Source organism: Lysinibacillus sp. UGB7, from assembly GCF_049058285.1.
Taxonomy (GTDB): domain Bacteria; phylum Bacillota; class Bacilli; order Bacillales_A; family Planococcaceae; genus Lysinibacillus; species Lysinibacillus sphaericus_B.
In genome coordinates, this window is record NZ_JBMGUV010000040.1 from 1 (window position 1) to 45,838 (window position 45,838).

Consider the following 45,838-nt stretch of genomic DNA (forward strand, 5'->3'; position numbering starts at 1 on the left):
ATACGTTTGTGATTATAGTAATGAATATAGGCATCCAATTCTTTTTCAAAGTGCCCTGGTAGCGAGACCCATTAGAGGAACGAAGGCTAAAAGCATCACGCCCTGTGATAACGCCTTCGTGACCAACATCCTGTTGCTGTCGCTTCGCTTTCGCACATAAACATCCTGTTGCTGTCGCTTCGCTTTCGCACATAAACACCTGTTGCCCCAAGCTGACTTATCAGATGTCCCCCTGAAAGTGCCGAGCCGGAACGAAAATCACACTCCAGTCCTGATAATATATCCAGTTCATATATATAAATTAAATCCTTATAAAATCCTTATAATCATTTTTTACACTATAGTCATGGAAAGGATGATGACTCAATATGAATGATATTATTTTACAAACAGACAATCTTAGTAAAAGCTTTAAAGGACAGAAGATAGTAGAAAATCTATCTTTGACCATTCCACGAAACACTGTTTATGGATTGTTAGGACCAAATGGAGCGGGCAAATCAACAACGTTAAAAATGATTACAGGCATGCTACGTCCAAATTCAGGAAGAATATTATTTAATGGACATGATTGGCGACGCACAGACTTAACAGATATTGGTGTGTTAATTGAAACACCACCACTGTATGACAACTTAACTGCAAGAGAAAATCTCAAGGTCCGAACAATTGCCCTTGGATTGCCACACAACCGTATAGATGAAGTTCTTAAGATAGTGGACTTAACCAATACAGGTAAAAAACGTGCTGGGCAGTTTTCCTTAGGGATGAAACAGCGTTTAGGAATTGCCATTGCGTTGCTAAATTATCCAAAACTTCTAATCCTTGATGAGCCAACAAATGGTCTTGACCCAATAGGAATTCAAGAACTACGGAAATTGATTCGTTCTTTTCCTGGACAGGGCATCACCGTAATTTTGTCGAGCCATATCCTGTCAGAGGTAGAGCAGGTTGTTGATGAAATCGGCATTATTGCTGGTGGGGTATTAGGGTATCAAGGGACTGCACCACAAGGGCAAGAATTAGAATCATTATTTATGCAGGTAGTCGCCGCGAACAGAAAGGCGGGACAATAATATGTTACCTCATGTTATGAAAGCGGAAAGATTAAAATGGAGACGTACTTTTATTCCAAAATTAGTTTGGCTTACCCCCATTGTTACGCTACTTCTTAGTGCAGTTTTAATGGGAGGAAATTTTTTTGAAACAGGCGCTTATAATTGGTGGTATACAATGCTCCTGCCGGGGGCACTGACGATATGTTGTGCATTGACAGTGGAAAAAGATTCAAAATTGAAATATCATAGTATTCTCGCGCTGCCAATTGATATGAAAACGATTTGGCTAGGCAAAATTCTTGCGTGTAGCGCATGGCTATTCCTAATTACGGTTGTGTTCTTGATAGGTATTACGGCGGGAGGGATGATGCTTTTTGACCATAGTATTTCAATTGGAAACAGTCTAACAGGAAGCTTTTTAATTTTTGTGACGTTTTTATGGCAAATTCCCTTATGTCTGTTCCTCTCAGCGAAATTTGGCACATATATTGCTGTTTTATTAAATGTAGTTGGCAATATTGTTGGAGTCGCCGCTTTAGCAGATGGAGGGCTTTGGTTTACCTTCCCTTATGCAATTACAGCCCGGTTATTATGTCCAACACTTCATATTTTACCTAATGGACTTCCTGTACAGGAGGGCAGTGAACTATTAAGCAAGAGCGTTATCGTACCAGGTGTAATAATTGCTTTCGTGTGGTTTGTAGGTTTGACCTTCCTTACTGCAAGTTGGTTTAAACGAAGGGAGGCGAAGTAACAACATGTTATTTTTTCGATTACTGAGGGCGGAGTTTCTTAAAACAAAAAGGACGCCATTTTTTGTCATGCATCTACTTGTCCCTATCATCATTTCAGGGTTGTTTTTAGCATACTACTCCTATTCTCCATGGGATTTCGATGGGAAGGTAGCAGCTTATTATCAAGGACTGGCGTGTGGTTTTCCTATTATTATTGGCTTAGTTTGTGCAATGTCTTCAGAACAGGAAGCAGCAGCAGGCCATTTTCAGCTCATGTTCACTGCGACTAGCATAAAAATATTGGCATTTGTAAGCAAATTGTTGCACTTACTATTATTCAGTTTTGGTGCAATACTCTTCGCTATTTTAGTTTTTAGTTTTGGCTTTATTAAAATCTTACATGAAGACCGATTTGATGTTCAGTTTTATGTCATAGGCGCATGTATTTTATTTGGAAGTACTATATTTTTATATATTTTACATCTTTTTGTGAGCCTTCGTTTTGGCAAAGGTGCCTCTATTGGCTTAGGGATTGTGGAAGCACTTTTGGTCGCTTTACTGCTGACAGGTCTAGGTGATGGCATTTGGTCATTTATTCCTTATGGTTGGGGTGGTCATTTTATTTCCCTCTGGACACTATACGAGTCGGGGGTTGAGCTATCAGTCGTGCAAACAGAATTACAAGTTGGTATGATTACATGTATTAGTGGAACATTGCTAGCATTTTTGTTGGCATGTTTATGGTTTTGGCGTTGGGAAGGAAGAAAGTCTGAGGGCTAGAAAAAAGACAGAATGTTGAGGTAAGATGGATGGCAAACGTGTTAGCAGTAGATGATGAAGCAGATATCTTAGTGTTAATAAAAAACGCATTATTAAAAGATAATCACCTTGTGACGGTTGTATCTGATGCAACAGCAGTATGTAAAATGGATCTTGGTAATTTTGATTTAATTTTACTAGATGTGATGATGCCGGATATAGATGGTTTCACCTTGTGTAGGCAAATTCGTCCTGCTGTAGATTGCCCTATCCTATTTCTAACAGCTAAAACGTTAGAGGAAGACCTGATGTATGGTCTGGGACTTGGAGCAGATGACTATCTTGTAAAACCTTTTGGTATCGGAGAGCTACGTGCAAGGGTGCATGCTCATTTGAGACGTGAAAAAAGAGGCAGGCGTAGCATTCTATATACGGATGAGGTTCACTTCAATTTATCAGGCAAAGAGTTATATGTAAGTGAAGAGAAGGTAGCCCTAACAAAAAGCGAATATGAGATTTGCGAGTTTCTAGCTCGTAACCGAGGGCAAGTTTTCACGAAGGAAAAAATCTACGAAACTATTTTTGGTTTCGACGGCAAAAGTGACAGCATGGCTATTACGGAGCATATAAAAAATATTCGCGCAAAGCTTCATGCCTTTGACATTGATGTGATTGAGACGGTTTGGGGGATCGGCTATAAATGGAGACTATAAAGCCAAGTAAAGGAACACGCCTTCATACATTTTTTCTTCGATATCTCCTTTTTCTCAGTATCGGTACAATATTATTAGTGGCTATACTGCTTGGTTTATTTCTATTTGCCTTTTCTACAAACATTATTTTGCCAGCAAATTATGCCGAAACGCAGATTTCTTTAACTAAAGATCGCATTGCTTCAAGTGATACAGTAACTGCTGATCATATACCTGATCTTGTAGATTATGCTGTCTATTCTAAACAGGGTACATTTATGTCAGGTAATCTTTCAGCAAAGGAAGCTATCTATGCTTGGGATTTAATGCAAAAGGGAGAAAACCAAGGTGGTTCCCAATTTTACACGTTTATACAGCGTGAAAATGAGGTTTGTATATTGCGCTATTATTTAGTACCACAATATCGTTCCGCCATGTTAAGAGCGTATTTACCAAACCCACAACTATTAATGTTCCTCCTATTTTTGTTAGGGATTTTTGCGCAAGCGACGGTGCTTGCTGTCCACTTTGGCAGACGTTTAAAGAAAAAAATGATGGGTTTACAGGATGCCATTAAAAAAATTCAACATCAGAATTTAGATTTCACCATTGCTCCGTCCGGAATACGCGAAATCGATGAAATAGCTTCTTCATTTGGGCACATGAAGGATGCGCTGCAAATTTCATTAAAGCAGCAATGGGAGTTAGAACAATCTCGTAGAGAACAGATTTCTGCGCTTGCTCATGACATCAAAACGCCATTAACGATTATTCGCGGGAATGCAGAGTTGTTACAGGACACGCCACAGGATGCTACGCAACGAGCATATAATGACTATATTTTGAAAAATACCCTTGTCATTGAAAAATTCACAAAAGAACTGATGGATTTATCTAAAATGGAGAAAAATATCGTCCATGAAAAAACATCCATTAAAACGGAGACATTTCTTGCAGAAGTGGAAAATCAAATGAAGGCTCTTTCTTGTGAGAAAAGTCTTCAGGTGTATATTCATAAAGAAAAAATTCCAGAGTGTATTACTGTTCATAAAGATTCCTTCTATCGGGCTATTTTAAATGTCATTGTCAATGCGGTGGAGTATACCCCTTTCAGTGGGAAAGTTACTTTATCTGTTCGAGGAACCTCTGAAGATGTTCAATTTATCGTTACAGATAATGGCGATGGCTTCTCCACAAGAGATGTCAAAGAGGCGACAAAACAATTTTATCGGGGAGATTCAAGTCGAAATTCGGGAAATCATCATGGAATGGGACTTTACATAGCTCTGTCGATTGTACAGAACCACGGAGGGACTTTACTAATTAATAATGATAATTCATCTGGTGGCGGACAGGTAACGCTAACTATTCCAGTTCGTAATAGAGAAGTGAGTGGTAATGAGATGATTTCGCTACATAGTTGAAATCATCTTTTTTCTTGTATAGTTAAAAGAGGGAATAGCAGGGCAATAATAGTAAAAAATGATACAATAAAAGAAAAAAAGAGGCGATGTACGTGGATAACGTCATTGATTTTATTGCAAAGAAAAAGGAACGTGAAGAAAGGCAGCGTGCGCAGGATTTAGAGTATTACGTTGCATGCCATTGTAAGCTTCATCAGCCTGAAAATATTGATGCATTGGTAGATAGAAAAGTACTCGAAATGAAGGATCATACATTGTTTCTAGGCTTTCTATCCATTTTAAAGGATGAGGAAATCGAGCCGCTTGAGATTTTTCAGGATGTTTTTACGTTTGAGCCTGCTCGTTTTGAAATGGACTACAATATGAAGTGGTGGTCGGTTGTCCAGTTAGCTTTTACATTTTTATCCATTTTAAAGGAAAATGAACCGCATACATATGCAGATTTCCTTGGCTTGTCTGAATAATCTAGGGTATGTGCACGTCTGAAAAAAATGGTACAACGTGCGCATACAAAACTAGATTCCACTTAATCCTCCTATCAAAATTAAACATCACCTTTACAATTCCCCTAATTATCAAATACTCTTCATAGAGTTTATAATTCCTCAATAATTTTTACCGAATATTTTTAAGCGCTCCATACTTGCTTAATGTTTGTTTTATAAGATTGCTGTTGTAAGCAAATAAAAATAAACATAAACAAATGGAGGGTCCATGTTATGGCAATTCAAAAGTTGTGGAAGAAAAGTCTAATCGGTGTATTAGCTATTTCAATGTTGGCTGCTTGTTCTGATAGTACATCTAGCTCGAATGATGTAAAAAGTGATTTGACGCTTGATGAAATTACTGAAAAAGCGCAAAAAGAAGGTACTGTAAACTCTGTCGGAATGCCTGATACGTGGGCGAACTGGGTAGAGACATGGCAAGAGCTAGGAACAGAATATAGTCTGAAGCACAAGGATACTGATATGTCGAGTGCAGAAGAGCTAGCTAAGTTTGAAGCAGAAAAAGAAGATGCCACAGCTGATATTGGCGACGTAGGAATTGCTTTTGGACCAATTGCGAAGGATAAGGGCTTAACATTACCGTATAAAACATCTTATTGGGATGATATTCCCGAGTGGGCAAAAGATGATGAAGGACATTGGATTGTTGGCTATACAGGAACAATTTCATTTTTAACAGATACAAATAATGTGAAAAACGCGCCAACATCTTGGACGGACATTAAAAATGGAGATTATACGGTCAGTATTGGTGATGCCTTAACAGCAAATCAAGCGCAATTTGCCATTTTGGCAGCAGCAATGGCTTTCGGTGGAGATGAGTCGAATATTCAACCTGGTATTGACTTCTTTGCGGATTTAGCAAAACAGGGGCGTTTACAAGGAGATCCGTCTATAGCCAATTTAGAAAAAGGTGAAATTGATGTAGCCATTCTATGGGACTTTAATGCGCTGGGGTATCGTCACCAAATTGATGAGGAGCGTTTTAATGTTGTTGTGCCATCAGAAGGTTCAGTGACATCAGGCTACGCAACCGTTATTAATAAGTATGCGAAAAACCCACATGCTGCTATGTTAACACGCGACTACATTTTATCGGACGCAGGACAGGAAAACTTAGCGAAGGGTTATGCACGCCCAATTCGCGACAATGTTGAATTATCTCAAGATGTGAAGGCCTTATTACTGCCAGCTGAAATGTATAAAAACGCACAGCCAGTAAAAGATCAAAAGCAATGGGAAGAAACAACGAAGCAAATTCCACAAATCTATCAAGAGCAGGTTTTAATTTATGCAAAATAATAAAGTGGTCCTTATTGTCATAGATGCACTGCGATTTGATACGGCCTGTTCACATATGGGGTTCATGCAACATTTAATAGAACGCAAAATTGCTGCAAGATATGAGGTTTGTTCGGAGGTACCATCCTTATCGCGACCATTATACGAAACCATTTTAACGGGTACACCGCCAATCGTACACGGTGTAACAAGCAATATGACGGTGCGTTTATCCACGCAAAATAGCTTATTTCATTTGGCTCAGTCAAACGGTTTAACTACAGCTGCTGCTGCTTATTATTGGGTAAGTGAATTATATAATCGTGCACCATTTTTGCATATGGAGGATAGATTGCAGTTTGATACGCAGCTTCCAATTGACAATGGCTTGTTCTACTTTGAGGATCATTACCCAGATAGCCATCTTTTTGCGGATGCAGCATGGTTAATGGATCACAAGCAACCAGATTTCTTATATATTCATCCGATGAATGTAGATGATGATGGGCATAAATTTACGGCACATTCACCACAGTATCGAAATCGTGTGTTGGCAGTTGATGCATTGTTATCTTTGTTTATTCCGAAATGTTTGGCACAAGGCTATGAGATTATTGTAACAGCCGATCATGGGATGACAAGTGATGGTAATCATGGTGGTACAACTACTGAGGATCGTCATGTACCAATGTTTGTCATTTCTAATCATGTCAAAGCTGGTATAAAAAATGGAATTGTTTCGCAGTTGCAAATCGCGCCACTGTGCTGTTATTTATTGAATATTGAACCGTCGGAGGAGATGGTTCCCCTCTTATTAGAGGGCGTGCAGTCATTAAAAGAGGTCTAATGAATGCCCTCTATTTCTACTTTACGAACAGAAAGAAGTGGTCGTTATGATCTCTAAAAGGCAATCATTTGCTGGGCTTGTCCCTTTCCTATTGCTCGTGCTGTTATTCTTTTTAGTGCCACTACTGTATATGGTAATCTCGAGCTTTAGTACTAGTGAAGGCTTTACGCTTGAACACTATCAATCTGTCCTAACAAATGACTATATGCTACAAGGATTTAAGAATAGTATTACTTTGTCAGCAATCTCCGCCGTGATTGCACTGATTGTAACATTGTTTGCGGTCTATGCCATCATGCGCTTTTCGGAGCCAGCTCGAGAGAAAATTCTAATTTTGACTAACTTAACGTCAAATTTTTCAGGCATTCCGTTAGCCTTTGCTTTCATTGTCTTGCTAGGGAATAGTGGCTTATTTACTTTGCTTTTTGAAAAATGGGACATTGGTGCATTATCGTCATTTTCTCTCTATAGCTGGAGTGGCTTATTACTCATTTATATTTATTTTCAATTGCCATTAGCATTGATGTTGTTGTATCCAATTTATGATGGGATACAACAACAATGGAAGGAAGCTGCTGCACTTCTTGGTGCCTCTACATGGCAATTTTGGTTAAAAATTGGCATCCCTGTCATGCTACCAGGTATTGTTGGAACATTTAGTGTATTGTTTGCCAATGCGATGGGCGCCTATGCATCGGCCTATGCACTAACTAGCAGTAATTACAATTTAGTCGCAATACGTATCGGTGCGCTCATTAAGGGAGATATATTTGCTCAGCCAGAATTAGCAAGTGCAATTGCGGTATTACTAGCAGTAACGATGGTAATGGCGATGTTATTAAGTGAGTGGAGCATCAAAAAGACAAGGGGGAAATTATAATGAAAAAGAGAGGCTTTGCTGATTTCTTTTTCCTCCTTTTCGTTTTGTATTTAGTATTGCCGATTGTTGCGACGACACTTTATGCCTTTTCTTCTAAATGGAATAAAACAATTTTTCCAGAGGGGCTGACATTTAAGTGGCTGGGGACATTATTTCAAGATGCAGAATTTATCCAAGCGTTCGGACGCTCTGTTTTATTATCAGGGGGAGCGGTCGTAGTAGCTATGTTAGTGATTGTCCCTGCAATATTTGTCATTGTTTTGTATTTTCCAAAGTATGAAAAATGGATTCAAGTGGCAGTTGTCATGGTGTATTCCTTCCCAGGTGTTATTTTAGCAGTAGGATTAATTCGCGTGTATTCCACAGTAGGTGTACCGATGATCTTAGTGGTGCTAGGTGCCTATGTTATCGGTATTCTGCCATATATTTATCAAGGTACACGCAATAGTTTGCGTAATGTAGACGCAAGGCAACTTTTAGATGCAGCGCAATTACTTGGCGCCTCTAAAATGCAGGCATTTATGAAAATACTTTTACCGACTGTCTATCCAGGGTTATTTGCGGGTGCATTATTATCATTTTCAGTGCTGTTTGGTGAATTTGTTCTCATTAATTTAGTCGTAGGTTCACGCTTTGAAACTGTGCAAATTTATTTGATGAAAAAACTAAGTGCAAGTGGACACATTGCCAGTGCTGTTGTCTTTATTTATCTCGTTCTAATGTGCTTATTAACGTTTGTTATCGCACTGTTAACAAAACGATCGAAAGGTGCTGCAAATATATGAGCTATATTGTCATAGAAGGACTTCATAAAAAGTATGGCCATTCAACAGTTTTATCGAATATTGATATGAGGATTGAAAAAGGGGAATTTATTACGCTTTTAGGGCCAAGTGGCTGTGGAAAAAGTACGATTTTACGCATTGTTGCGGGTTTAACAGATGCATCTGCAGGTTGTATTCAAATAGAAGGAAAAGATATGCTTGGAATTCAGCCGAAAGACCGTCAAGTTGGGATGGTTTTTCAATCCTACGCGCTCTTTCCGAATATGACCGTCAAGGAGAATATAGCGTTCGGCTTGCATATGCAGAAAGTCAATAACGCTGACATTGAACAACGTGTGCAAGAGATGCTTGCTATTGTGCATTTAACGGAAAAAACGAATGCCTATCCAAAGGAATTGTCTGGCGGACAGCAGCAACGAGTTGCTTTGGCACGAGCTTTAATTGTGCGTCCCAAGGTACTGCTTTTAGATGAGCCACTTAGCGCACTGGATGCACAAATTCGTAAAAAATTGCAAGAAGATTTACGAGCAATACAACGAAAACTTGATATGACAATGATTTTAGTGACACATGACCAAGAAGAAGCAATGGCTGTTTCTGACAAAATATTTGTCATGAGTAATGGGCAAATTGCGCAAAGTGGAACACCTACTGCCATTTATACAAAACCGGAAAGTGAATTTATTGCTAATTTTATCGGGCATTATAATGTCTTTACACGTCAAGTGCTTGAGAAAATAATTGGCTGCACCTTGCCAGGAGATGGTTTAAAGTTTGCTATTCGTCCAGAGGCCATTCATGCACAAGCAATGGAAGGGGACGTGGGTCTATCGGGCGTAGCGAAGCATTCATTAATGACTGGCAATGTCATTCGTACAACCTTTGAGGGGGAATGTATGTTTACGATGGAGCAATTACATCAACGAGGAAAACTGTTTGAAGTGGGCAAAAAATATGAGTGCTATGTGGCAAAGGAAGATGTGATTGCTTTATCATGACATATGCAAAAATTGAACGATTCGATTTTATTTTGAAGCAACTAGAAGTAGATGGGAAAATAATTGTCGTAAACATTGCTGAGGCACTTCAAGTTGCGCCAGAAACCATTCGTCGGGATTTGGATGAGCTAGAGGAACAGCATTTATTAACGCGAGTGCATGGAGGAGCAGTGCAATATACAAACGTCAGAACAGAACCGGCGTTTTTACGTAAGCTGCAAATGCAAAAAGAGGCGAAGTGTAACATTGCTCGTCTAGCTGCGAGGCGTATATGTCATGGGGATACGATTGCTGTTGATACAGGAACAACGACTGTACATATAGCTGATTATTTAATGGGGATTGATGATATTACCGTCGTCACAAATTCCATAGCTGCTGCTGCGCAATTTAATCTTGCCATTGAAGAGAGACGAATGACGGGCAAAGTGATTTTGCTTGGTGGGACGACTAATCCAAGACAATCCTCTGTTGCAGGTGCCATGACATTGGAATGGTTGGGCAATATGAATTTTGACAAAGCATTTTTATCATGTGGTGGCATGAAAGGTGGCATTGTCTATGATTATGATTTGGATGAATCGCTCATTTCTCAAAAGATGCTTGAAAATAGCAAAACGGCCATTTTATTAAGCGATTCTACAAAAATCAATGGCAAATCGTTTTATCAAATTTGTCACTTGGCCGAGTGCACAGAAATAATTTGTGATGTGGCATGCCCAGAAGGATGGCAAGCATACGAAGAAATGTGGACGATAGGTAATGGAGGGAAAAGCTGATGACAATTGATTATCATGTGCATTTAGAGGAAGGACCCTATTCATTCCGTTGGTTAGAACGTACCTCTCAGGCCATGGCATTTTTTGATGAAGCTGACATTACTGCGAAGGGGTCGAAAGGGCTTATAGAGAGGCAAATACAGGCCTTAGCACAACGATTGCAAAAGGGATGTTATAATGAAGAATGGCTCGATTTATATTTGCAGCAGGCAAAGCGACTAGGATTACGAGAAGTGGGCATTGTCGACCATTTGTATCGATTTCAGGAGACGCGTGCTTACTTTGAACGCTATATGCAGTTGGATGAAAATACGGAAGTCGGTGAATTGCAACGTTACTGGTTAGATAGTGTTATGACAGAACAGATGGATAATTTTGTATCAGCCATTACAAATGCAAAGGAAAGATGGCGGCGACAAGGTATTGCTTTAAAACTTGGCATAGAGGCGGATTATTTTGTAGGTGGCGAAGAAGAGTTAGCGACTTTGCTACAAGATTATCCATGGGATTATGTAATTGGTTCTGTGCATTTTGTGGATGGCTGGGGCTTTGATAACCCGCAAACGCAGTATATATTCGAGAACATGGATACAGAGGCATTGCAGGAAAAGTATGCACAATTTTTTTCTACGGTAGAGAAAATGATACACTCGAGGATGTTTGATTTTGTGGCGCATTTGGATAATTTTAAGGTCTTTAACTATCACATTAAAGATGAGGCTTTTCTACATGCATGGTATGTGCGAATTGCTGATGCGCTGGTCACAACACGAACAGCTACGGAAATTAATGCAGGGCTATATTATCGCTACCCCGTGAAGGAAATGTGCCCGGGGTCTCATTTCTTACAAGTGTTAGTTGAACAGGGCGTAGAGTTTACAGTTTCCTCAGATGCGCATTTCCCTGATGATGTAGGAAAGTATACATTTGCGAATACGGATGTGCTAAAGAGCCTTGACGTTGACTCCATACTAGGTTTTAATGAGCGAAAAAAGAACTATATAGAGCTATAATTTCATGAAAAGGTCACCGTCGATACATATCTTCGGTGACTTTTTTTCGTTAACGGAGAAAGACGGATAAAATCGCTGGAGTGACGGATAGAATCATTGGAATGGCGGATAGAACTAGCAAAGTGACGGTTAGAACCGCCAAAGTGACGGATAGGACCGCCAAAGTGACGGATAGAACCGCCAAAGTGACGGATAGAATCATCAAACCGACCGGCAGAACCACTAAACCGAAAGAAAGTGTATTTAAGTCGAAACCACGACATTTAGTACGCAAACCTTGTAGGAAGTAGTAATCATTCAGTATAATAATAAAATGGGAATTCGAATGCACGGATTTCGTTTGAAAGGAGTTACCTGATTGCAATGAATGAGGAACAACGATTAGCCAGTCAACAAGTCAATCAACCGAAAAAAGAAGACAAGCCTGAAAAGGATTATAGTCAATATTTTGAGAAGGTCTTTACAGCACCTTCATTAAAAGATGCTAAAAAACGTGGGAAAGAAGAAATTAAGTACCATAAGGATTTTAATATTGCCGAAGAGTTTGCAGGCATGGGCGAGGGGCGTACGTTTTATATACGTACATATGGCTGCCAAATGAACGAGCATGATACTGAAGTGATGGCCGGGATATTTATGCAACTTGGCTACACATCAACAGAGATAATTGAGGAAGCAGATGTTGTGTTACTGAATACTTGTGCAATTCGTGAAAATGCGGAGAACAAAGTTTTTGGCGAACTTGGCTTCCTGTTAAAATATAAACGTAAAAATCCAGAAATGCTTATCGGTGTTTGTGGCTGTATGTCACAGGAAGAATCCGTTGTAAACAAAATATTAAAAACTTACCCTCACGTCGATATGGTGTTTGGTACACATAATATTCACCGTTTGCCCAATATTTTAAAAGAAGCCTATATGTCGAAGGAATTGGTCATTGAAGTTTGGTCAAAAGAGGGCGACGTTATTGAAAACCTGCCCAAAAAACGTCTTGGTTCCATTAAGGCTTGGGTCAATATCATGTACGGCTGCGATAAGTTTTGTACGTATTGTATCGTACCGTATACGCGTGGTAAGGAACGTAGTCGCCGTCCGGAAGAAATTATTGGCGAAGTGCGGGAACTAGCGGCTGCGGGCTATAAAGAAATCATGTTGCTTGGACAAAATGTTAATGCTTACGGAAAAGATTTTGAGGACATGGAGTACCGACTCGGTGATTTAATGGACGAATTACGAAAAATCGATATCCCACGTATTCGTTTTACAACGAGTCATCCACGCGACTTTGATGATCATTTAATTGAGGTACTAGCAAAGGGTGGTAACCTCGTTGAACATATTCATTTGCCCGTGCAGTCAGGTTCGAATGAAGTGTTAAAAATAATGGCTCGCAAATATACACGAGAACATTTCCTTGGCTTAGTGGATAGAATAAAAGCGGCTATCCCAGGGGTTACATTAACAACGGATATTATTGTTGGTTATCCAAACGAAACAGAAGAGCAATTCGAAGAGACACTTGCTCTATATCGTGAAGTCGGCTTTGATATGGCGTTTACGTATATTTATTCTCCACGTGAGGGTACACCAGCAGCGAAAATGATTGATAATGTACCAGAAGATGTGAAAAAACAACGTCTTCATCGTTTAAATGCAGTTGTACAAGAGTATTCTAGAAAAGCATTAGCAGGTTTGGAAGGCGAGATTGTAGAGGTGCTAGTTGAGGGGACAAGTAAACGTCGTGAAGATGTCCTTGCAGGCTACACACGTAAAAATCGCCTCGTGAATTTTAAAGCACCAGCAGAACTTATTGGTCAGTTAGTGTCAGTAAAAATAATCGAAGCTACTTCATATTCATTACGTGGTGAATTTGTGGAAGTAGTAAAAAACGAAAAGGTGGAAGCGTAAATGACTGAAGTAATGTACACAAAAGAAGATTTAATTAAGAAATCACATGAAATTGCACACATGATTGCCAATACGCCAGAAGTTGAGTTTTTCAAAAAGGCAGAAGCACAAATCAACGAAAATCAACTTGTACGTGAACGTATTGCTAGTTTAAAGAGCTTGCAAAAACAAGCTGTAAACTTCCAACACTTAGGCAAAGAAAAAGCGCTGAAAATGATTGAAGACAAAATCGCGAAAATCGAAGAAGAAATTAATGCAATCCCGGTTGTCCAACAATTTAAAGATTCACAAGTTGATGTCAATGATTTGTTACAATTAGTGTCGAACACAATTGCTAACAATGTCACTAATGAAATTATCCGTTCAACAGGTGGTGATTTACTACGTGGTGAAACAGGTTCATACGTAGCGAATTCACAACCTGGAAGCTGTTCATAAATAATAGAAGTAATGGCTCGAATGACTGCATTCGGGCTATTTTTTTGCATGGTATTGAGGATTTTAGAGCTTAGGAGATGTTGCTCGGACTGAGCGAATACATACGCTAAGAGTTTAAGAATTTTTTAGTGTGATTTGGCAACGATGCCCGCAATCTGAAAAAGATATAAAGTGATTCGACTGGATTCTATGAAATATGTTCACCCAATGGGCGCTACCTGCATATGATGGAGTGAAAAGAGTCGAAGGAGGAATTGCGCTGAAACGTTTACGACAAATCGTGACGAAAGCAGTAGTTGCCAAGGGGAAGAAGAGAACGGAAGATCGTGTTACATTATGTCCAACAAATAAACCGACGAGTATTCTTGGTTGCTGGGTAATCAATCATACTTGCTCAGCAAAAAAAGTCGGTAAATTTGTAGAAGTATCAGGGAAATTTGATGTCAATGTTTGGTATGCGTATAGTAACCATTCGAAAACAGCTGTGTTTTCAGAAACGGTTCACTATAAAGACAAAGTAAGACTACATTTCAGAGATGGTGAAGTTAGTGTTAGCGATGATGTACGTGTGCGTGTAATCCAAGAACCAAATTGCATGGAAGCGGTAATTTCTCCATGTGGAACGAAATTTGAAATAGTAGTAGAACGAGAAATTGTCGTAGACGTAATGGGTGAAATGACAATTTGTATTAGTGTACACCCTCTAGATTTCGAAGAAGAATGGAGTTTAAATGATGAAAGTTCATCCTCATCTTCATCTAGCTCCAGTTCTAGTTCATCGTCTAGCTCTAGCTCTAGCGACGAAGGTAGGTATGTATTAGAGTCTTCATCGTTTCCTGACGAGCGTCCAAGATAAAACACAACAAGAAGTTTTTTTGATACATGCGAAATGCTAGCATCTTTACAAAGGTGAAATAAGCGTTTCGCATGTATCTTTTGTTATAATAAAACTATCTTCATTCAACAAAAGACATCTCCTACTAATAATAGGGAATGATTGCGGAAAAATCTTGTTGTTCAGTGCGTGTGCATGCACTAGCTGAACAAAGATATAGCCTACGGTGGATGGCACAGATATTTTGAGCGTGAAAACGTAGTTAGCGCTGTGACGGCGGTAGATTTTGAATGGTATTGTTTTAGGTTGTTAGCCTACAATCGTGACAATTAGGTGACACAGGCTAACTGATTTGTATCATGCAGATTTAAGCACAATTCAAAATCGAGACGCATTGTTAATCTGTTCCGAAAGCCATAGCGGCAGGTACAAATACGCCAAGGCAAATTTGATATATGGTAAGAGCGAGGGAAAAGATGAAATGACAACATACACACCAATGATGCAACAATATTTGCAGGTAAAAGAAGATTACAAGGACGCCTTTTTGTTTTTTAGATTAGGTGACTTTTACGAGATGTTTTTTGAGGACGCAGTTAATGCCTCACAAATTTTAGAAATCACATTAACAAGTCGAGATGCAGGCGCGAAGGACCGTATTCCAATGTGCGGTGTGCCTCATCACTCGGCAAAAAACTATATTGAAACATTAGTGCAAAAGGGTTATAAGGTCGCTGTTTGTGAGCAAACGGAAGATCCGAAACAAGCAAAGGGCGTAGTCAAGCGAGAAGTTGTACAGCTTATAACACCAGGAACAATTATGGAAGGTAAGGCGCTTGATGGTAAATCGAATCATTTTATTGGTGCGGCTGAGCAGTTAGATGCCACTACCTTTGGCTATGCCTATTTAGACTTATCTACGGGTGAAGCAACTGCATCCTCTATTGAAGGCGATGGTAAAGCATTATTAATGCAAATGCAGGCATATGGCATTCGTGAGCTTGTTGTAACAGAGAGTGTCCAACTTTTATTGGCAGAGCATGCAGTGAATTTAGGAATTGTGTTGTCTGTGGAAGTAGATGAAATGGCGTTGGACAAGGTTGTGAACTATGTAGAAGCAGTACCAGAACAGTTACAAGTGGCTTGCCTTCTTCTATTGACTTATATTGACAAAACACAAATGCGCTCGTTATCGCATATTCAAACGTTCACATTCAATGAAATGAAAAATTATTTACGTATTGATTCCAGCTCAAAACGTAATTTGGAGCTGATTCAATCGATCCGTGGTGGCGACCAAAAGGGGACATTGCTTTGGTTGTTAGATGACACGGTTACAGCAATGGGCGGGCGTAAGTTAAAACAATGGATACATCAACCGCTTGCTACGCGTTCTGCCATTGAGTCGAGACTTATAATTGTCACTGATTTATTAGAAGAATATTTTGTAAGAACAGCATTACAAACTTCTCTTAAACAAGTATATGATTTAGAACGTTTGGCGGGTCGTGTGGCATTTGGTAATGTGGGCGGGCGTGATTTAGCACAGCTCCGTGATTCACTGCGTCAAGTACCTATGATTGTGCAACAGCTATTGGAATCAAGTACAGAAACTTTGCAGGTTTTAGGTTCCGCGCTCGATATATGTGCAGATGTCGAGGCATTACTGGCACATGCTATTACTGATAATCCACCAATTACCATTAAAGAAGGCGATGTGATTCGCGATGGTTACAATGATCGTTTAGATGAACTACGCTATGCATCTCGAAACGGCAAGGACTGGATTGCACAGTTAGAACAAGAAGAACGTGTAAAAACGGGTATTAAAAATTTAAAAATAGGCTATAACCGTATTTTTGGTTACTATATTGAAATTACTAAATCCAATATTCACTTAGCAGATTTAACGCGCTATGAACGAAAGCAAACTTTGGCTAATGCTGAACGCTATATTACGCAAGAACTGAAAGAAAAAGAAGCACTCATATTAAATGCCGAAGAAGAAAGTTTGACGCTAGAATATAATTTATTCGTGGAAATTCGCGAAGAATTAAAGGCGTTTATTCCACGTGTACAGGCTTTAGCGGCAAGTATTAGTGAGTTAGATGTCCTGCTTAGCTTTGCCAGTGTGTCAGAGAAATATCGCTTTACGAAGCCAGAATTTCATGCAGGGCGTTCGCTTGAAATCCTTGAAGGACGTCATCCCGTTGTTGAAAAAATGCTAAACAAGCAAATGTATGTACCAAATGATTGTGTGCTTGAGGAAAATCACAATATGATGCTGATTACAGGACCGAATATGTCCGGGAAAAGTACGTATATGCGTCAGGTGGCTCTCATCGTCGTTATGGCCCAAATGGGTTGCTATGTGCCAGCAGAAAAGGCTAGACTGCCAATCACAGACCAAATTTTCACACGTATTGGCGCAGCAGACGATTTAGCAGCGGGGCAATCAACATTTATGGTAGAAATGTTGGAATCACAGCACGCTATTATGCATGCGACTAAAAATAGCCTCATGCTGTTTGATGAAATCGGTCGTGGAACTTCTACCTATGATGGCATGAGTCTTGCCCAATCGATGATGGAGTATATTCACGATAAAATCGGAGCAAACACACTATTTTCAACACACTATCATGAGTTAACGGCACTTGAAAATGAGCTTCCACGTCTGCAAAATGTTCACGTATCTGCCACTGAAAAAAATGGCACGGTGGTCTTTTTACATAAGGTGAAAAAAGGAGCTGCCGATAAATCATACGGAATTCACGTGGCACAGCTTGCGCAATTGCCAGAGGAAATTTTAGCGAGAGCGCGTGTATTGCTCGAAAATTTCGAGGCAGGCAAAGAGCTAACGACGCCACAAGTGGTTGCAGAACAGCCAGTACAAATGTCGCTATTTACGGCAGAAGAGCCTATTTCACCAGCTGAAGCAGAGGTTTTAAAAAGCTTAGAGAAGGTTAATATTCTTGGCACTTCGCCAATGCAGGCGATGAATATTTTATATGAATTACAGCAGCAATTGGTCAACGTAAAAAAATAAGGGAGTGATGCGCTATGGGTAAAATACAAATAATGGACGAATGGCTGTCCAATAAAATTGCGGCAGGAGAAGTGGTCGAAAGGCCAGCATCTGTTGTAAAAGAGCTTGTTGAAAATGCCATTGATGCAGGAAGTACGTCCATTGATGTTTTTTTACTAGAAGCCGGGCTCACTTCAATTCAGGTTATTGATAATGGCATGGGCATGGACGAGGATGATGCCCTCATCTCCTTTTCACGCCACGCCACAAGTAAAATCCACCAGGAGCATGATTTATTCCGCATCCGTACATTAGGTTTTCGTGGTGAAGCATTAGCTTCCATTGCATCGGTATCAAAAATGACGCTCATTACATCCAATGGCGAATCGGGTACATATGTAGAGTTAGAAGGTGGGCATGTTACTACGCAAAAGCCTGGACCGTTACGTAAGGGCACAGATATCACCGTAGCACAGCTATTTTTTAATACACCTGCTCGTTTAAAATATATGAAAACAATTCAAACCGAGCTTGGTCATACGATTGACTTAATGAACCGTTTAGCGCTAGGAAATCCACAAATTGCTTTTCGATTGCTACATAATGGTCAGCAACTGTTACAGACGAATGGGCGAGGAGATGTGCAGCAGGTATTAGCTGCGATATATGGTGTCCATAATGCCAAAAAAATGGTGCCATTTCAAAGGGAGTCGCATGATTATAAGGTATCTGGATATGTATCATTACCTGAGGTGACGCGTGCTTCAAAAAATTATATGTCGCTGTTTGTGAACGGCCGCTGGGTAAAGCATTATTTGGTACAAAAAGCAATTGTGGATGCGTACCATACGTATTTACCAATCGAGCGTTTCCCAATTGTAGCGCTCTATATTGAAGGGGATCCGTATTTAACGGATGTGAATGTGCATCCAGCAAAGCATCAAATACGTTTGAGTAAAGAGCCGGAACTACTGAAACTAATCGAGGAAACGATTCGTGAGACGATTCGAGGCGTGATCCGTGTGCCACAAATGGAGAAGAAGGAAAAAGTTGCTATTACTGCAACAGAGCAACTGAATATATGGAAGCCTGCACCAAAGCTCGATGTGGAAAAAATGAATGCCATTGTCGAAAAGCTGTATGATGTGCAAACGGTACAGGAATCGAGTGTGCTACCTGTTGAAAAAACAGAGGCGACTGCTGTTGAGCTAAGTTGGCAACCAACATTGCCGACTCCGACTGCAACGACTCCTGTTGAAAGTGTCTTGGAGGAGCTAGATGAAATACCTGAGCACGAGTCAATAAAAGAACCATTTCCAGCCCTCGAGGTAGTCGGGCAAATTCATGGTACGTATATCGTGGCGCAAATGGAGGACGGTTTTTATTTAATCGACCAGCATGCTGCACAGGAGCGCATAAAATATGAATTTTTCCGTGACAAGGTTGGACAAGTGAATCCTAACGAACGGCAAGCATTATTGTTACCGCTAACCTTCCATTATGCAGCGGATGAGGCTTTAATTTTACGTGAAAATAGATTGGAACTTGAAGCAGTCGGTGTATTTTTAGAGGAGTTTGGACAGTCATCTTTTGTTGTGCGAGAGCATCCAAGCTGGTTTCCAAAGGGCGAGGAGCAAGAGCTTATTGAAGACTTAATCGAGCAGGTACTGACGACGAAAAAGGCAGATGTGAAAAAATTGCGTGAAGCAGCGGCCATTATGATGAGCTGTAAAAAATCGATTAAGGCGAATCATTTTTTGACGAAGGAACAGATGGATGTATTACTTCGTGATTTACGCAAAGCGGACAATCCCTTTACTTGCCCGCATGGACGTCCAGTACTCATTCATTTTACAACTTACGAAGTAGAGAAAATGTTTAAACGCGTAATGTAATTTACACGATCATTCACGTAAAAGTGCCACGAAATACTACCGCTCTTTATGGAGTAGTTTTTCGTTACTATGACTACGACGAATTCACCATGCTAAAACAGAGGCACGCTGTAAGCCTAAGGGGTCTAAGGGCAAAGAGTGAATTGCGCGTATGCCTACATGTGAAAAGGAGGAGAATGGATGGGGGAATTTATTTTAGCGATTGACCAAGGAACAACGAGTTCACGGGCAATTTTATTCAATAATAAGGGTGAGATTGCCCATGTGGCGCAAAAGGAATTTCAGCAGTATTTTCCGAAAGCCGGTTGGGTGGAACACAATGCTATTGAAATTTGGAGCTCTGTCCTAGCTGTTATTGCGGCCGTTTTAACAGAAAGTGGTCATGAAGCAAGCGAAGTTCACGCGATTGGTATTACAAATCAACGGGAAACAACCGTGGTTTGGGATAAACATACGGGACAGCCAGTTTACAACGCGATTGTATGGCAGTCGCGCCAAACACAGGACATAGTCCATGATCTAAAGCAGCAAGGACTAGAGGATACCTTCCAACAAAAAACAGGTCTTCGTCTGGATGCCTATTTTTCTGCTACGAAAATTAAGTGGATTTTGGATAATGTGGATGGCGCACGTGCCAAGGCAGAAAACGGCGATTTATTATTTGGCACGATTGATTCGTGGATTGTTTGGCGATTATCAAAGGGACAGGCACACATTACGGATTATTCGAATGCTGCACGTACGCTACTTTACAATATTCATGAGCTAAAATGGGACGAAGAGCTTTGTGAACTGTTAAAAATTCCAATGACGATGTTGCCAGAAGTGAAGAATTCATCAGAAATCTATACGACGACTGCTCCAAGTATCTTTTTTGGCGAGAAAATACCGATTGCTGGTATAGCAGGTGATCAACAAGCAGCACTTTTTGGGCAAACTTGTTTTGACAAAGGAATGGCTAAAAATACGTATGGTACAGGCTGTTTTATGCTATTAAATACGGGAGAACAGGCAGTCCATTCTGAAAACGGCTTACTCACAACGATTGCATGGGGTATAGATGGCAAGGTGACATATGCATTAGAGGGTAGTGTTTTTGTAACTGGCTCAGCAATCCAATGGTTACGAGATGGCCTTCGGATGATTCGTACTGCGGCGGATTCTGAAAAGTATGCCAAAAAGGTAGAGGATACGGATGGTGTATATATCGTACCTGCGTTTGTTGGCTTAGGAACACCGTATTGGGATACGGATGCACGCGGGGCGATTTTTGGTTTAACGCGTGGTACATCGAAAGAACATTTTATCCGGGCAACACTTGAATCTCTGGCCTATCAAACAAAGGATGTACTGGATGCGATGGAAGAGGCTAATGGGACACCGATTGAAGTGCTCCGAGTTGATGGAGGGGCAGTTCGTAACAGTCTGTTAATGCAGTTCCAAAGTGATATTTTGCAGCTAAAGGTAGAGCTGGCAAAACTTAATGAGTCAACAGCGCTTGGTGCAGCCTATCTTGCAGGACTTGCCACTAATTTTTGGCCAAGTAAAGAGACATTATCTACATTATGGATGAATGGAAAAAACTATCAACCGAAGATGAATGCGGAGCAAGGGCAGGCTTTATATGCTGGTTGGCAAAAAGCAGTAGAAGCTACACGTAATTTTAAATCATAGATAATGGGGGAGAACAGTATGTTTTCATTTGAGCATCGACCTAAAATCATGCATTATTTAGAGCAGTATAGCTTTGACGTATTAGTGATTGGAGGAGGCATTACAGGAGCGGGAATCGCGCTTGATGCTGCCTCAAGAGGATTGTCAGTCGCACTGATTGAGATGCAGGATTTTGCGGCTGGTACGTCAAGTCGTTCGACAAAACTTATACATGGAGGCCTTCGTTATTTAAAGCAGTTAGACGTAGGTGTTGTAGCAGAGGTTGGACGTGAACGTGAAATTGTCTATGACAATGCTGTTCATGTCACGATGCCTGAAAAAATGCTACTTCCTTTATATAAGAAGGGCTCGCTTGGGCCATTTACAACATCATTGGCGTTAAAAGTATATGATCGACTAGCAGGCGTGAAAAAGCATGAACGACGTATGATGCTGAGCGCACGAGAAACTACAGCACTCGAGCCTCTTTTGAAAAGTGAAGAGCTTGTGGGAGGAGGCTATTATGTGGAATATCGCACAGATGATGCCCGCCTCACAATTGAAGTGTTGAAAAAAGCGGTAGAATATGGGGCACTTTGTTTAAATTATGCTGAGATGACAGAGTTTTTATATAACAAGAAAAAGCTAGTTGGAGCAAAAGTTAAGAATCATCTTACGGGAGAAACAGTGGAAGTACATGCTGCACAAATTGTCAACGCAGCAGGGCCATGGGTGGACGAGGTTCGCCAAAAGGATAAAGCGACAGACAAGAAACAATTACGCCTGACTAAAGGTGTACATATTGTCCTTGACCAAAAGCATTTTCCGTTGCAACAAGCTGTGTATTTTGATATTCCAGATGGTCGTATGGCATTTGCGATACCGCGTGATGGTAAGACCTATATTGGAACAACCGATACAGTATACGTAGGTGATCCGGCACATCCTGTGGCGACGCAAGCAGACGTTGATTATTTAATAGCCGCTGCAAAAACTATATTTCCAACAGCCAATATTGCACGTGAGACAGTAGAATCGTCGTGGGCAGGTGTACGTCCGCTTATTTTCGAAAAAGGCAAGGATCCTTCAGAAATTTCACGTAAAGATGAAATTTGGACAGCGCCAAGTGGCTTGATGACAATTGCAGGTGGCAAGTTAACAGGCTATCGTCAAATGGCTGAAACTGCCGTCGATAAAATTGTCAAAATGCATAAATTTAAGCATGCTAGTTCATGTATTACACGTGAACTTTCACTTTCTGGAGCAAAGGGCATTAATGCCATTAATTTTCCAGACTATACAGCCTATAAAGCAAGAGAGGGCGTGCAGTACGGTTTGAATTATGATGAAGCAAAACAACTGGTGAAAAAATACGGTACGAATGTTGATGCCTTATTTGAACAGGTAAAATATTTGCATGAGCAAGGGAGCACAATGCCGCTGGCTCTTCACGCGATGTTACTATATGGCATGAAGGAGGAGATGGTTTATACGCCAAATGATTTCTTTATTCGCCGTACGGGCTTACTATATTTTGATATCGATGCAGTTAAACGCTATAAGCAACAAGTTATTCAAGTGATGCAACAACGTTTTCATTATACAGAGGCACAAAAACACACATATGTTGCTCAGCTAGAACAGGCCATCCTAGATGCGACAAATTTTGCTGAGGGAGGGCTTTAGAATATGGAACGCTATATTCAAATGTCGGATGGGCATTCTGTCTTTACAAGAACACTGACACCAACAAGTTCATGTATTGGTCATATTCATATTTTGCACGGTATGGCGGAGCATAGCGGTCGTTATGTGAAGTTTGCAGAAGCGCTATGTATTGCAGGTTATGCGGTAACGATGCATGATCACCGTGGACATGGAGAAACAGCAGCATATAACGGCAAGCTAGGCTTTTTTGCAGAGCGCAATGGCTTTGAGCGTGTTGTAGAGGATGTACATGAAATTGTCAATACAATGCATGCTCAGTTTGCTGATGTGCCGTTAATATTGTTTGGTCATAGTATGGGGTCTTTTATAACAAGAAGGTATATTCAATTGTATAGCGAGAATGTCGATAAAGTCATACTATGTGGCACCGGTAGTGTCACAGCATTGCATATGGCAGGCCATTTCTTTGCGCAGACATTAGCAATGCAACAAGGCAAGGGGACGGAGAGTCCACTGTTAAACAAGCTGAGCTTTGGGAGCTTTAATAAACAGTTTCCTAATCCGAAAACAGCAAATGATTGGTTATGTTCGGTAGAGCATGAAGTACAAAAATATATCGATGATCCCTATTGTGGCTTTATACCGACAAATCAATTTTTTGTTGATTTAACGGCTGGTTTTATGATGCTGAATCGAAAAAAAGAAATTGAAAGAACAAAGAAAAACTTACCGATTTTATTGATCAGTGGTAGCAAGGATCCAGTCGGTGATCATGGACAAGGTGTGTACGCGGTGGCGGAGCAATTTGCAGCCGCGGGTTTACAGGATGTGACGGTCTACTTATTTGAAGATAAGCGACATGAGATTTTAAACGAGGACAATAAAGAAGCGGTCTATCAAGTTTTATTACGGTGGTTGAAAAAATATGATACAAGATAAATTACAGCAGGCAGAGGTCGTTGCGATTGTCGGTCCAACGGCTTCTGGCAAAACGGCACTAAGTATTGACATGGCAAAAAAGTATAATGGCGAAATCATTAACGGCGATTCCATGCAAATTTATAAGGGTTTAGATATTGGTACGGCGAAAATTACTGTGGAAGAGATGGAGGGGGTGCCCCATCATTTACTTAGCTTTAAAGAGCCTACAGAATCCTTCTCAGTTGCGGATTATCAGAAATTAGTGCGCACTAAAATTGCTGATATTCAAGAGCGAGGAAAGCTACCGATTTTAGTAGGGGGCTCGGGATTATATGTGCAAGCAGTGCTCTATGATTTTCAATTTACAGAGGAGCAGGTAGATGAGGTGGCACGTGAAGCCTATTATGCAGAGCTTGCAAGCTTAGGCCCAGAGGCAATGCATGCAAAACTTACTGCACTTGACCCAACAACCGCAGAGACAATCCATCCAAATAATACTCGCCGTGTCATTCGAGCACTAGAGATGATTGAGCTTAGCGGCGTCTCGAAGGCGGCAGAAGCACAAAATCGTGGGGAAATTCCGCTTTATCAGCATGTGATTTTAGGACTTGGCCAAAATATGTCGCGCGAAGAGCTCTACAATCGCATTAACCTTCGTGTCGATGTAATGATGGCAAAGGGCCTTTTAGCAGAAGTAAAGGGCTTATGGCAACAAAATATTCGAGGTGTACAATCGATACAGGCGATCGGCTATAAGGAGTTATATGATTATTTAGATGGTAATTGCACACTTGAAGAGTCTATTGAGAGTCTAAAGCAAAACTCACGACGTTATGCCAAAAGACAGCTAACCTATTTCCGCAATAAAATGGATGTGCAATTTGTAGAACAAGATTGGAACATCTAATAATTTCTAAAAATTACTAATTGCTAAATTGGTAGAACATGCTACTATAGGAATGAAGAGGTAGAAAGAGATCAGGGGAGGCGCATTTCATGAAATCAATTAATTTGCAAGATACGTTCTTAAACCATCTACGTAAAAACAGTGTTTTTGTAACTGTGTTTCTTTTAAATGGGTTCCAGTTAAAAGGAACTGTGAAATCCTATGATAATTTTACTGTGTTATTAGTGGATGCTGACAACAAACAGCATCTTATTTACAAGCACGCGATTTCTACATTCGTTCCAGCAAAGCAAGTAGATTTTTCAGAGACAGAGGAATAAGGGTATTTGAACAGTTAGTGTGTGACACTAGCTGTTTTTTTTTGTTCACGCTATAATATAACAAGTTTGACATATTGGAGGATTATACACATGAAAACAATGGAAACAACAGAAATATTAGAATTACTGGATGCAAACGAAGATTTATACATTATCGATGTTCGCGAAGAAGATGAAGTCGCACAAGGTATGATCCCAGGCGCACAGCATATCGCACTTGGCACAATTCAAGATCGTCTAAATGAATTAGATGCATCAAAGCCCTATATCTTGGTTTGTAAAGCTGGCGCAAGATCTGCAAATGCCTGCGCATTTCTAGAAGATCGAGGCTTTAACGTAACAAACCTTGAGGGTGGCATGCTTGCTTATGATGGTGAGTTAGAATTTAAATAAGTGTTGATTGGAACCCTCGTTTAAGCGAGGGTTTTGTGTTTATCTTATACAAATTAGTCGGTGGAAATCTAAAGTATTATTTTCTTCAATTTTTAGAGATACTAATCTTATGTTCGACCTCCCCTGAGAAGGTAATAAAAGTAAAGTAGGATGTATCACGCTAAAAAATGTGTAGTAGCACCATTCATCCCAAAAGAGCGCCACACGCACACTAAGCAGATACCCAACAGTGGATTCATAGTCCATTTTATAAAGTAAAAAGTAACATCACGATGGGGTCCACTTCATTATTTGAATTCTCGATTGTATCAATTTTACTTATGTCGGATACGTTCTCACGTTCGTTCAATTGACTAAATTTTTTATGACTATCATTTGAATTAATTTCGTAAATAGTTTTCATAAAAAGAAACACGAACATTTTGGTAGGAGCGTAAGGCGGCGACTCCAGCGGGAAAAAGCAAGCAAACCGAGACCCTAGACTGAGCGTAACGAAGGAAGCGGCTCGGTGCTTGCCCGCGGAAAGTGTCCGCCTGTAGCGGAATATACCTATGTGATAGGAACAATTACTTTATTTTCTTTCATAATATTCGCCTTTATTGATATGAAAGTGAATGATGACATTGATTCATCTAGCAAACATTTAAATAATTGACACAAAAACTACTTTGTCGTAGATTTAAAGTAGTTGCATACAAGTATTAGGTGCCCATTGCGGGAGAATAGGGAATAAAGTGAAAAACTTTAGCGGTCCCACCACTGTAAAAGGGAGTTTCATAGAGAATACCACTAGCATGGTCTGGGAAGGTTCTATGAAATGTTGAACTTGAGCCAGGAGACCTGCCTAATTGACTTCGGATTATTATATAGACGATGGAAAAGTCTGTAGTTTATTTGTTATGAATAAACTACAGGCTTTTTGTTTTTTTCTTTATTCAAACAAGGGGATATAAATGTAAACCTGCTTGTTATTCCACTTAGTAATAGGGCAAACAGGAAAGGGGAAATTTTCATGCAATTATTACAACAAACGATTCAAAACATTCAACATGTTGACAACAAGATGATGTGGACAGCGAGAGAACGAATAGATGCCCTTAGCAAGCCACCTGGGAGCTTAGGTAAACTGGAGTCTCTTGCTGTGCAGCTATCAGGTATTACGGGAAATTTATTGCCACAGATTGATAATAAAGCCATTATTGTCTGTGCGGCAGATCACGGCGTTTGTGATGAGGGGGTGACGTCAAACCCACAAAATGTGACGGTCTTTCAAACATTAAATTTTCCTAAAGGCTTAACAGGTGTTTGTGCTATCGCAAAAATTACAAATGCAAAAATTGTCACAGTAGACGTTGGCGTAAAAGAAGATATCCCACTTGATGCGGGTGTCATCATGAAAAAAATTAAATATGGGACGGATAATATGGCAAAAGGCCCTGCCATGACAAGGGAACAAGCCATTCAATCTATTGAAGTAGGAATTGAAGTAGCTACGGGGGAAATAAGAAGTGGAGCAAATCTACTCGGGACAGGTGAAATGGGAATTGGTAATACAACACCGAGTGCTGCAATCTTATCGGTTCTGCATGCGTGTAATCCGCTTGAAGTGACAGGTTTCGGTGCAGGCGTTGGAGCAGGTGGGATTGAGCATAAAATAGCGGTCATTCAAAATGCCATCGCCTTAAACAAACCAAATCGCAATGATGTTATTGATATTCTTGCAAAAGTTGGTGGTTTAGAAATAGGCGCAATGGCTGGCGTCGTCCTTGCAGCCGCTGCAAATCGTATACCTGTGGTCATTGATGGCTTTATTTCTACTATTGCTGCCCTGATTGCCTACGAACTTGAACCAAAAGTAAAAGACTATATCATCCCTTCTCATACCTCCGAAGAACCAGGGGCAAAAATTGCAGCCGAATTGCTTGGAGTTGAACCGATGCTACATATGAATATGCGCTTGGGAGAAGGCTCAGGTGCAGCATTGGCGTTACCTATTTTGGATGCAGCTTGCTCCATGATGAAAAACATGGCTACATTAGAGGAATCTATGATGCTGTTAGAAAAGTAATTTTAGTTTTTCAAAAGAAAGAGATACAGCAAGTGCTTGTAAGAGTAGTCCCATTTTCAACAAGCATAGAGCTTATGTTATACGTTGTGTTTTTAAGAAAGTATAGGAAAACAAGCCCAAATAATAGTCACAACTTTTTGGGCTTGTTGTTATTTAATGAGAAAGAAGCTTGACTATGCCCGATTCAACTTCCGCAAAGGCAAGCGCCATTTCTTCATATAAGAAAGAATACGTAAAACGGTAATCACACCAAATAATACATATAAAAAGATATCCCCCGATAATAATTCGAGTCCAATAATAAGTCCCGCAAGTGCTGCCCATACCCCGTAGATTTCATCGCGAAGTACGAGTGGCTTACGTCTAGCTAACATATCACGAACAATCCCACCACCTGAACCGGTTAACACAGCGGCAACGATGACTGCACTAATGGGCATGTCGAGTTTGACAGCATATAGTGCGCCTTGAATCGCAAATGCCGACAAGCCGATGGCATCTGTGAAGTTGCCCCAGCGATGCCAATGCTGAATAAGATGGTGCGGAAATATGAAAAATATTGTAATCGCCGCTAAGGCAATTTGAAACATCATATCCTGTCCCCACAGTGTTGTCACAGGCAAGCCAATAAGTAAATTTCGAATGGCACCCCCACCAAATGCTGTAACAATACCAAGTATATAGACGCCGAATAAATCGTATTCTTCCTCCATCGCAATTATTGCCCCGGAAATAGCGAAGGCAATTGTCCCAATGATACTAAAAACCTCCCAAGCCATCCCTTTCACCCCTTCTAACATATAATAAACTTTAGCAATAAAGGTAAAGACTCCTGTCAAATGCTACAGAATCTATGAATTTTGCAGCCAAATTCAGTAGTTAAACACTTTTTATGAAACAAGTTCGCACATTAGCTTAGCGCATCTTGCCTTTAGAAACAATAGGCAAGTTTTGCAGGTAGGCTTACAAATTGTTAAGATAGGACTGAGATTAAGCGGTACTCCAATGAGCGGAGGATTCTTCCTGCTGATTACTAGTTAAACTGATTTAGTGTTGACGGTCGGTACATCGTTCATCTAACTTATTTTTTTACTTTTCAATGAGCGTTGAACGAGTTATGGATTGTTTACGGAGGACAAATGTGAAACGGAGACGAAGACAATGACTTTTACAAGCAATTTAACACAACAAACGCTAGCTTTCGCGGCAAAAATAGAGGAAAAGGTGCGTCCGTATCATGCGATGGTTGAGGAAATGGCATTTTTCAATCAACAAAAGGTGCTTGCGGCATTCAGAAAGCATCAGGTAAGCGATTATCATCTGCACCCATCTAACGGTTATGGTTATGACGATGAAGGTCGTGACAATCTTGAACGCGTTTATGCAGAGGTGTTTGGTGCAGAAGCGGCCATTGTGCGCCCGCAAATTATTTCAGGTACGCATGCCATTACGCTTAGTTTATTCGGTGTATTACGTCCTGGTGATGAGTTGCTGTATATTTCGGGTCAACCATATGATACATTGCAATCCATTGTTGATGGTGGCGAGAAGGATACAGGATCACTGAAGGATTATAAAATAGGCTATCGCCATGTAGATTTAATCGACAACCAAACGATTGATTGGGAAGGTGTGGCAACAGCCATTACACCGCACACAAAAATGATTGCTATTCAGCGTTCCAAGGGTTATGCAACACGTCCATCGTTTACGATTTCACAAATTGCAGAAATGTGTGCTAAGGTGCGTCAACTTGCACCAGATGTGGTTATATTTGTGGATAATTGCTATGGTGAATTTGTCGAGGCACAAGAGCCGACAGAGGTCGGTGCGGATCTAATGGCAGGCTCGCTTATTAAAAATCCAGGTGGTGGCTTAGCCAAAATCGGTGGTTATATTGCTGGTCGTGCCGATTTAGTAGAAAAATGCGCTTATCGTATGACATCACCGGGTATTGGCGCTGAAGCCGGTGCAACATTGAATACGTTAGGTGATTTCTATCAAGGCTTTTTCCTTGCCCCTCACGTAGTTTCTCAAGCATTAAAAGGGGCAATTTTTACAGCAGGAATGCTGGAAGAGGCGGGCATGACGACATCACCTAGTTATGATGCTGTACGTACAGATTTAATTCAATCGGTATCTTTCCAAACTGCGCAGCAAATGATTGCTTTTTGTCGAGAGATTCAAGCGAATTCCCCAATTAATGCGCATTACGCTCCAGAACCAGCGTATATGCCTGGGTATGAGGATGATGTCATTATGGCGGCGGGAACATTTATTCAAGGTTCGAGTATTGAGCTAACTGCGGATGGTCCAATTCGTCCACCTTATACAGCGTTTATTCAGGGTGGATTAACGTACGAGCATGTGAAATTTGCCATTTGTAGCGCAGTGCAATCCATCTCAAAATAGGGACACAACTAGTCAATTAGGTACCATTTTTTACAATTTTTCAGCACGTTTAAAAAAATCTGAAAAACCATGTTAGGAAACCTTACATCTTTATTGACAGTGAAAATTTTTCGTTATATGATTAGCGGGTATTGGAGGGGACTTAAATGAGTCGTGAAATTAGACGAACTATGCCGTTATTATCCATGAGTATCGTGATGCAATTGACCGAGCTTTCGGCACGCCAAATTCGTTACTATGAAGAACACCATTTAATAGAGCCACACCGAACAGAAGGCAATCGTCGTATGTTTTCATTAAATGATGTCGACATACTGCTAGAAATTAAAGATTACTTGGAGCAGGGCATGAATATGGCGAAGATAAAAAAATTATTTGCTAAAAAGCTTGATTCTGTTGCAACAGAAGAACCAAACTTAAGCGACACAGAATTACGTCGTATTATGCGTGAAGAAATGCGCCAAGCACAGCGCATGCAAAAATCATCCATCAGACGTGGGGATTTATCTCGATTCTATTAAAATTGAGCAGGGGTCCATTTTTTAAGCGGACAGTTTGTTGTTTCATTAATAGGGTAGAGTAATAATATAAGCTAGACAATTTATAGGAGTGTGGAAAACTGTGGGTAAATACACAAAAGAGGACATTAAGCGTCTAATCGAGGAAAAAAATGTAAGCTTTATTCGTTTGCAATTTACGGATATTCTTGGCACAATCAAAAACGTTGAAATTCCTGTAAGCCAACTAGACAAAGCACTAGAAAACAAAATGATGTTCGATGGCTCATCCATTGAAGGCTTCGTACGTATCGAAGAATCAGATATGTACTTACACCCTGATTTAGATTCTTTCGTAGTGTTCCCTTGGACTTCTGAAAAAGGGAAAGTAGCACGTTTCATCTGTGACGTGTACACTGCAAAAGGCGAACCATTTGCTGGTGACCCACGTAACAACTTAAAACGTATCCTGAAAAAAATGGAAGACATGGGCTTCACAAGCTTCAACTTAGGACCTGAGCCTGAATTCTTCTTATTCAAGTTAGATGCAAAAGGCGAACCGACATTAGAAGTGAATGACCACGGTGGTTACTTCGACTTAGCACCAACTGATTTAGGTGAAAACTGCCGTCGTGACATCGTATTAGAGCTTGAGGAAATGGGCTTTGAAATCGAAGCGTCTCACCATGAGGTAGCACCTGGCCAACACGAAATTGACTTTAAATATGCTGATGCAATTACTGCTTGTGACAACATCCAAACATTCAAATTAGTTGTTAAAACAATTGCACGCAAACATGGCCTACACGCTACATTCATGCCAAAACCATTATTTGGTGAAGCAGGCTCTGGTATGCATTTCAACGTATCTTTATTTAAAGGGAAAGAAAATGCATTCTTCGATGAATCGACAGAACTAGGTCTTTCTGAAACTGCTATGCAATTCATGGCAGGAGTTCTTGGCCATGTTCAAGGTTTCACAGCAGTAACAAACCCAACAGTTAACTCTTATAAACGACTTGTACCTGGTTATGAAGCGCCATGTTATGTAGCATGGTCAGCACAAAACCGTTCACCACTTATCCGTATTCCATCTGCACGTGGTCTATCAACTCGAGTAGAGGTACGTTCAGTGGACCCAGCAGCAAACCCATATTTAGCAATGGCTGTTATTTTAGAAGCGGGCCTTGAAGGCATTCGCAAACAATTAACGCCACCAGCTGCGATTAACCGTAATATCTATGTAATGAGTGAAGAAGAGCGTAAGGCAAACGGTATTGAAAATCTACCACCAGCACTTGACGATGCTTTAGCATTACTTGCTAAAGACAAAATTGCTCAAGAAGCGCTAGGTGAGCATATCTATGCCAACTTCAAAGAAGCAAAAGAAATCGAGTTTGACATGTACCGCACAACCGTACACCAATGGGAACGCGATCAATATTTGAAAATGTACTAATTAAAAGCGTTGGGGCTGTAAGGCTCCAACGCTTCTTTATTTTTATGCCCACAAGCCCATTTTATTTGCCCACAAATTGTCCACAAAATATATTTTTTATTTCTGACGCTCCATATATTCATCAAAACTGTCTATTGATTGCTTTGCAATATTATGCGATATATGTGCATAAGTATTCATCGTGGTAACAATGGATTCATGCCCTAATCTTACTGAAATCGATTTTATATCCCATTTAGGCGTTACATGCTCACATGATTTTTTATAAAAGAGCCATCACTTTTCAGAAAGATGGCTAAAGAGGGAATCTTATAATGTGAGTGATAGTCTATGTATATGTCATGATGGTTTCCATTGGTATTTCATGATGAAATTTTATTTTGTTTTGTCATTGGATAAACAATATTATTCCCCATCAAATGGTAGATAATTGGACAGCACTAGAAGTTCCCCCTAAATCTGTATGGTTGTTATTTATTTTATTACTGAGTAACTTTCTTCATAAAGTTTAACTCTTGAGCTATATTGTATTGTGCTTCCTCTGTTGAAAAATTACCATTATAACCATGTGCTTGATTCGATTCTTCAGGAGTAATATATATTGTTACATCTATTCCTAAAGATGATAATTTTTCTTTGAAATCTAATGCTTGATCAGTGAAGGTTGCAACTGTTCCGTCAGTTAAATAAGTACTTGGAAAATCCACATTTGCATTTTCAATAACATTGGCTTCAGCTACCTCGGATTGACTTTCAAATTCATTTGAACCAAAATAAGCTCTAACCATACCGTTGAAAAGCCAGTTTGTAAATGTGAAACCTGTATTATCGACACGAGTTATATCTAATAAGGCACAATTTAAAATAACTCCTTTTAGTGTTATATCCTTTGTTACCTTAAACCCATATTTTTCTGCATATTCATTATTAGTTTGAATAATAGTTAATTGGCCTGCTAATTGTCCACCAGCTGAACCACCAGAAACCACAAAGTTATTTTTATCGATACCATATTGTTCTGCATTTTCAGCAACATAACCTAGGGCTTCTGTTGCTTGAATAATTGGAACAGGATATAAATTATCAGGAGATAAAGCATAATTCATTGAGACTACAATGTATCCTTCATCAACAAAGTGTTGAACAAATTCTTCATCATCTACTTTATCACCCCATGCAAATCCGCCACCATGTATATTAAAAAGTACTGGTCTTGTAGTTGTTGTATTTCCTTCTGGTACAAAAATATCTAAATAATTATTAGGATAATTACTTGCATAGATAACATTTCTATATACTTTTGTATTATCACTTAATACCTCTTCTGTTTGTTCAACACTCTCATCATAACTGTATTCAGCACCTAGAAAACTTCCTGTCACTTTTAAAAATGGGGCTGGATTAAAATGGTTAACGGCAATAATCAATAATATGCTTGCTGTCATTATAATTACCATCCATTTGAAAATTTTTAAAAATTTTTTCATAATTTTTATACTCCTTTTATTTCAACACTACGTTGAGTTATTGATGCTGATTTATTATATTAATTCAAAATCGGAAGACAACAATCAAATCATTTCGATGTGTTATTATCTCAACACTAATATCAATAGTGTCTTAAATGAGTTCATTTATGACAAATACTTATGGCAATAGACGTTCGAAAATGACAAAACAAATGATTAGAGAAGCATTCTTTAAACTAATAAAGCTGAAAAATATTAATAAAATTACAGTTAAAGAATTATGAAATGCCTAAATTTGAACCTGGGCTTTTTTTCTTTTGAATTATTGGTATATTTAGTAATTCAAAGTATACCGTTTAAAAACACTATTAGGAGCGATGAAGTGATGGTCAAAGCTTTAAATTGTCCCAACTGTGCTGCAGCATTCAATCCAAAGGAAAATATTTGTGAATACTGTGGTAGTTATATTATTACATCACAAGCAAAGCAAATCACTTATGATTTAGACGTTTTCAACCCTACATATAAAAAAATCTTCTTCCATGAAATTGAAATGAATGAAAATGAATTCCCTTTACGCTCAGGTGTTGCAAACATGTATTACAGTGCAACTCGTTCTGATGGTGGTCGGCTATTATTAACAAATCAACGAATAATTTTTTGTGCCCATGCTCTTAATATAAATCCTAATTTATGTTGGGAATTAAGTTTAGGCAGAGTAGATCGAACTGAACTCGGTTTAAATCTTCTTATTACACAAAGAGTTCATATTTTTGATAGAGAAGAAAATAATACAACATTTGTTGTGTATGGTGGGAAACACTGGCTAAATGAAATGGGTCATGCCTTAAACAAGATTAAATAGAAAACACAATATAAGAAGTGACCATGGTGTTAAGAGATAATAAAGTTGTTTAATTTACAATAAAGTTGTTTAATTTTTATTGAACTAACTGTGCAGTTTAGTTGAATAATCTTCGGCTCATACAGTTATAGTTGTAAATGAAGAACAATTAGTAGGGGATAAAGATGGAGGCTGTTTAATTTAAGTCGTTTGAAAACAAAATGAAAATATCTGAAAAGGAAGGTTTAAATACAAAAGAGGCTTATTTTGTTGACTAGCCTCTTTAAATAATTAATTTCTATCAAAGAAATCTATTGAATATTACTACTGTCTGTATGTACAATGATTTTCTGCTTCATTTTTTTCACTTCCGATTGACTATAAAAATAAAATAACAGCCAAACTAGTGCAAAAATTAATACATTAAATAGCAACAATAGAATCGTTAGTTTTATCGAAAATGTTGGAAGCCATTTTAAAGAAAAGGCGACAGCTATAAAGGTCCCTATAGCGATAAAAAAATGACAAGCACTTTGTTGTAAAAATGTTAAACGTTCTGTTCTATAGATGTATGAAGGTAGTATACAGGCAATGCCAACAGTAACTGATCCGAAAACTTGTTGTGGAAAATTAGATATAACAGCTTCTAAAAACAAATCCCCTTTCAACCAATATCCAATAAGATTTACAAAAACAAAAACTGTACAGCCCATACTTATTCCGAACCATAAATTCTTGAAAAAGTTCATGTATTTATACCCCCAAGCGCTCTTTAAATGATTTTTTATAATTGCGTGAAATGACTTCTTTTATTCCTAAAGTAAGCTCGATTTCCATTGTGCCATTAAAGGAAGCTTCAATATTTCTGATTTTTCTAGGATTAATGATGGCAGATTTAGAAATCCGAATAAAACCTTCCCCTAGTTGCTGCTCTAACTCGTACAAAGGTTTATTCATAAGTACACGATTACCATCGTCGCTATATAGTACTAAATCTTTGCCTTCCGTCCTAATAGCAATAACAGAATTAGGCTCGATAATATGTACTTTATTGTTAGCGGCCCCTGTTAAAATTTGTTGTTCTTCTTGTTGTAAGAGTGAGATTGCAGCCTGTATAGTTGGCGTTAATTTAGAAACGCAGATTGTTATGTAGGGTTCATCAATTTGTGAATCAATTTTTATGTCTATCTTCAACTCCATCACCTCTCTATAAAATATACCATAAATTACAAATCGAATAATGCAGGTTGTCATCCATAAAAAGCATTTCACCTTTCAATAAAGACATGTTACATGTAACGTATTGTTGCTAAACTTTGATGTCGTTATATTAGGCCTTAGAAACATTAATTTAATACAAGGGGGCAGTTAATATGAACGAGATCACAACGCTAAAAGAGCGAAGAAAGGCAGGATGGATATTAGCAAGCATATCAAGTATGCTTTCATTAAGTGTTATTTTTTGGTATGTAACTAATCCTAAAAAGTTTATTGAGAATGGATTGGGCTATTCACCGGAAATGTACCTGAACTTACCTATGTGGTTTTTCACTGCATTCATCGTAATCGGGTATATTTCCTATACAATGTTTGCAATACCTTTAGTAAAAAGCAATTTGTTCACATTTTCTTGGCTTAAATTGATTGGTATATGGGTTGCTATTGTAAGTGGAATAGTAGAAGAAGTCGTATTTAGACATTTGCTCATGGAGTATGTATTATCTATTGGATTTTCAAATCTTTCACAAGTATTAATCTCAGGAATTGCGTTTGGAATTGCTCATGGCGCATGGGTGTTATTGCGAGGAGAGATGAAAATTGCGCTTCCAGCAATTCTTTCAACGACAATCTTAGGTTGTCTACTTGCGATGCTCTATATTTATACCGGAAGGAGCACCTTTGCACCAATCGTAGCCCATATTCTAATAAATATGGTAATAGAGCCATGGTTGATGCTAGCTGCCATTTCAGGGAAATGGCAGCTAAATAAAAATTCATGGTAATAATTGAGAGGAATGTTGTGTAATTTCCCCTCTCGATATTAATAACTTTATGGGAAAAGGCTATTTAATTTACCACCAATGTTAAAAGAGATCGGATCTTAAACTAGCGGGGTGCTTTAGTTGAACAAGAATTAAACAACTTTATTATTGATTTTTTTCGTACAAACACATTTAAATGTATAAAAATAAACAACTTTTAAGAGCCTTATTACAATCAAATGTAGCAAGGCTCTTATATTTTCCTATCAAAATTAAATAACTTTATTATCACTTTACACATGGACCTTTTGAGTACCTGGTCCTTTTTATATTTCCATTATTTTTAACTTGCTAAAACGCAAACGTTTGTTCTAAAATAATAAAAACAAATGTTCTGTATCGAGGAGTGGGGAATGATGAAAGAACAACTGATTATAGCAATGCAGCGTAACCAATTCTTGAGTATGATGTACATGGCCAAAGATGGCAAAGTGTCAAAAAGGCGTATCAAGATTATTAAAATTGTTGGTAATTCGTTTCAGGCATATTGTTTTACAAGGCAAGCCAAGCGTACATTTATGATAGATAGTGTGTTGGCAGTTGTTCCAATCATCAACAAGGAGCGTTCGGTGGTATGATAAGTTTCGAGCAAAGGCGACTACTTCATAAATTTGTGGTTTATGATATGGCCGTTCAATCATTACAGCGTGACTACAAGGTGATAGAAAACCTTAAAATGAGCAAAGTCTATTTACCGATACTTGATAAGCTTTTAGACGACATATCGCAAGAATGTTACAACGCTAAGAGATTGTTGGCCAAAGATAAAATTAGAGTCGTGAAGTGGGAAAAGAAGTGTGAATACTTTAGTGATTTGACCGTTGCCACAGCTGGTGAAGACCTAGTGTTGACGTATGCTAATCAAGCCCTGAAAAAGCAGGTGGAAAAATTACTATTAAGTCACCAAAATAAATGACAAAAACAAATAACCAGGCGCTAATTTTTAAGTGAGTACCTGGTCTTTTTTTGTTATTCACCTTGTAATTCCTACTGAGGTCATTAAAGATGAACTTGAAAGCAATACGTATATCAAATAGCCCGAGAACAGAAAATGTATCAGTTCACGAAGTTTATAGAGAAGAAAATGAGATACATTTATCGTTTATGGTGGGAAACACTGGCTAAACGAATTGGCTTATGCCTTTAGTAGCAAAATGGAGGAATAAGTTGAGGGACAGTGCAGAAATATGCAAATGTATACATTTCAACTTTTAAATTTTTAGTCCACAAGACTCATTATTTTTTGCCCACAAAATGTCCACAAGAACAAATAAAACTAAATGCTTTTAAATGGGGTAAAGTCGAAGAAATACTGTTAAATCAACATTTACGATGTGTAGAGTTTCTTCTTATTAAATAGGTACAGAAACCGCACAACAGTACACCAATGGGAACGCGACCAATATTTAAAAATGTACTAAAAAATTTTACCGAGTGCCAATTAGAGGTGCTCGGTTTTCTTATGGTATAAGATTTGATAGGCCATATCGCTAGATCATGCGATTTCTACAATAGTACAAAAGCGATGAGCAAAATAAGCCCATCGCTTTCTTTATTAATAGCGCATACGTTTATGATGATGTGGCATATGGTGGTGGTGTTGCATATGACAAGGGTTAGGTGGCATTTCACAGAGTGTATGATTTTCACAGCATTCATTTACTACGGATTCTGTACAAGGGAAATAGTATTGATGATCGAAGATATGTTTGTTAACAGTTGTGATATGTGCTGGTTGAACGTGTGGTACGACAGTATGGATAAAGTTAGTGCGAACATATTGTTCAGCTGGTAAAAATTGTGGTGGATCAAATTGTGTAGGCATTGTTTGTGGCGGACAGCAATGTGGACCTTTACCATGACGGCGATTGCGATTAAACATGTTAAAACCTCCTGTTTTGATAAGTTGTCGTTCATAATTAACATATGAGATGTATGACTAAATGGTCTATTTGTATGCCTATTAAGCGCTGGTTAAATCTCCTAGGCAATAACAATAGGAGTGATACGTGATGTGCCCTACCCATTAGAAAAAGGAAGGAGGTATACAAACTAAAAAAACCTTCAGGAGGCTTCCTTTTGTGAGTTGGGAGGATGTTTTATTATGTCAATAGACAATGTGACTTGCTAAGAAGTTTAATATTTTTCATTCTTAAAAGGGCGCGGTTAATATGAGAGGAAGACCATAACACGAGGCAAGGCGGGTATTGACAAATGACCTTATAGTGAAATGGTTGCAATTATTTCAATTGCATAAAAATTCACTTTTTTGCTAGGTTGAACCAAAAGCATTGTAGGAATTATAATAGTTTGATAATACAGAAACGTTATAAAATTATGAATAAATAGAGTATTGTTTTAGATTACTTCGAATACTTCAATGTCTTTATAACTTGTGATATTATGAGCGAAAACAGTATCTCCATTAGTGCACACTGAGCGTTATCCATCTCGGGGTATGATACGAGGAAATTTTGAAATAAGAAGAATATATGGGGGGGTTAAGTGTTTGAAAAATTTTCTTGTGTGACAAATAGTTAATTACTTTTAACACAAAAATTTATGTTACAAATCTAAATAAGCACTTTACACTATATAAATCCTCTCAATGGATGACAAGATTCTAACAATATTGAAGGGCTTGATGCATTGCATAGAGCATCAAGTTGAAGTCGGCACTAATGTAGAGAAATTATGAATGCGAATGTTAAATGATAAAAAAAGTAGCGCTTGGCATTCCTTGATTACTTTTTAGAGGAATGTTTTTTATTTGCCCATATTCATTCAGATGAAAAATGATATACATATCTTAGCGGTTTAATACTACATAACTAGCAAGCATGTATAGAACTTCAATTAAAAATAGAGAAATGAGGTTAAAAAAATATGAAAAAATATCCTACTTCTACCTACTTTTATTTCATTATTCCATCTCTTATTGGTGTCCTGTTATTCATGACACCAGTCTTAACAGATGCAGGGTGGAAAGTACCGATTGCTATTTTAGCAAATTTACTAGCAGGTATTGTGGCACCGATCATTAGCTATTTTACTTTATTGATGTTTGCTATTTCGGCTATTGGCTCACTTATTGCTAAATTTATTCCTCGGAAAAATACCAAGGAACCTAGTATTTTAGATACATTATTTTATGTAAATTGGTTTTGGACAATCATACGTCTTATCGGTTTAGCCTTTGCATCAATGGTTGTATTTAAGTTCGGACCAGCTGCTATTATCAATGAAAATACTGGTGGATTATTAATGGATCCTAATGGTGGTTTAGTAACATTTTTATTTACAATTTTCTTATTTGCAGGATTGTTATTACCATTTTTAACTAATTTCGGCTTGCTTGAGTTTTTCGGAACAATGATGGTGAGAATCATGCGTCCACTTTTTAAAAGCCCTGGACGCTCATCCGTTGACGCTCTTACTTCGTGGGTTGGTGATGGGACAATTGGTGTTTTAATGACGAGTAAACAATATGAGATGGGGAACTACACGAAAAAAGAGTCTGCTATTATTGCTACAAGCTTCTCTGTTGTGTCCATTACTTTCTGTATCGTCGTGTTAGAAACAGTTCACTTGGAGCGCTATTTTATCCCCTATTATTTAACAGTTGTACTTTGTGGGATTGTGCTGGCTATCATAATGCCTCGAATTTATCCGCTTGCCAACAAGGAAGACACTTATATTGATGGTACCCCAGTAGATTTATCACGAGAACAGTTACCTGCAGGTTATAATTCAGTGACACATGGTTTGGAAAATGCTTTAACAGTCGCACATGCAAATCGTGATCCTCGCCAATTTTTAAAAGATGGGTTTAGAAATGTCTTGGATTTATGGATTGGCGTAGCACCAATTGTTATGGCATTTGGTACGACTGCTTTAATGCTTGCTGAATTCACTAATATCTTTACAGTGTTAGGAATGCCATTCGAACCTATTTTAAAAGTGCTCGGCTTACCAGAAGCGTCTGAGGCAGCACAAACAATGGTTGTTGGCTTTGCCGATATGTTCCTGCCTTCCATTTTGGGTGCAGGTATTGAAGCTGAAACGACACGCTTTGTAATTGCTGTTGTTTCTGTTTCACAGTTAATCTATATGTCCGAAGTAGGTGGGCTTATTTTAGGTACAAAAATTCCACTGAAATTTTTTGATTTAGTTGTTATATTTTTATTACGTACGATTATTTCATTACCAATTGCAGCATTAGTTGCACATATACTCTTCTAATCAAAACAGCAATTGTTTGCATCTTACTAATGTAAACAATTGCTGTTTTGGTTTCATGAATAGTAACGCCGAGTCCTTTTTCCTCCTACTTTGTTATTGGACAGCTAATTTTTTCTTTACTCGTTTCCATAGGAACAACATATATACAACCAGTACCAAAATAATAACATATGCTGTGTACATCGAACTTTCTTCATTGCCCATGAAGTTGAAAAAATTATTGAAGCCATGAAATAGCATCGTCATAATAATCGACTGACCGTCTAGTATTAATAAAGAAAGAACAAGACCTACAAGTAAGGCATAGATAATTTGTACAATGGTATCCTCAACCGATTGACCGCCAATTAACTGTAAGGAATGTGTTACCCCAAAAAGAATGCTTGAAATCCAAACAGCGGCAGTAGTACCTTTAGCTAACAATATTCGAAGCATTATCCCTCTAAAAACCGTTTCTTCAATAAATGCAACGACAAACATTTGCATGATAAACATTAATAGTAAGTTGCTTAATGAATCGAAATTTAATCCCTTCGTACCGATGAAAATAATACATAAAACGAGCATAAGTGGACTATATATGAAAATATTATCTTTGCTGATATGGGTAAAGAAATAATTACGCCACTTTTTTTTCGTTGCTATATATATTAGGAGTCCTAGCGCCAATGGTATGAGCACGACAAACTGTAATAACGGACTAGAAGGTTGCTGAATGGATACATACGCACCATTTAAAATATAGAAAAATATTAATAATAACTCCAGACCTATGAGCTTAAAGACAATCTTTTTAGTCATTACGTCGAGTCCTTTCGAAGCTAATTTTGGTATTTGTATATGTTATGGCTTTAATTCTCAAAGGATTCAGGCCATAGGCTGTTTTTATTATTTTAGATTTAGGCCGGAATCGCCGAAGCCTTATGCATAGCGCATGTAATACCTGCATAGAGCAAAATACTAAAACCTAGTAAACTACTTAATAGGACATAAACTGAAGCCTCTGATAGCAGGTTATATAGTGGGATGTACCATTCGAAAATCACCATGACAATCGGAATCAATGCAAGCAGTCCAATAAAACTATAGCCACCTAGTGTGCCTAAACGGTAAAAGACCACATTCAATAAAAGTCCAGAGATGAGGAAAAATAGTAATAACACTGAGTCTAAAACGATTGTTTGTAAAAAGGAAGGGGAACCATCAAACAATAAAATTGGATGGATAATGATAATATCTTTAACATCTAGCAAGTTATAGAAGAAAGTAATCAATTTATGTGTACAAGCTATAATAAGGGCTCCTGAGATGCTGCAAACGATGAAAAAGAGGCCAACATTACACATATACTGCATACGACTTAAGCCTAGTTTTAAAAAATAGGGCATGGTTCTATTTAATATTTTTGCGCTCATCGTACTATAAAAAATATAGACAGGAATAGAAATCGTGATGGCAAAGGAAATATATTTGCCAAAAAAGGTATCTAAGAAAAACGACAGCAAGACAATGGAAAATAAAATACTCCAGAAAATAATATTTTTCTTTTTATAGCTTTGAAATAATACATAAAAGCTACCCTTTACTGTATTCATACAATTGCCCTCGCTTTCTGCTGTTTACTTAAATACACCAACATGTCTTGTAGAGAAACACTTTGTCGTGTAATGTTGTCGCCTTCGATTGTGCGGCCATTGGCATAGACAACGGCGGTCATTTCTTGCATAAAGGAGTGCTGGTAAATAACCTCCAAGCCAACAGTTGCCTGCTCGACATCATGAGCGCTACCTTTTACAGCTACAATATGCTGACGCCATTCATTCGCTGTTTTTTGAAGTAGTAATTGTCCTTCGTGAAGTATAAGGATTTCCTCAAACAACTCACTTGCTTCATCAATTAAATGCGTTGACAAGATAAATAATCTTGGATTTTCAGTCTGCTGTTCAATCAATAAATCATAAAATGTATTACGCCCGGCTACATCTAGCCCGATATATGGTTCATCAAAAATTGTGATGGCGGCATTGCTGGCAAATCCTGTAATAATTCCAAGTGCAGATACCATTCCTTTCGAAAGACTTCTCACTTTGTCTTTCGGATTAAGCGCAAACACCTGTAGTAGCTCTAAAGCAAGATTTTCATCCCATTTTGGATAAAAGTAGCTATTGGCCTTTAAGCTTTGAGCAATCGTCATTTCTTCTTGAAAATTACCACTCTCTGCAACAAAGCAAATGTCTCGTAAAATAGCTGGTGCATTGAAGACATTTTCTCCGTTCACGCAAACACTTCCGCTAGATGTCGCAATCAGTCCTGCTAACAGATTTAAGAATGTCGTTTTTCCAGCACCGTTATGGCCCAAGAAACCAATGATTTTCGGACCTTCAATCGTAAACGTGACATTTTTTAGCGCCTGTTTGTGCTTATACGATTTACTTACATTACTCACTTCAATCATTATATTATCCCCTTTGTAACATATTTTGTAATTCTTCAGGCGAGATGCCCAATCTAGTCGCTTCTTTTTTCAATGGTTCAATATGCTGGGCAAAAAAACTTTCTTTGCGCTCAGCAATTAATATCGTTCGAGCATCAGTACTGACAAACATACCGACACCACGTTTTTTATAAATAACACCCTTATCCACTAATTCGTTCACACCCTTTCCTGCTGTAGCTGGGTTGATTTGATATTCCTTCGCAAATTCATTTGTTGATGGAATGCGATCTTCAGGCTGTAACAGTTCATCGAGAATAGCATCCTCAATGCGTTCACGGATTTGTTGGAAAATAGGCTTTTCATTGCTTAACGAATAGCTCACAATCCACCTCCTAGTCCATTGGTTAGTTAGTTATGTAACTAACCATATAACGTAAGGTTATGTTTGTCAATCCATTTGATGGAAAAATATTCACTTGTGTACAGAACAAATAAAGTTGGAATCTGTGGATAAGTTTCCAACTTATTTTTTTCAAGTAAATATAAAAAGGTGTTTTTAGATTAAAAAAAGTTTAAAACAATAATGTCGGTAACTTTTGTATAAATTTTCCTGCGTTATTTCCGTCGTCACTTTAACGGCTTCGGTGGGGGGCAATTTACAACCTTTTTATCGAATGACTTTCAACTTAATCAACCTATTGGAATCGCGGTACATGCTGGAGGGAACAATCACCAATTCCTAAATTTCAATTTTCCACACATATTCAAAACTATTTTAAAGAAAATGTAGGAAAGACATATTAAGAAGTAATTGCTGCCTGGTATGAAGAAGTGGGTCGTAAGAAAGACCCTTCATACATCACAACAATTAGTTCCCAATTTGAATATAATCAATTTACGCGAGATTACTTTACTGATCCTGAAAACAAAGGGAAAAAGCGAGAAGATGCTATTGCTGCTTGGAAGGAGATACCAGGAGAAAATAAGTACATACCGAAAAGTAATTCTTGACCCCTTCTTGTTCAACTATAGAAGCAGTTTAGTTGAACAAGGAGGTAATACTTTTGCTGTTTTAAACATCTCTTAATATTGTGGAGATATTTAAAGATGGAGGTTGTTGTGATTAAAGAGGCAGTTTAGTTAAACAGTGTTGTTTAACTTATGTTCAACTATCGGGCCAGATTGATGAACAAAGTTTAATGTACAGGGGGATTAATAATCTGTTTTAATCAATTCTTTTTCAAAACGGATTAATTAATTTAACCTAAAATGTGGGTTTACGAGGTGTTATTGATCAAACTTTATTTTAAACCAATATTAATACCTATCGAAGTCTTTTATAATCGAGGGAGTGGTTTGACTGAAACTTTTAACAGAATCAAAAAGTACATCAAGAAATCTAAAAGAAATTTTAAAATCCCATCCATTAACTTCATTCTTTGTTATGGCATATTTATTTTCGTGGATTGTATTAATTCCATTTATCTTATCTCAATGGAATATCATCCCCAAAACTAAAATTTTTGACGTTTTTTTTGTACTTAATGCTTTCGTTGGTCCTATGTTAGCTACATATATTATGATTCGGACTCTCGAAGGAAAAGGAGCTTGGAAAGTTTTTGTAAAAGGAATATGGAAGCTTAAAGTGGGTTTAAAATGGTACTTATTTGCACTTATCGTCATTCCTGCTGTGATATATTTGGGATTTGTAATATTAAACGGAGGAATTCCAACTTTTAAAGGGCTTACAACGCAATTTTACGCAACATACCCTATTTATCTTGTTGTAGTCTTCTTCTTTGGTGGTCCGTTTCCAGAAGAAATTGGTTGGCGAGGTTTTGCTTTACCTCGAATGCAATCTAAGTTTGGATCATTAAAGGCAACGCTATTGCTCGGAATTCTTTGGGCGCTTTGGCATTTACCTCATTTTTTAACCGCAGCACAAAGAGGTGGCCCAGGTTCAAACATTTCTCTTCTTTATTATGATTTACCTATTTTTATTGTGCTATGCTTAGCTGCTTCCATCATTTTAACTTGGGTGTTCAACTCCAAACAAGGAAATTTGTTTATTGTTATGTTGGTTCACGCTAGTTTGAATACTTTTGGTTTTACACAACCTTATCTTACTAACCCTGCTTTGAAAGAATCTGATTTATCCGTTAGTCTAGGATTAGGTCTTTTCGCTTTGATAATTTTGATTTTTACAAAGGGTAAATTGGGATATAAGTATTCTTCTCCTGAAGTGGAACTAGGTAACTAAGGGAAACTTAAACAAACGGGCGCAATTGTTGAATAACTTTACTTTTCTTCTTCAACTCCCATGAAAGAACGTAATAATCTTTCATTTTCTGTGGTGTAATGTTGATTGTACGCGACATGGATGGCTAACGGGGGCGATTGTTCAATAGAGCAATCGCTTTTTTACGAACAGAGCAGGTTAATGAAAAATTATCTACTTAGAGAGACGAGGGTAATAAAATGAAATATTTTACTAAAGAATGGTAGGAATTGTGTCAAAAAACAAGTTTCCATCTGCTTTTAGAGGAAGAAAAGCAAGTTTAAACATTCTCAGAAGAATATTTTCAACAGCTTTACTTGAAAATCATTGAGCTGTTTAGACAGCTCTTATTTTTTTATAAAACGAAC

43 protein-coding genes, 2 pseudogenes and 1 riboswitch are annotated in these 45,838 nt (G+C 38.5%); of the genes and pseudogenes, 35 read left to right on the forward strand and 10 right to left on the reverse strand.

The features are described 5' to 3' along the window. A partial coding sequence (locus tag ACOMCU_RS24080; protein ID WP_421051665.1) for a hypothetical protein occupies nt 1–193 on the reverse strand: 193 nt, incomplete at its 3' end. Nucleotides 194–368: 175 nt separating this feature from the next. Between ACOMCU_RS24080 and ACOMCU_RS24085 the strand changes: the two genes are divergently transcribed. The 25 genes and pseudogenes from ACOMCU_RS24085 to cobT all read left to right on the forward strand — a co-directional run bounded on the left by ACOMCU_RS24085 (nt 369) and on the right by cobT (nt 27,790). After that, a complete protein-coding gene (locus ACOMCU_RS24085) occupies nt 369–1,076 on the forward strand; it encodes a lantibiotic protection ABC transporter ATP-binding protein (RefSeq protein WP_421051666.1) in 708 nt (235 codons plus the stop codon). A gap of 1 nt (nt 1,077) precedes the next feature. Further along, nucleotides 1,078–1,812, forward strand: a complete 735-nt coding sequence (locus tag ACOMCU_RS24090; RefSeq protein WP_421051668.1) for a lantibiotic immunity ABC transporter MutE/EpiE family permease subunit — start codon at nt 1,078–1,080, stop codon at nt 1,810–1,812. Between the two features lie 4 nt (nt 1,813–1,816). Then, nucleotides 1,817–2,572 (forward strand): lantibiotic immunity ABC transporter MutG family permease subunit, encoded by a 756-nt coding sequence (locus tag ACOMCU_RS24095; RefSeq protein WP_010858540.1) that lies wholly within the window; start codon nt 1,817–1,819, stop codon nt 2,570–2,572. Nucleotides 2,573–2,601: 29 nt separating this feature from the next. Further along, entirely contained in the window at nt 2,602–3,264 is a 663-nt protein-coding gene (locus ACOMCU_RS24100) for a response regulator transcription factor (protein ID WP_010858541.1), read from the forward strand. Between the two features lie 533 nt (nt 3,265–3,797). Next, nucleotides 3,798–4,562 (forward strand): annotated as a pseudogene (locus tag ACOMCU_RS24105) (ATP-binding protein); the annotation flags it as partial. A 191-nt stretch (nt 4,563–4,753) separates the two neighbouring features. Further along, complete coding sequence (locus ACOMCU_RS24110; RefSeq protein WP_230491830.1) at nt 4,754–5,131, forward strand: 2-oxoglutarate ferredoxin oxidoreductase subunit beta; 378 nt, start codon at nt 4,754–4,756, stop codon at nt 5,129–5,131. Nucleotides 5,132–5,386: 255 nt separating this feature from the next. Then, entirely contained in the window at nt 5,387–6,475 is a 1,089-nt protein-coding gene (locus ACOMCU_RS24115; RefSeq protein ID WP_010858544.1) for an ABC transporter substrate-binding protein, read from the forward strand. Continuing rightward, on the forward strand, nt 6,465–7,301 hold the full coding sequence (locus ACOMCU_RS24120) for an alkaline phosphatase family protein (RefSeq protein ID WP_010858545.1): 837 nt from the start codon (nt 6,465–6,467) through the stop codon (nt 7,299–7,301). The genes ACOMCU_RS24115 and ACOMCU_RS24120 overlap by 11 nt, the downstream gene beginning before the upstream one ends. 46 nt (nt 7,302–7,347) lie before the next feature. After that, the gene (locus tag ACOMCU_RS24125) at nt 7,348–8,181 is read left to right on the forward strand and encodes an ABC transporter permease (RefSeq protein ID WP_421051669.1); all 834 of its coding nucleotides are present in this window, start codon (nt 7,348–7,350) and stop codon (nt 8,179–8,181) included. After that, a complete protein-coding gene (locus ACOMCU_RS24130; protein ID WP_010858547.1) occupies nt 8,181–8,966 on the forward strand; it encodes an ABC transporter permease in 786 nt (261 codons plus the stop codon). The genes ACOMCU_RS24125 and ACOMCU_RS24130 overlap by 1 nt, the downstream gene beginning before the upstream one ends. Beyond that, entirely contained in the window at nt 8,963–9,964 is a 1,002-nt protein-coding gene (locus tag ACOMCU_RS24135) for an ABC transporter ATP-binding protein (RefSeq protein ID WP_010858548.1), read from the forward strand. Before ACOMCU_RS24130 ends, ACOMCU_RS24135 begins: the two co-directional genes overlap by 4 nt. Continuing rightward, nucleotides 9,961–10,743, forward strand: coding sequence for a DeoR/GlpR family DNA-binding transcription regulator (locus tag ACOMCU_RS24140; protein WP_010858549.1), 783 nt, complete (start codon nt 9,961–9,963; stop codon nt 10,741–10,743). The genes ACOMCU_RS24135 and ACOMCU_RS24140 overlap by 4 nt, the downstream gene beginning before the upstream one ends. Then, nucleotides 10,743–11,756: a histidinol phosphate phosphatase domain-containing protein gene (locus tag ACOMCU_RS24145; RefSeq protein WP_421051670.1), complete on the forward strand. Its 1,014-nt coding sequence runs from the start codon at nt 10,743–10,745 to the stop codon at nt 11,754–11,756. Before ACOMCU_RS24140 ends, ACOMCU_RS24145 begins: the two co-directional genes overlap by 1 nt. A gap of 363 nt (nt 11,757–12,119) precedes the next feature. Then, a complete protein-coding gene (gene miaB, locus ACOMCU_RS24150; RefSeq protein WP_010858551.1) occupies nt 12,120–13,664 on the forward strand; it encodes a tRNA (N6-isopentenyl adenosine(37)-C2)-methylthiotransferase MiaB in 1,545 nt (514 codons plus the stop codon). Beyond that, nucleotides 13,665–14,102, forward strand: coding sequence for a RicAFT regulatory complex protein RicA family protein (locus tag ACOMCU_RS24155; RefSeq protein ID WP_010858552.1), 438 nt, complete (start codon nt 13,665–13,667; stop codon nt 14,100–14,102). A gap of 196 nt (nt 14,103–14,298) precedes the next feature. Continuing rightward, complete coding sequence (cotE, locus tag ACOMCU_RS24160; protein ID WP_010858553.1) at nt 14,299–14,958, forward strand: outer spore coat protein CotE; 660 nt, start codon at nt 14,299–14,301, stop codon at nt 14,956–14,958. 460 nt (nt 14,959–15,418) lie between these two features. After that, entirely contained in the window at nt 15,419–17,986 is a 2,568-nt protein-coding gene (mutS, locus tag ACOMCU_RS24165; RefSeq protein ID WP_421051671.1) for a DNA mismatch repair protein MutS, read from the forward strand. A gap of 14 nt (nt 17,987–18,000) precedes the next feature. Continuing rightward, nucleotides 18,001–19,860: a DNA mismatch repair endonuclease MutL gene (gene mutL / locus ACOMCU_RS24170; protein WP_421051672.1), complete on the forward strand. Its 1,860-nt coding sequence runs from the start codon at nt 18,001–18,003 to the stop codon at nt 19,858–19,860. A gap of 180 nt (nt 19,861–20,040) precedes the next feature. After that, nucleotides 20,041–21,534, forward strand: coding sequence for a glycerol kinase GlpK (gene glpK / locus ACOMCU_RS24175; RefSeq protein ID WP_010858556.1), 1,494 nt, complete (start codon nt 20,041–20,043; stop codon nt 21,532–21,534). A gap of 18 nt (nt 21,535–21,552) precedes the next feature. Beyond that, nucleotides 21,553–23,199 carry a glycerol-3-phosphate dehydrogenase/oxidase gene (locus ACOMCU_RS24180; protein WP_421051673.1) on the forward strand — a complete coding sequence of 549 codons (1,647 nt, stop codon included), beginning with the start codon at nt 21,553–21,555 and terminating at the stop codon, nt 23,197–23,199. Between the two features lie 3 nt (nt 23,200–23,202). Continuing rightward, nucleotides 23,203–24,120, forward strand: a complete 918-nt coding sequence (locus tag ACOMCU_RS24185; protein WP_421051674.1) for an alpha/beta fold hydrolase — start codon at nt 23,203–23,205, stop codon at nt 24,118–24,120. Further along, complete coding sequence (miaA, locus tag ACOMCU_RS24190) at nt 24,107–25,009, forward strand: tRNA (adenosine(37)-N6)-dimethylallyltransferase MiaA (RefSeq protein ID WP_421051675.1); 903 nt, start codon at nt 24,107–24,109, stop codon at nt 25,007–25,009. The genes ACOMCU_RS24185 and miaA overlap by 14 nt, the downstream gene beginning before the upstream one ends. A gap of 89 nt (nt 25,010–25,098) precedes the next feature. Next, a complete protein-coding gene (gene hfq / locus ACOMCU_RS24195; RefSeq protein WP_010858560.1) occupies nt 25,099–25,329 on the forward strand; it encodes an RNA chaperone Hfq in 231 nt (76 codons plus the stop codon). Nucleotides 25,330–25,419: 90 nt separating this feature from the next. Further along, on the forward strand, nt 25,420–25,722 hold the full coding sequence (locus ACOMCU_RS24200; RefSeq protein WP_421051676.1) for a rhodanese-like domain-containing protein: 303 nt from the start codon (nt 25,420–25,422) through the stop codon (nt 25,720–25,722). A 686-nt stretch (nt 25,723–26,408) separates the two neighbouring features. Then, nucleotides 26,409–26,585: riboswitch (cobalamin riboswitch) on the forward strand. A gap of 149 nt (nt 26,586–26,734) precedes the next feature. Next, on the forward strand, nt 26,735–27,790 hold the full coding sequence (cobT, locus tag ACOMCU_RS24205) for a nicotinate-nucleotide--dimethylbenzimidazole phosphoribosyltransferase (protein WP_010858562.1): 1,056 nt from the start codon (nt 26,735–26,737) through the stop codon (nt 27,788–27,790). A 173-nt stretch (nt 27,791–27,963) separates the two neighbouring features. Here the strand turns inward: cobT and ACOMCU_RS24210 are convergent, their stop codons facing one another. After that, on the reverse strand, nt 27,964–28,569 hold the full coding sequence (locus ACOMCU_RS24210) for a trimeric intracellular cation channel family protein (RefSeq protein ID WP_010858563.1): 606 nt from the start codon (nt 28,567–28,569) through the stop codon (nt 27,964–27,966). 382 nt (nt 28,570–28,951) lie between these two features. Here ACOMCU_RS24210 and ACOMCU_RS24215 point away from each other — a divergent pair, with 382 nt between their 5' ends. From ACOMCU_RS24215 to glnA, 3 genes are all read left to right on the forward strand, one after another. Further along, complete coding sequence (locus ACOMCU_RS24215; RefSeq protein ID WP_010858564.1) at nt 28,952–30,202, forward strand: aminotransferase class I/II-fold pyridoxal phosphate-dependent enzyme; 1,251 nt, start codon at nt 28,952–28,954, stop codon at nt 30,200–30,202. Between the two features lie 146 nt (nt 30,203–30,348). After that, entirely contained in the window at nt 30,349–30,723 is a 375-nt protein-coding gene (locus tag ACOMCU_RS24220) for a MerR family transcriptional regulator (protein WP_010858565.1), read from the forward strand. 100 nt (nt 30,724–30,823) lie between these two features. Then, on the forward strand, nt 30,824–32,158 hold the full coding sequence (gene glnA, locus ACOMCU_RS24225; protein ID WP_010858566.1) for a type I glutamate--ammonia ligase: 1,335 nt from the start codon (nt 30,824–30,826) through the stop codon (nt 32,156–32,158). 482 nt (nt 32,159–32,640) lie between these two features. On the opposite strand, the gene ACOMCU_RS24230 is transcribed toward glnA, so the two are convergent. Continuing rightward, complete coding sequence (locus ACOMCU_RS24230; protein WP_010858567.1) at nt 32,641–33,645, reverse strand: alpha/beta hydrolase; 1,005 nt, start codon at nt 33,643–33,645, stop codon at nt 32,641–32,643. A gap of 367 nt (nt 33,646–34,012) precedes the next feature. On the opposite strand from ACOMCU_RS24230, the gene ACOMCU_RS24235 reads away from it, so the two are divergent. Beyond that, nucleotides 34,013–34,492: a hypothetical protein gene (locus tag ACOMCU_RS24235; RefSeq protein ID WP_421051677.1), complete on the forward strand. Its 480-nt coding sequence runs from the start codon at nt 34,013–34,015 to the stop codon at nt 34,490–34,492. A gap of 290 nt (nt 34,493–34,782) precedes the next feature. Here the strand turns inward: ACOMCU_RS24235 and ACOMCU_RS24240 are convergent, their stop codons facing one another. Both ACOMCU_RS24240 and ACOMCU_RS24245 read right to left on the reverse strand, forming a co-directional pair. Next, on the reverse strand, nt 34,783–35,220 hold the full coding sequence (locus tag ACOMCU_RS24240) for a DUF3021 domain-containing protein (protein WP_010858569.1): 438 nt from the start codon (nt 35,218–35,220) through the stop codon (nt 34,783–34,785). A gap of 4 nt (nt 35,221–35,224) precedes the next feature. After that, entirely contained in the window at nt 35,225–35,671 is a 447-nt protein-coding gene (locus tag ACOMCU_RS24245) for a LytTR family DNA-binding domain-containing protein (protein WP_080647712.1), read from the reverse strand. 173 nt (nt 35,672–35,844) lie between these two features. Here ACOMCU_RS24245 and ACOMCU_RS24250 point away from each other — a divergent pair, with 173 nt between their 5' ends. The 3 genes from ACOMCU_RS24250 (at nt 35,845) to ACOMCU_RS24260 (ending at nt 37,429) form a co-directional block, all read left to right on the forward strand. Continuing rightward, nucleotides 35,845–36,474: a CPBP family intramembrane glutamic endopeptidase gene (locus tag ACOMCU_RS24250; RefSeq protein ID WP_010858571.1), complete on the forward strand. Its 630-nt coding sequence runs from the start codon at nt 35,845–35,847 to the stop codon at nt 36,472–36,474. A gap of 395 nt (nt 36,475–36,869) precedes the next feature. Further along, a complete protein-coding gene (locus ACOMCU_RS24255; protein ID WP_010858572.1) occupies nt 36,870–37,091 on the forward strand; it encodes a hypothetical protein in 222 nt (73 codons plus the stop codon). Then, nucleotides 37,088–37,429, forward strand: a complete 342-nt coding sequence (locus tag ACOMCU_RS24260; RefSeq protein WP_421051678.1) for an aconitate hydratase — start codon at nt 37,088–37,090, stop codon at nt 37,427–37,429. Before ACOMCU_RS24255 ends, ACOMCU_RS24260 begins: the two co-directional genes overlap by 4 nt. Before the next feature lie 639 nt (nt 37,430–38,068). Here ACOMCU_RS24260 and ACOMCU_RS24265 read toward each other — a convergent pair. Beyond that, a complete protein-coding gene (locus ACOMCU_RS24265) occupies nt 38,069–38,395 on the reverse strand; it encodes a CotD family spore coat protein (RefSeq protein ID WP_010858575.1) in 327 nt (108 codons plus the stop codon). Between the two features lie 1,004 nt (nt 38,396–39,399). Between ACOMCU_RS24265 and ACOMCU_RS24270 the strand changes: the two genes are divergently transcribed. Continuing rightward, nucleotides 39,400–40,755 carry a YjiH family protein gene (locus ACOMCU_RS24270; RefSeq protein ID WP_010858576.1) on the forward strand — a complete coding sequence of 452 codons (1,356 nt, stop codon included), beginning with the start codon at nt 39,400–39,402 and terminating at the stop codon, nt 40,753–40,755. Nucleotides 40,756–40,848: 93 nt separating this feature from the next. Here the strand turns inward: ACOMCU_RS24270 and ACOMCU_RS24275 are convergent, their stop codons facing one another. From ACOMCU_RS24275 to ACOMCU_RS24290, 4 genes are all read right to left on the reverse strand, one after another. Continuing rightward, the gene (locus tag ACOMCU_RS24275; protein ID WP_010858577.1) at nt 40,849–41,556 is read right to left on the reverse strand and encodes a CPBP family intramembrane glutamic endopeptidase; all 708 of its coding nucleotides are present in this window, start codon (nt 41,554–41,556) and stop codon (nt 40,849–40,851) included. Nucleotides 41,557–41,654: 98 nt separating this feature from the next. Then, nucleotides 41,655–42,350, reverse strand: coding sequence for a hypothetical protein (locus tag ACOMCU_RS24280; protein ID WP_421051679.1), 696 nt, complete (start codon nt 42,348–42,350; stop codon nt 41,655–41,657). Beyond that, nucleotides 42,347–43,210, reverse strand: coding sequence for an ABC transporter ATP-binding protein (locus ACOMCU_RS24285; RefSeq protein WP_421051680.1), 864 nt, complete (start codon nt 43,208–43,210; stop codon nt 42,347–42,349). The genes ACOMCU_RS24280 and ACOMCU_RS24285 overlap by 4 nt, the downstream gene beginning before the upstream one ends. A gap of 4 nt (nt 43,211–43,214) precedes the next feature. Next, on the reverse strand, nt 43,215–43,574 hold the full coding sequence (locus ACOMCU_RS24290; protein ID WP_421051681.1) for a GntR family transcriptional regulator: 360 nt from the start codon (nt 43,572–43,574) through the stop codon (nt 43,215–43,217). Between the two features lie 383 nt (nt 43,575–43,957). Between ACOMCU_RS24290 and ACOMCU_RS24295 the strand changes: the two are divergent. After that, nucleotides 43,958–44,203: pseudogene (locus tag ACOMCU_RS24295) on the forward strand (cytoplasmic protein); the annotation flags it as partial. Between the two features lie 433 nt (nt 44,204–44,636). After that, nucleotides 44,637–45,452: a type II CAAX prenyl endopeptidase Rce1 family protein gene (locus tag ACOMCU_RS24300; RefSeq protein WP_421051682.1), complete on the forward strand. Its 816-nt coding sequence runs from the start codon at nt 44,637–44,639 to the stop codon at nt 45,450–45,452. Nucleotides 45,453–45,838 lie beyond the last annotated feature (386 nt).

What these genes read in the sequence shown, in the direction of transcription:
- ACOMCU_RS24085 (WP_421051666.1), top strand. Translation starts at nt 369, where the DNA reads ATGAATGATATTATTTTACAAACAGACAATCTTAGTAAAAGCTTTAAA.
- ACOMCU_RS24090 (WP_421051668.1), top strand. Translation starts at nt 1,078, where the DNA reads ATGTTACCTCATGTTATGAAAGCGGAAAGATTAAAATGGAGACGTACT.
- ACOMCU_RS24095 (WP_010858540.1), top strand. Translation starts at nt 1,817, where the DNA reads ATGTTATTTTTTCGATTACTGAGGGCGGAGTTTCTTAAAACAAAAAGG.
- ACOMCU_RS24100 (WP_010858541.1), top strand. Translation starts at nt 2,602, where the DNA reads ATGGCAAACGTGTTAGCAGTAGATGATGAAGCAGATATCTTAGTGTTA.
- ACOMCU_RS24110 (WP_230491830.1), top strand. Translation starts at nt 4,754, where the DNA reads ATGTACGTGGATAACGTCATTGATTTTATTGCAAAGAAAAAGGAACGT.
- ACOMCU_RS24115 (WP_010858544.1), top strand. Translation starts at nt 5,387, where the DNA reads ATGGCAATTCAAAAGTTGTGGAAGAAAAGTCTAATCGGTGTATTAGCT.
- ACOMCU_RS24120 (WP_010858545.1), top strand. Translation starts at nt 6,465, where the DNA reads ATGCAAAATAATAAAGTGGTCCTTATTGTCATAGATGCACTGCGATTT.
- ACOMCU_RS24125 (WP_421051669.1), top strand. Translation starts at nt 7,348, where the DNA reads ATGATCTCTAAAAGGCAATCATTTGCTGGGCTTGTCCCTTTCCTATTG.
- ACOMCU_RS24130 (WP_010858547.1), top strand. Translation starts at nt 8,181, where the DNA reads ATGAAAAAGAGAGGCTTTGCTGATTTCTTTTTCCTCCTTTTCGTTTTG.
- ACOMCU_RS24135 (WP_010858548.1), top strand. Translation starts at nt 8,963, where the DNA reads ATGAGCTATATTGTCATAGAAGGACTTCATAAAAAGTATGGCCATTCA.
- ACOMCU_RS24140 (WP_010858549.1), top strand. Translation starts at nt 9,961, where the DNA reads ATGACATATGCAAAAATTGAACGATTCGATTTTATTTTGAAGCAACTA.
- ACOMCU_RS24145 (WP_421051670.1), top strand. Translation starts at nt 10,743, where the DNA reads ATGACAATTGATTATCATGTGCATTTAGAGGAAGGACCCTATTCATTC.
- miaB (WP_010858551.1), top strand. Translation starts at nt 12,120, where the DNA reads ATGAATGAGGAACAACGATTAGCCAGTCAACAAGTCAATCAACCGAAA.
- ACOMCU_RS24155 (WP_010858552.1), top strand. Translation starts at nt 13,665, where the DNA reads ATGACTGAAGTAATGTACACAAAAGAAGATTTAATTAAGAAATCACAT.
- cotE (WP_010858553.1), top strand. Translation starts at nt 14,299, where the DNA reads ATGTTCACCCAATGGGCGCTACCTGCATATGATGGAGTGAAAAGAGTC.
- mutS (WP_421051671.1), top strand. Translation starts at nt 15,419, where the DNA reads ATGACAACATACACACCAATGATGCAACAATATTTGCAGGTAAAAGAA.
- mutL (WP_421051672.1), top strand. Translation starts at nt 18,001, where the DNA reads ATGGGTAAAATACAAATAATGGACGAATGGCTGTCCAATAAAATTGCG.
- glpK (WP_010858556.1), top strand. Translation starts at nt 20,041, where the DNA reads ATGGGGGAATTTATTTTAGCGATTGACCAAGGAACAACGAGTTCACGG.
- ACOMCU_RS24180 (WP_421051673.1), top strand. Translation starts at nt 21,553, where the DNA reads ATGTTTTCATTTGAGCATCGACCTAAAATCATGCATTATTTAGAGCAG.
- ACOMCU_RS24185 (WP_421051674.1), top strand. Translation starts at nt 23,203, where the DNA reads ATGGAACGCTATATTCAAATGTCGGATGGGCATTCTGTCTTTACAAGA.
- miaA (WP_421051675.1), top strand. Translation starts at nt 24,107, where the DNA reads ATGATACAAGATAAATTACAGCAGGCAGAGGTCGTTGCGATTGTCGGT.
- hfq (WP_010858560.1), top strand. Translation starts at nt 25,099, where the DNA reads ATGAAATCAATTAATTTGCAAGATACGTTCTTAAACCATCTACGTAAA.
- ACOMCU_RS24200 (WP_421051676.1), top strand. Translation starts at nt 25,420, where the DNA reads ATGAAAACAATGGAAACAACAGAAATATTAGAATTACTGGATGCAAAC.
- cobT (WP_010858562.1), top strand. Translation starts at nt 26,735, where the DNA reads ATGCAATTATTACAACAAACGATTCAAAACATTCAACATGTTGACAAC.
- ACOMCU_RS24210 (WP_010858563.1), bottom strand. Translation starts at nt 28,569, where the DNA reads ATGGCTTGGGAGGTTTTTAGTATCATTGGGACAATTGCCTTCGCTATT.
- ACOMCU_RS24215 (WP_010858564.1), top strand. Translation starts at nt 28,952, where the DNA reads ATGACTTTTACAAGCAATTTAACACAACAAACGCTAGCTTTCGCGGCA.
- ACOMCU_RS24220 (WP_010858565.1), top strand. Translation starts at nt 30,349, where the DNA reads ATGAGTCGTGAAATTAGACGAACTATGCCGTTATTATCCATGAGTATC.
- ACOMCU_RS24230 (WP_010858567.1), bottom strand. Translation starts at nt 33,645, where the DNA reads ATGAAAAAATTTTTAAAAATTTTCAAATGGATGGTAATTATAATGACA.
- ACOMCU_RS24235 (WP_421051677.1), top strand. Translation starts at nt 34,013, where the DNA reads ATGGTCAAAGCTTTAAATTGTCCCAACTGTGCTGCAGCATTCAATCCA.
- ACOMCU_RS24240 (WP_010858569.1), bottom strand. Translation starts at nt 35,220, where the DNA reads ATGAACTTTTTCAAGAATTTATGGTTCGGAATAAGTATGGGCTGTACA.
- ACOMCU_RS24245 (WP_080647712.1), bottom strand. Translation starts at nt 35,671, where the DNA reads ATGGAGTTGAAGATAGACATAAAAATTGATTCACAAATTGATGAACCC.
- ACOMCU_RS24250 (WP_010858571.1), top strand. Translation starts at nt 35,845, where the DNA reads ATGAACGAGATCACAACGCTAAAAGAGCGAAGAAAGGCAGGATGGATA.
- ACOMCU_RS24255 (WP_010858572.1), top strand. Translation starts at nt 36,870, where the DNA reads ATGAAAGAACAACTGATTATAGCAATGCAGCGTAACCAATTCTTGAGT.
- ACOMCU_RS24260 (WP_421051678.1), top strand. Translation starts at nt 37,088, where the DNA reads ATGATAAGTTTCGAGCAAAGGCGACTACTTCATAAATTTGTGGTTTAT.
- ACOMCU_RS24265 (WP_010858575.1), bottom strand. Translation starts at nt 38,395, where the DNA reads ATGTTTAATCGCAATCGCCGTCATGGTAAAGGTCCACATTGCTGTCCG.
- ACOMCU_RS24270 (WP_010858576.1), top strand. Translation starts at nt 39,400, where the DNA reads ATGAAAAAATATCCTACTTCTACCTACTTTTATTTCATTATTCCATCT.
- ACOMCU_RS24275 (WP_010858577.1), bottom strand. Translation starts at nt 41,556, where the DNA reads ATGACTAAAAAGATTGTCTTTAAGCTCATAGGTCTGGAGTTATTATTA.
- ACOMCU_RS24280 (WP_421051679.1), bottom strand. Translation starts at nt 42,350, where the DNA reads ATGAATACAGTAAAGGGTAGCTTTTATGTATTATTTCAAAGCTATAAA.
- ACOMCU_RS24285 (WP_421051680.1), bottom strand. Translation starts at nt 43,210, where the DNA reads ATGATTGAAGTGAGTAATGTAAGTAAATCGTATAAGCACAAACAGGCG.
- ACOMCU_RS24300 (WP_421051682.1), top strand. Translation starts at nt 44,637, where the DNA reads ATGGCATATTTATTTTCGTGGATTGTATTAATTCCATTTATCTTATCT.